We start from the raw sequence: 57,671 nt of genomic DNA on the forward strand, positions 1-57,671 counted from the left end.
ATCGGGTGTAATCCGCGAGCGTGGCGGCAAGATCGAGGTCATTGACCGGCCCACCTCTCGCGAGGCCCTGCTGTCCGACGATGACGTGGTGACCAGGATCGGGGCCCAGCGCAAGGAGGGTTTCTCATGGACGCCGCTGGGCGAACTCCGGCGCCCTGTCGAGATTGACCTTTCCTACCAGGACGTCGACTCCGACAACGAAGTGAAGTCGGTCCGCGAGCTGGTCCAGGACGGCACGGACCGCACCGAAGCCGTCCAGGTCGACCTCTCCAATATCGCGCTCACCCGCGAAGAGGCGCGCACGATCGCCTTCCGGATGCTGCACGCCAACGACCAGGCCCAACCGGTATCCGGTGCGCTCCCGCCGAACTTCTGGTGGCTCGCCGCCGGGGATACCATCGGCATCACCCGCGGCGCCGTCGACGTGGACGTGCAGGTGAACGGTCGCCTTCGCGATGTCTCCGGCCTGGTCGAGATCGACGGGATCGAGACCGACAACCCGATCTGGGAGTTCGTGTTGCCCGCGGACCCCGACCCGCCCTCATCGTGACCGAACTCGACCCCTTCCCCAGCGTCTACGCCGTCGCCGTCGAGGTCCCTGACCCGCTCGGCCCGGCGATTCGTGTGGCGGCGGCGGTCACCGAGCGGTTCACGAACCAGGTCGGGATCTACTGGACCCGCACGCCGGGCTCGGGCTACCGCGGAGTCGGGGCCACGACCGGCGTCGGGCGCGTGGGCCGTGCGCTGTCCGTCTTGCCCTCCGCAGACCCGGATCTGTGGGACAACTCTGGCGAGGTCCTGGTGGAGCTGGCGCGCGGCACGCTGGAGTCCCGTCCCACATCCGACGTGGAGCGCGGGGCCAACCTGGCTGTGCTCGGGGGCGAGGTGATTGCCTTCGCCACGGCCGCGCTCGAGGGCGAGCGCACCTACCGGCTCTCCGGGATCGCCAGGGGCCTGCTCGACACCGCGGCGAGGACCGGCACGCACGCGATCGGGGAGCCGTTCATGCTCCTCGACGAGGCCACACTGCGGATCCCGTACCACCCCGACCAGTGGGGCGACGAGGTGACGCTGCGCGCGGTCCGCGCCGGCCGGTCGATCGCGGACGCCCCCGACTTCGCCACGGTCACGCTGGCGGGGGCCAGCGCGCTCCCCAGAGCCCCGGGCGCGCTCCAGGCCACTGAGGTCGCCGGTGGCTTGCAGGTGTCCTGGGCCCGCAGGTCGCGCCACAGGAACCGAGTAGTCGACGCCCCCGCGATGGTTCCGCTGGACGAGCCCTTCGAGCGGTTCGAGATCGAGGTCGCGATGGGCGGCGCGCCGGTGCGCGTGGAGACCGTGGAAGCCGCCACGTCCTGGCTCTACTCGATGGCCATGCAGTTCGAGGACGCATCGGTCCTGGCCACGAAGACGATCAGGGTTCGCCAGCTCGGCGCCTGGGGCCGCGGGCGCCCCGCCGAGGTCGAGGCGGTGCCCGCATGAGTGGCAAGCCGCTGCTCGTCAGCTACAGCCCGCCCCCCGGCCACAGGCGCTGGCGCAAGCCCGGGCCGTGCTCCAACGCGAAGCTTCAGCGCCTGTTCGGCCTGACCGCCGACCAGATGGCGGAGACCTTCGACTCGATCACCCTGCTCGACAAGTGGCCCGGGCGTCGCACCGACTGCCCCGGCACCCTGTGGGCTGGAGAACTGTGGGGCTTGGCTCGCGCGTCGGCGCTGGAGCTCGCCCCCACCCTTCGCGAGCGCCCCATGGTGCTCCTCCTTGGCCGAGCCGTCCGCGAGGCGTTCCGCCCGTGGGTTGGCGAGTCGCCGCGCTTGTTCAAGCCGCGCGCCCGCCACGATCTCGGCACAGTCCTGGTCCCTTGGCCGAGCCCCTCCGGGAGTTCGCGTTTCTGGTGCTGCCCGCAGAACCAGTCGACGGCCGAGGCCGCAGCCCGCGCCGTGATGGCGGCGATTCAACTTCATGGCCAGGAAGCCGCTGCCTGACTCGTGGAAGGCGATCTTCCTCGAGGCGTACGAGCGAGAGCGCACGATGCAGCGGGCGGCTCTTGTCGCGGGCGTGTCGCGGCGCACGGTCTTCAACAGCCGCGAAACGGACTCCGAGTTCGACGCCGCGATCCGCGAGGTCCAGGAGCTGATGCTCGACGACCTCGAGGACGCCGCGATGACGCGGGCGATCGAGGGCACGCTGGATCCGGTCTACTACGAGGGGATCCAGTGCGGTGAGCGCACGAAGCACCACGACGCGCTGGCGATGTTCATCTTGAAGCAGCGCCGCCCAGGCCGCTTCAACCTCGCCCCCGGCCGCGATCGAATCGACGAGCAATCGGACGCCGGGCAGCAGGCTTACGAGTTCGCTTTGTCGCTGCTCAAGGCGCAGGCGGAAATCCGCGAGCGCAACGGCTGCGACGTGATCGAGGGGCCCTCAGAGGAGCCCGAGAATGCGGAAGAGGCATAATCACAAGGGGGCTCCCCGGCCGTCACGGTGCGCGGTAGCTTCGGCCAGACCATGACCGCACGCATCCCCGACTCGATGGACGGAGACCTCGCCCACAACGACCCCGACCTCGTCGAAGAGGTCGGCCTGGCGCTGATGGACGTGGCGCTCGGCGAGGCAGGGGTGAAGGTGGAGATCGACGCCGCGGGCACCCCGCAGGTCACCTGGCCGCGCGACTGCACCGAGCACCTGGGGCGGCTGCTGATCCACGCCCTGCGGGTGCGGATGCTCAGGGTCGAGGAGATCGGATGAGCGCGCCGCTCTGGGAGGTCTGGATCCCCGACTGGCTGCCGCCCGGGCTCAACGGACCCAAGGGTCTGATGCGGATGCACCACCACGCCAAGCGCCGCGAGAAGGGCAAGGCGGCCCTCCTGGTGCGCTTGAGCGGCCACCCGCTGCCGCGGATTCGCCAGCCCGTGCGCGTGGAGTTCGAGCGTCGCGTCGCCCTCCGCCAGCACCTCATGGACTGGGACAACGCTGGAGCCTCGTTCAAGCTCCTGGGCGATGCGCTGGTGTCCCTGGGCGTGCTGGCCGACGATTCCCCGCGGGAGATCGCCGAGTTCCACCCACGCCAGCGCGTGGTGTCCAGGGACCTCGTGGGGACCTGGGTCGGGCTCTACGCGGCCGACGGTGCCGACCTGGCCGCTTGACGCCGTGTCAACGCGATTGACCCCCGGAGGGTTCAGTTCTCGCCAGTGATTCCGTGTTCGCTTCGCCTCGAAGGCTCCGTTCAGGGGGCGACCATTCCGGATTGCCGCCTTGGGCTCCCATCAACTACGCCATGCAGACCTCCGAAGCCCGCGAAGCGGGTGGGTTGCGACCGCTCCCGCTCTCGATGCCGGTGCAGCAGGCTCGCGCCCGCGCCACTCTTGCCCAACTGGATCCGCTTGTCCTGATCGTCCAGGAAGCGACATCGCTCGAGGGGCTGGTCCGGCACCTCGATCACGCACCATTCCCGGATTCCCCCGACTCACGGGTGCTCGCCAGCGCCAGCCGCGAATGGCTCGAGTGGGTCTCTGACGTGGTCGGCGCCCCCCCTGACGATGGGCCCCGCTGGAGCCTGCGCGGCGCCGTGTCGTCTGGAGTGCGCATTGCCGAGCACGCGATCGAAGAGATCCGCGGCGAGCGCCGGCAGCCTGCGGGCCGCTTCTACGCCGGGATCTTGATCCTCGGCGGCGCGATCGGGGGTGGGCTGTTCGGCGGGCTCTGGGCCGGCGGGATGCTTATGGCGCCGGATCCGAGCCCGACTCCGCACGCCGCTTCCCTCTCCCCTGACCCCGAGCTACAACGGCAGGTGGAGTTCCTCGCGGAAGAGGTCCGCGTGCTCCGGTTCCGAATGGAAGCAATCGCGGAGGTGGCGCGCGCCCAGACTGGAGTGCGCACCTTCGACCTGGGGCAGGAGTAAGCAATGTGCGGACCGATCAGGATGACCTACGCGGGCGGAACGCCGTCTGCAACGTTCGAGGTCGACAAGGGAACGAAGACCACCGAAGAGTGGATTGCGGCCGCGTTCAACACCCTCCAGCTCTCGGCGCCAAGCGACACCACTGCGCTAACCGCCCAGTGGTGCTGCGACGGTGACGACCAGGTTTGCCCGCTGACTCGCAACCCGGGCGAGACCTACATCAACTTCTTTCGCCGCTTCAAGGAAGAGGTCGAGGGGAAGATGGCTGACTGCCCACCCGAGGCGTAGCTCCACCCTTGCGCCTCGTCCTGATCGAGTGGCTTGACTCGTTCGGCTGCGCGTCTCGGTGGTCCTTCATCGAGGAGCCGGAGTCACCGCCCGAGCCGAAGGTCTGCCGCTCCGTGGGGTGGCTCGCGCACGATGGCGAGACCTGCAAGGTGATCCTGCCCCATGTCGCGTTCGACGACGGCGAGCCCGAGCAGGCCATGGGCGACATGACGATTCCAACGTGCGCAGTCGTCAGAATCGTGGATTTGGTGGAGGGGGCGGCCTAGGCGCTACCTAAGAGGCGCGGTCCAGGCGAGTTGCGCCTCCGCTGCTTGATCTAGCTCGATCAGGAAGGCTTCGGTAAGCCAAGCGGGCATGACCACGTCGAAGTCGTGGAGGCCGCGCAAGCGCAGGCGACAGTCGGCCTCCGCCCAGTCTTCGACCACTTCACGGCTGATCTGAGCCACGCCGCTACCGTAGTAGTTGCCTCCTCCGGCGTAGCGCTTGCTGGAGCCGACCATTCGAAGCGGCCCGAGGCCGTATGCGTCAATCCCGGAGACTCGCGACGCGCCGGGCGTCGTGACGGAGAGGAGCAGCATTGGTTCCGAACTCCTCGACAGGTAAGGCCGACTCGCCGAAAGGCTCACAGATGCAGAGCTATGCCCGTGGTCGACCGCGACCGGAGCCTTTGAGTCGAGATGGGAGAAGAACTCGAGCCGACGAGGAGACTCAACCCTTAGGGATCCGTCAAACTCATCGACAGCCCAAGTGGTGTCGGTGAACCGATTGGACTCCTTCGCCTGCATCCTCCAGTTCCATTCTCGGCGCTGTGATTCGCGGTCCAGGCGCTCCTGCTCCCGCTCAATTGCCCGCGATTCCGAGGACTGTCGATAGACCGGGCCGATGCAGCCGCAGGCGACTGCACTAACAAGCGCGACGGCAATGGTCTTCCTCACCTCTCGTTCTCCCTCTCCCGGTCGTAGAAACCCTCGGGCGGAACGTAGTTGTTCGGCCCGATGTCGAGCAGGCGCCGGTACTGGAGGCGCATCCCCTCGAGCGTGTCCGTGATGGCCTGGATCGCGATCGGGCGCGTCTCGGTCTCGAGCCGCTTCTCCCAGTTGCCGATCAGGTTGTCCGCCAGGTCAACCGCTTCCTGGAAGGGCCGCGGGTCGCGGGGCGCGGTCTTCGCGAGCTCGGCCGCTTCGTCCTTGGTGTGGACGCGGGAGCACTGACGCGAGCGGAGATGGGCGGGCAGGTTGTTCGGCGTGATCGGGCAGAGGCCGCAGACTGGGCAGACGAGCCGGTAGCGGACGGCGGAGCGCCGGCCAGCCTTCCCCCCCTCGCGGTTCAGGTTCTCGACCTTACCGCTTAGCGGGTCCTGGCTTGCGCTTCCGTCACGCGCAACCATCGGAATTGCCTCTTGCTCCGCCATGCGTCTTCGCGATAGGTTCAGCTCTACACCAGCTCCAAACCAGCCGGGTTGCAGCGGCAGCCGCGCGCCGCTCTGGGGCTGATGTCGGCATGGTAGCACGCTTGCCCAGGAACGGCCCCCGATGACACACCGAACCACTTCCCGAGAGATCGTCGACCAGCTCTCCCGGGCCCTCATGGGCCTCATCGAGAGCCGCCCGTGCCCCATCGACGCCCTGATCGCCGACTGGCTGGCCTACCGCACCCCGGACATCTCGGCCAAGCACGCGGCCCAGACGAAGCAGCGTCTGGACACGCTCCTGGCCGATCAGCGGGCCCGATTCAGCGCCCTCCAGCTCCCGCCGCTCCTGGACGCCTCGTCGCTCCGAATCGACCTCCTGGACGCCTACCGGGTCGATCAGCTCTCTGCGGGTGTGGCCCACGCCACGGTCCGCCAGTACCTCGCCCACCTCAAGGCCGTCACCCGCTGGGGAGCCCGCAAGGGCAGGCTCGAGGTCGACCCGATCGCCACGCTCGAGTTGCCCTCGGCGAGCCGCCGAAACCAGAAGCGCCCCCGCGGCACGTTCACGGTGGACGAGGTTGGAACCCTCTTCGCCGCGGCGCGGGCCCAGGACGATCGGGCCCAGCGCGACCGGCGCAGCAGCCCCGCGATCCCCCAGCGTCATCTGGTGGTCGTGGCCTCTTACGTCGGCGCCCGGCTCGGGGCCTTCCGGCAGGCGGTGTGGCAGGACTGGGTGGAAGCTGACGCGCTGCTCCACCTGCGCGCCGAGGCCGCCAAATCCCGCGAGCAGTGGCCGATCCTGCACCTGCAGGCCCAGGCGGCCCTCGCCGAACTCCGCGGGATCCACGTCGCCCAGCTCGGACACGCGGCCCCCGGCGGCCTGATCTTCACCAGCCGCCGCGGCGCGCGCCTGAACGAGCACAACGTCAACCGCTGGTTCAACGGGCTGATGCGCTTCGCCCAGGTCCCGAAGGTGGACGGCGCAGGACGCACCCGGAGCTTCCACTCGCTGCGCCATTTCGCGCTGACTCGAGCGGCTGCCCAGGATGTCCTGGCGGCCCAGATGCTTGGGGGTCATGCGTCAATCCGAACCACTCAGGGCTACCTTCACCACGGGGAGAGCGCCGTCCGGGCGATGATGGACAGCCTTCCCGCGATCGCGGAGCAGACGGGAGAAGGTTTGACCATCCCCCACGCATCCGCTGCTCAAATCGAGGCCGCCGCGGGGGTAGACTCGACCCCCATGCGGCTCCAGGGTGGTAGCGGTGGACGGACTCGAACCGCCGACCCGCGGATTATGATTCCGCTGCTCTAACCAACTGAGCTACACCGCCCTTGCGAGCGCGAGACGATAGCGAGCGGGCTGGGCGAGGGTCAAGAGCGACCCGGATGGCGTGTTCGCGTCCCTGGGGCCAGGGGACCCCTGAAGATCGCGATTCGATTCGAGTTTTGTAGGGAAACCCTGCCGGTTCCCGAGTCCGTCGGCGTTTCTCCTCTCGGTGGCCTCGGTCCCCCCGCGACGCTCCAATCCGTCCTGGGCCAAGCCGACCACCTCTGGGTCGGGACCCTTCCGAGGGCCCCGACTCCGGGGGAACCGATATGGGAGAGCCGAGGCGCGTCTCGCACCGAGCGAGGCGCGCCTCGGTGTTTCGGGCCCTTGCTCGAACCAGGCGCGTCGACGAAAGACGTGCGCGCGAGGCGAGCTGCCCCTGATGGGTCAGGCTCCGAGGGGACCACCGGGCCTGAAAGCGTGCGCCGTCAGCTCTGGGGGTCGCCGCCGCCCGGCTCGCCGGCGGACTCCACGTCCGGTGCGCCGTCCCCACGAACCGTGTCGTAGCGCAGGGAGCGCTCCTCCAGCACCTGCCCGGTGTCGCGGCAGTAGATGCCGCAGCTCTCCACCGGGCGCGCGTAGACGTGCAGGGAGGCCGACCTGTGGTGCGGGCTGTTGCGGATCACGTGCAGACCCAGGCCGTCGTCGATGAAGGCGGGCACGGCCAGGTCGAGGTCCAGGGTCCCGACCTTCTGCACGGAGCCCGCGGCGTCCCGCCGGAAGCGGTCCTCGGCGATCTGCCCATCCAAGAGGGTCATCCAACAGCTCTGGCCGGAGTGGTCGTGGAGGTCGCTGGCCAGGCCGGCGTTCCAACACAGGAGCAGCAGCTCGAAGCGCTCCGTGCGGGCCAGGAGGTGGCGCGTGTAGCCGACTTCCGCGAAGTGGGCGTGGGCCCGCCAATCGTCGGCCTGGCGGGCGTACTCGGCGATGATGCCGGCGATGGCGGCCTGGCCCCCGGGACGTTCGAGTTCGCGACCGATGGTCGAGGCGAGTTGGTCGATCGAACTGCTGCTCATGGTCTGGGGGGCTGCGCCAGGGTTGGGGAGGGCGCGGGTCGAGTATAGCCCCCTGGCGGACGGTGGGCCGAGGTCGCCGTCAGGCCCCACCGGGCGGGTTGGCGCCTGACAGACCCTCTCCACGTCGCTCACGCGGGAAGATCGCCCAGGGGACCCTGGGGTCCGCCCACCCGGACGGCCGAGTAGGGAAGTCCGTGAGCGTCGATCCCTCCCCCATCGAGCGTCTGACCGAGTCCCTCCTCGTCGCCACATCGGCGGGAGATCGGGACAGGGCACTCCTGGACGCGGCCACCAGCCTCTGCCTGGCTTCCTGGGCCGAGCTCTGGCGCCGCGTGGACGGCCCCGATGGCCCTGTGTGGATCCCGATCCTGTCCCGAGGCGAGCTCGACGCGGCCCCGGACCGGGGCCTGGTGCGCGAGACCCTCGCCGGACGCTTCGGCGGCGGCCTGCCCAACCGCGGCTTCGTGGTGCGGGACGACGACACGGCCCTGGCCCTGGGCGAGGTCCGGGCCACCGGACCCGAGTTGGACGTCCTCGAGGGGCTGTTGATCCTGCGCGCAGCGGTCGACGCCCCGGGCGTCAGTTCGATCGAGGCCCTGGTCGCCCCCAGCCCAGCTCTGCTGCGGATCGGGGCGCGCTTCTCGGTCCAGGCCACCCGCGCCCTGCTCGACCCGACGGTCGACCTGGTGCTCGAGGGCGAGCCCGAGGGTGCCGAGCTCGACGTCGGCGCCGAAGCCCTGGCGGCCCTGCTCCTGGATCTCGGGTCCGTCGTGCGCGGCGCGGGCCCCGAATCGGGCCTGCGGGTCACGCGCTCCGGAGCGGCCGGACCATGGCTCGAGTTGGTGGCACGCCTGGCCCGCAGGGGTTCGTCCGACGACCCGCGAGCCGAGGAGTTGCTGGCCCGCGCACGCCTGCACGGACTCGACGCGGAACGCGACGACGACGACTTCGGTACGACGCTCACACTGCGTCTCCCGATCGTCAACCGCGACGCAGCATGACGCCTGGATGAGCGACCCCGCGTTGGGCGCTCCAACTGCGCCTGGACCGGGACGCGGGGCAGGTTTTCGAAAGGAAACCGATTGCTGATACACCTGACCGGTCGTACTTTCCCGGTGACGCTTCGGCGTCCATGAAGTCTGTCGAGAGGGGCCCGGTTTATCAGCGAGCAAACCAGGCCCCGGGAAGCTCGGCGAGATTTCTCTCTCCCTCGGGCCGGCGTTGGGCAAGGAACGCCGGCCCCCTTCCAACGACGAGCGGCGCGCAGGCCCAGGCCTGCGCGCCGCTCGTCGTTCGGGGCCGCTCGTCCTTCACGCGCGTCGTTCTTCACGCGCGTCGTTCTTCACGCGCGTCGTCGGCCCAGGGCCATCGACGTCGGCCAACCGGCCCTATGCTCTGCGCCGCGCGCTGCCGTTGCCGTTGCTTTCAGGCCTTCCGCGGTCGCTACGGCAGAACCTGCACCACTGCGAAGCTGCCGTTTGCGGTCGGCTTGATCGACAGTTCCTTGGTGACCGGGTCGTAGCTCCAAGCCGTCGGCGGCGCGCCGTTGACGGTGATGGTCGAGGGCGCCTTGGCATAGCCCCGCAGCACGAGCGTGACGGCCTTGAAGTCGGCCGACCAGGTGGTGATCGTCAGCACCTTGGCCGGATCGATCTTCATTGGCGCCAGGTCCAGGGCCAGCTCGCGCACGGCGCGGGTGCTCTGGACGGCGAAGGCATTGACCGCGGGGGACTGGACGACGATCCGGTAGTTGGCGACCAGGTTCGGCTCGATCTCGAGCACTTCGCTCAGGCGGTAGCGATCCTCGCGGTCGGCGAAGAGTTCGAGCACCGGACCCTTCGAGGGCGCGGGCCCCGGAGCGATGCCGCTGTCGATGAAGTCGAGGGCGGCCGCCATGTCCATGGTGCTCCAGTGGTGCGTGCTGCCGGCCTGTACCTCGGACAGGAACACGTCGGCTCCCAACGAGAGCAGGTAGTCGTGGAGGGCGTAGGTCATGTTGACCAGGCCCTGTTGGTTGTCCTGCGTGTTGACGTGCAGGTAGATCGGCAGGTCGACCAGGTTCGTGGCCGGGGCCCGGTCGGGATCGACCTTGTTGGCGGCGGTGAGCTTGGTCGGGTTGATGCGCTCCCAGGCGAAGGGCACCTCGGTCGGCGAGCCCCCGAAGTGCTCGTCGTCCTCGAGGATCAGCTTGAGCGCGCTCGAGCCGTTCTCGTAGTCCTGGATCACGTCCATGGTGCCGGTGTGGTTGATCACCCCGGCGACGCGAATGCCGTTGGGGTCCTGCTTACGCATGGCGTAGGACACCGCGTTCAAGCCGCCCATGGAGAAGCCGACCGTGTAGACGCGCTCACGGTTGAAGGGCAGGATCTTCAGCACCAGGGCCATCACGATGTCGAGCGTGTTCTGGCTCTCGACCGACGCGAAATTGGTCTGGTTCAGGCCCATCGGCGCGAGCAGGATCCAGTTGCGCTGCTCGCACAGGGCCGGCAGCAGGCTGCCGTTGAACGGGCTGGCGTAGCTGACGCCGTAGGGGTGGAAGGCCACCACGATGGCGCGCTCGGACTCCGGGATCTGGAACAGGTTCGGAGGGAACTGCAAGAGCAGCTTCTCCTCCTGGGTGGGGTGCCCCGAGACCCCGGCGGCCAGGATGATTTCGACCGTCGGGTGACCCGACCAGACCGGGTAGTCGTGGACCCAACGGGCCTTGATCCCGGGGGCCAGGTAGAACCAGCCGCCCTTCGAGTTGGCGGTGTGGAAGGTGATCGGCGAACCGGGGACCCGCAGGGAGCCCTGGCTGCGGCCGGCGCCCGAAGAGGGCGAGGTTCCCGTGCCGCCGCCGCTCGGCCCGCCGGGCGTGGCGGAGACCTGCGCCTGGACCTCACCGGCGCCGGCGATGGCCGTGCCGATGGCCAACGCGACGGCCCCGACCCGACGCGCGATCCGACCCAGAACTCGACCGCAGTGCATGTCCGTCATAGACGATCTCAGTCGACGACCCGGTTCCGCCACCCCGACGATTCCGAGCGTCCCTCCCCAGTAAGCTACCCCGCCCTGGGGCGGGAGGCGGCGAATGCAAACTTGGTGCGGCCCACATCGTCCCGAAGACGCGCCGAAGCTCGGTAAGACTTTCCAATCTCAGACCCGGGCGGGAGCGCTCAAGGGGCCAAGGCCTCCCGCAGGAGTCCGTAACGCAGCCCTCGACCGCTGACACGTCCCTCGGTCGCCCCCAGTCGCTCCAAGACCGCCGCCAGGCAGCCCAGGCCGCCGGGGAGGATTCCCGCGCGTCCGGGCTCGATCGGGTGGTCCATGCGCTCCTCGAGGCCCAAGGCCGCCAAGCGCTCGGCCCAGGCCCCCGCCGCGGCAGCGGCCAGGGTCCAGCCCTGGGCCAGGCGCGGTTCGTAGGACTCCAGGCCTCGGTCCAAGCAGGCCAGGTTGCTGGCGGTGCCGCCCAAGAGCACCAGCTCGGCGCCCCGGGCCGCGCCGTCGGGGAGGTCGGCCGCCAGGTCACGGGCTGCCGCGCGGAAGGCGCTCCAGGACTTCGGATCGATCGGCTCCAGCCGCTCCGCACCGCCCAGCCACCGGTCGGTGGCCACCACCGCACCCAGGGGGACGGAAAAGCGCTCCTGACCACCCCCGCGGATCACCTCGGCGCTGCCGCCGCCCAGGTCGATCACCACCACGTCGCGGGACGCCCCGTCCGCCAACACGGCGTCGAAGGACAGCGCCGCCTCGCGGTCGGGTGTCAGGACCTCGAAGTGAAGGCCGCAGCGCGCCACCGCCGCTGCGAGGAAGCTCGAGGCATCGCCCGCCGCGCGCAGGGCCGCGGTTCCGGCGGCGCGCACCCGCTCCGGCGCGACCCCGGCCAGCTCGATCCGGCGCACGAAGGTCTCGAGCACGTCGAGCGTGCGCTCCACCGCGCGGGGATCGAGTCGCGCGCCGGACGCTCCGCCCAGGGCCAGGCCTGCCCCCAGCCGCGTCGCCAGGCAGTGATCTTCGAGCACCTCCAGGGAACCGTCGGGCAAGTGCCGACCGATCACCAACAGGGCCGTCTCGGTGCCGAGGTCGATGGCGGCCGCGGGCGGGCCCAGCTCGGATACGTCGTTCATCGGGGCACCAGTTTGACCTGGTTGCTCCAGGACGCCTCGGACGGAATCACGACCGTGAGCCTTCGGGTGCGGTAGTCCGGATGGCTCACGTGCAGCGTCCACGCACCGGCCTCACCGAACTCGCTTTCATAGCGGCCGTTCGCCCCGCGCCGTAGCACCACCCGCTCGGCGTCGGCTCCCACTCCGCCAGCGGCCTGGGGCAGGGGCAGGAGCCGCACCTTGGCGCCGTTCAGCGGTTCGTCGTTCTCATCGCGCAGACGCACCTCGAGCCGCACGGCCGGACGCAGGGCGTGGGCCCCGAGGTCGACCTCGGCCCCCGGGAACACGTCGATCGGCCCGATGGCCACTGGCAATCGCCCCGGGGCCTCGAGGCGCACGACCACCGGGCCGGGGACCACGCCGCTGAGCTCGAAGTGCTCGCCGTCCCGGCGCAGCACCCCGCCTTCGGGCCCCAACACGGCCAAGCTCGGTACCGGCGCGCCGCTCTCGGACAGCACGGCCGAACCGCTCAGGATCGCCGTCTCCTCCCGCGGCAGCGCGCGCGCGATCAAGCGCACCTGGGCATCGTCGGGCAGGAACGGATGGCGCGGCTGCAACTCGACGACCTCGTAGCGACCGCCTGGCAGGGAGAGCTCGACTGGACCGTGTGCAAGGGCGTCGAAGCGTGCCACCCCGGCGCTGTCGGTGGTGCGGGTCAAGCGCAGGGACTTAGCTGCCTTGATCTCGTCGGCACTGGCGCCCGGGGCCAACGCCGGGCTCGCCCGCACCTGGAGTGAGCCCCAGGCGAAGCCGTCCTCGTCGACCACGTCGACCCGCAGCTCGGCCGCAGGCACCAACTCCAGTCGTGCAAAGGGCTCGGGTGTGTCTTCGGCGACGGGCACCGTCAGTCGTCCCGGTCGGTAGCCCAAGGCCGAGACCCTGACGCTGGCGACCCCGTCCATCGCGCCCTCGAGGCCGAAGCGGCCCATGGCGTCACTCTCGGTCGCGCGCCAATGCAGCTCGGCGCGACCCGTGGGGTAGACCAACTCCACGGCGGCCCCCGCGATGCCCTCTCCGCTGGTGGCGTCGGTCACTTCTCCTTCGATCGTGCGGCCGCCGCGCAGCACCAGGGTCACAGCCTCGGCTGCCGCACCAGCCTCCAGGCGACCGATCTCGACCTGCGCCGGGACCAGGTCCTCGCGCCCGGGCGGCGGGATCGCGACGCCGAGCAGAAACTCCCCCACCGGCAGGGACTCGACGGTGAACACGCCGTCGCGGCCCGTTGTCGCCACTTGGTAGGCGCCGTCCACAGGGTCCTGATCGAGCAGTCCTGCGAGCTGCGACCGCTCGCGCCTCGAGATCACTCGCACCTGTGCCTCGGCCACCGGTCGCCCGCGGGGATCGACCACCGTGCCCAGCAATGACGTGGGCGGCGCGAGCACGACTTCGCGCTCGATGGCGGTCGAACTCGAAACCAGCTCGACCACCTCCAAGTAGTTCGCCCCCCACGGAGAGCGCACCTCGAGGCGATAGGAGCCCGGTGCGGCGGGCGGCAGCTCGAAGCTGCCGTCGGCGGCAGTCGAAGTCTCGAGGCGCAGCTCTCCCTCGGCGTCGCGCGGCATACCGGAGCCGCGCAGGCTCAACTCGACCTCCGCGGCCTCGATCGGCGAACCGTCCTCGCGCCGGACCGTGCCCCACAGTCGTCCGCCGCGCTCGAGGTCGACGCCCTCGGTCCGCAGCTCTCCCGGCGCGAGGTTGAGGCCGGCGCGAAAGGGCACGAAGCGCTCGCCAACCCTCCCCGCCAGGGCGTACTCGCCCGGATCGAGGTCGGCGAAGATCACCCACACCTCGCCGGACTCGGCATGCAGGGGCTCGCCCACCCGCGCCGGCCAATCGCCCTTGCGCCCCGAGTCCCGCAGCCACAGGCGGAACTCGGCGTCTTCGAGCTCGTCCGGGGGTGGCTGCAGGTCGAGCTTCAGAGTCGCCGAGGGCATGAGCTCCAACTCCAACTCGAGCGGCGCGGTGAGCCCCTCGCGGGTCAAGTCCACGTAGCGCTTGTCGCGCACGGTGAATCGAGCGAGCACGCCCTGGGGCCAGGGCAATCGAAAACGACCGTCCTCGCCACTTTGGGTGCCGACGTCCCGTCCCTCGATGGCGAGCCCGACATTGACGCCACGGATCGGCGCGCCACTGGTGACATCCCGCAGCCGTCCTTCGACCCAAGACATCGGCCCCGCCTCGAGGGCCCCCTCGGACGCGGGGTCGCCGGACCCGATCAACAGGGATCTTCCGCCGCCAGTCCCAACCGTCCCGCGCGCTCGGTCGCGCTCCGAGGCACTCGGGCTGGACGAAATCGAGGTCGTGTTCGCGAGCCCCTGGTCGCCGGCGGGAGGCTGCGCGCCTGGCTCTGCTCCCGTTCCTTGGGCCAAGCCCTCGGGTTGTGCGACGTCCACCCCCGGGCCGCCCGGCGAGAGCACCAACCAGCCCAGCGCCGCCACCGCGACCAGGCTGACGAGGACCAAGATCGGAGTAGCCGAGCGCACGTGATCACGATAACGACACCGACCACGGCCGTGACAGGGTCGCGAAGATCGCCGATCCAGGACACTAGGCAGCGCCGCCGGTCGCCTGCCCGGTCGTACCTCAGCGCCGTCGGGCGGAACCGTTCACGGCGGCCAACTCGATGCGGTTGCGGCCCGCGACCTTGGCGGCGTAGAGCGCCCGGTCCGCCCGCTCGAGGGCTTCGCGAGCCCGCACGCTGCCGCCGGGGGGGATCCAGGCCGCACCGACGCTGACCGTGACATGGGGTCCGACGGGGCTGTCGGGGTGCGGGATCTGGCGCGAAACCACCGCCGCGCAAACCGCCGCGGCCCGCTCTTCCAGGGCAGCGGCGTCGATCCCGGGCAGCACCACAGCAAACTCCTCACCACCGAAACGCGCCAAGAGGTCGTGGGTGCGACGCCCGGTGGAGCCCAAGGCCTCCGCCACGGCGATCAGGCACTGGTCCCCCGCCAGATGACCGCAGGAGTCGTTGAAGCGCTTGAAGTAGTCCACGTCGACCATCAAGAGCCCCAAGCCCGCCGAACCCCGTCGGGTCGTGCGCAGGTCGCTCGCCAGGGAACGGAACAGGGCGCGCCGGCTGGCGACCCCGGTCAGCTCGTCCTGGCCGAGTTCGGTCGTGAGCTGCCGGTTACGGGCCGAAAGGCGCTTGATCTCGTCCTGCAGCTCCCGCGCTCGGCTGGCCTGGGCCCGCAGGACGCCGATGACCGGGTCCGAAACGATGCCGTTCATGCGCCGATCGCGCGCGCGCAACAGCATCAGGCTCTCGCCCATCAGTCCGACGAACTGCCCGGCTTCCATGGCGATCGTGGCCCCGCCCACGTGTTCCATGGTCACGGCCACGAGCGCCGACTCGGGGCTGTCCGCCGCGATCTCGAGCGCGCGCCGCAGGAGCAGCCAGTCGGACTCCGGAATCGGCAAGAGGTCGTCGAGGGCACGATCGTCCACCGCCGACCACTCCGACTGGGACGCACGGTTGGCGAACACGATGCGCCGGTTGCTATCGACCACCACCAGGGGCAGTGGTTCCAGGTTCAGATAGCTACGCAGGTCGGCCGAGAGCACCTCGCCGGGATCGGGAGAGAATGTCGACGAAGGCAGGACGCGCCCCCCCGCGGGAGTCGAGTCCCCCACGGGCGCTGGCGCGGCCCGGCGCACGCGGCGCCCCTGCTGTTCCGAATCGCCTGTTCGCATGCCCTCCGGCGGCGATCGAATCGATCGCGCCCGCTCCAGCCCTCTCGCCGGTGGTCGTAGACAGCGAAGCGACAGCCCGCCCCCCAGCGAACGCCTCCCTGCCCCACTTTCTCTCGATAGGGCGAAGTTCGACCCCATACACCCCCCACTTGCAACTTCCCCAGCCCTACGCAGCTTGAACGGGCCGGGACCGCTGACGGAACGGTCGACGGCGAAGAAATTGCCGTGCCGGGGTCAGTTGGGCGGCTCCAAGGATCCGTAGCAGCGCCCGTCGAGGGTCAGGACCTGGATCCGCTCGCCGTCCTGATCGGCCACCACTACCCGCGAGCGTGGCTCCGAAGGGCCCGGTTCGACGACCACGTCCGAGGGGTTCAAGACCTGTCCACTGCCTGCGCCGTGGCCAGCGATCTGGGCCTCGACCCCGCCGTCAGGAGCCATGAGTAGGACGCCGCTGCGCGGCCCACCGTGGGCCACGACCAGGCGACCGTCCGCGAGGCGCACCGCCGCGCGGGGCTCCAGTCCGGCGCCGCGGTGATCGGGAAGCTGGAAGGCGAAGTGGAAGTCCAGGTCGCGGAAGACCTGCACGCGACCTGCCCGGGGCTCGCAGGCCAGAGCATGGCGATCGTCGAGGAACACGCCCTCGATCCCGGCGAATCGGCCGTGGGACTGACCCATCGGGCGCAGGGATCGGATCAAGGTGCCATCGGGCGCGAAGAGGTGCAGACCGTGGCGACGACGCCCACTACTGCCGACCAGCAGCCGCAAGTCGTCGCTCGAGCCCTGGCAAGCGACGCAGGTCGGGCGCGACAGGACGCCGGCCCGGTCCTCGTCCAGCTCCGCGGGGGAGAGGGTAGCGCGCTGTTCTTCCGACGGCCCCAAGCGCAACTTCTCGGAGCCGAAGACGGTGAAGCCGCGCACGGCACCCGCGCCGGGGTCGGCGACCCACAGGCGTCGATCGCGATCGACCGCGATGCCGGTCGCGGCGGTCTGGGATCGCTCCTGGTCGCGCCAGGAGAAGCCGCCCTCGAGCTCACGGCCGTCCAGGTCGTAGAGGCCCACGTGCGCCGTGCGCTCGTAGCGCAGCACGTACAGGACACCGTCGCGAAGGGCCAGGCTAGCGTGCACGCTCGCCTCCGCCGCGGCTCAGGTCGACGACCACGATCTCCGCCGGCGAGCGCAGTCGCAGGGGCACGCCCAAGGCACCCAAGCCGCGGCTGGTGAGCAGCACCGCCCCGTCCCGCTCGACCCGATCGCCGGGGTGCGCCGGCGCCAGGCGGCGCACCAGTGGCAGGTCGATCTGGTGGCCGTGGCTGTGGCCGCTGAGCACGAGCGCGCAGCCGGCCGCGGCCAGGGCGGGCCCCCCGGCCGGGTTGTGGCACAGCACGACTTCCACGTCGCCCGCGCGGACAGCATGCCGAGCGCGCTGAAGGTCCACCTGCTTGGCCTCCTCGAGGTCCTCGAGCCCCACCAACGCGACCGCGCCGGGCCCCTCGCCGAAGCGCACGGACTCGTCCAGCAGGAAGCGCAGGCCGGCCTCGGCTTCGAAGCGCGCGGCGATCTCGCGCTCGCGCCGACCGCGGTAATCGTGGTTGCCGAAGACGCCAAAGCTGCCCCTGCGCGCTCGCAATCCCGCCAGGTCCTCGAGCAGCAGGTAGGACTCCTCGGCGCGCTTGGTGATCAAGTCACCCGTGAGCACCACCAGGTCCGGATCGAGGGCGTTGCAGGCCTCGACGACGGCGGACAGGTCCCCGCGCCCGAGGAAGGGACCTGCGTGGGGATCGGAGAGCTGGACGATGCGAAAGGCCTCGAGTTCGGGCGCCAGTCCCGGCGTGATGACGGTCTCGTGGCGCACGCGGAAGCGCCCGGGAGCGAGGAACGCCGCGCGGTAGAACGCGCGCCCGCCGAGAGCCGCGCTGACCCGTTGGAGCCCCCCGAAGAAGGCCAGGCGGCCGCCGCCGAAACGCCGTGGCTCCTGGCGCAGGCCGAGATCGGTGGCGTCGCCGCTCACCGCTCCTGATCCGCCTCGCCGTCGGTGTAGCCCAGGGCCTCCAAGACCGCCCGGTCCTCGTCGTCGAGCTCGTCCTCGCCCTCGTGGCGCCGCGAGTCCCACCAGACCTGCAGGCGTGCCTCGAGCTCGGCGGCCAGCTCGGGGTCATCGATCGGACGACGGGCCTCGGGATCCTCGTGCAGGTCGTAGAGCACCGGGGTGAGGCCGTACTTCTCGGCTCGCTTCGGCGTGGGCACGATCAGCTGGTAGCGCCCGTCAGCCAGGATCGAACCGCCGCGCGAGATGAACGAGACGAGCTCCGTGCGCCGACTGGCGGCGTCGTCGGCGAACAGGTCGACGCCGTCGGTGGGCGGCGCGTCCAGTCCAGCCAGACCCAGGATGGTCGGCATCACGTCCACCGACCAAGTCGGCTCCGAGCGCCGCACCCCGGCGGGAACGCCCGGCCCCGAGATGATCAGCGGCACGTGGATCTGCTCGGGCTCGAGCATCGCGCCGTGGGTCGAATAGAGCTCGGGGATCGCCCCCTTCTCCTTGTTGACCGTGTCCGGGGGAGCGGCCCGTTGCCACAACCCCTCGCCGTGGTCCGCGGTCAAGACGCGGACCGTGCGCTCGAGCCGCCCGCGCCGCTCGAGCTCGTCGAACAGCCTTCCGATGGAGGCGTCGACCTGGGCGATCTCACCCTCGTAGAGGGCGATCGCGGCCTCGATGCCGCGGTACATCTCGGGCGTCAGGCGCTCGCGCGCCTGGGCCGGCATGGCGCGCAGGAAGCGATCGTGGCGTCCGGTCGAGTTGCGCGCCGAGAACGTTGTCGGGTCGCTGGGCAGGTAGGGTTGGTGCGGGTCGAACGGCATCACCCACAGGAATACCGGAACGCCCTCGGGCGCCGCGTCCAAGGCCGCCAGGGCTCGGTCTACGACCTCGCTCGAGTGCCAACCGTTGCGCGGTCCGCGCTCGGGGATCGGGTAGCGCTCGTAGGAATCGAAGCTGCGCCCCCAGCCGCGGGCGTCCGCCAGAAGCGTGTTGGAGCTGACACCGATGGTGTAGTAGCCGGCCTCGTCGAATACGTCGGCCAAGGTCGGCTGGTCGGGCCAGAGCTTGCCGGAGTTGTCCGAGCGCACGCGCCCGGTGAACAGCATGGCCATCGACGGCGCCGTCCACGAGCTGGCCGAGAAGTGCCGCTCGAAGACTGTAGCGCCCTCGGCCCAGGCGTCGATGCGAGGCGAGGTCGCGCGGTCGTGCCCGTAAAGGGAGAGGTGATCCGCGCGCAGGGTGTCGACGGAGATCAGCAGGACGTTCGGACGCTCGCGGCTCGTCGCGCCGCCGCCGCAGCCGACAGCCAGCAGCACAGCGGCGAGGAGCCACGCGGCGCGCGCCTGGGTGTCGATCCGGACCCTTGTCCTGGGCGAGACTTCGAACATGGGCGTGAGGTTACCCGCTGGATCGCCTCGGCCCAGGGGCGTGCCGCCGCCAGGCCCTATCGTCGCTCGCTCAGCGCGAGACGATGCGCGGCTCGGCGAAGCCCCCGAGGATCACTACCGGCTGACCAGGCGTCGATCCCTCCGGCAAGGCCATCGGCGCCAGCTCGAAGGACAGATCCACTTCGCTCCCGGCCCAGGGCGCCAGGTCGACCCACAGGGATTGCCACAGCTTCGGGTCGCCGCGCCGGGTGTCGATCGACTTCTCCGCGACGACCTTGCCGTCGATGCGCACGCGCAGGATGCAGCCCGGGCCCTCGATGCCCTCGTAGGTCAGACGGTGGTGCTCGCCCACGTCCACGGTGAAAACGCTGCCCGGCGGGATCGGCACGCCGTGCCAGGTCACCCGACCCGGGAACAGGATCTGCACCGCCAGCTTGCTGGGCTGGTCCACGTCGACCATGAAGCGCTCGACGCCGATCGAACCCCGCATGGTCCGGCCACCGGCTTGGGCCGGCGGGTACTCGGAGACCTCGATCTGCGCTTCGCCGAGGCGCTCCAGGAAGGGGTTGGTGTCCTCGATGGTCCAGACCTGCAGCTCGTCGTGCTGGTGGGTCGAGAAGGACCAGGGCAGGAAGCCCGCCTCGTGTCCGTAGAAGCCGGCGCCGGCGTGGGAGTTGTGGATGCGGATCGGCCAGGGGTCGGCGTAGACGGTGATCGGACCCGGCCGCATGCGGCGACGCACGCCCTCGTGCAGGCGATAGCGCCCGCCGGATCCGTCGTCGTTGGCCGCCGTGCACAGGATGCGCGACTTGAGGATGCGGTCGCCCGAGGCGGGGGCGTTGGAGCGGCTGGGCAGGATCTCGAGCCCCGCCACCTCTTCGAGGTACCAACGGAAGCCGAGCTCGCCCCAGATCCACGTCTTGCCAGTGCTCCAGTCGCCGTCCGGCGCGACCCGCAGGGCCACGTCCGCGGCGAGCTCTGGGTAGACGTTGGCCGCGGCGCGGTCGGCCTGGGCGGCACCGACGCCGAACAGCCCGCTCGCGACCAGGGCGACCCAGGCCGAGCGCGTCGGCAGGAGGCGCTTCGACGCGAGCCCGGCCAAGAGGAACATCCCCGGCAGCGCCGGCAGTGCGTAGCGCGTCGAGCCGAAGGGCACCGTCCACCAGGCGGCGAAGACGAAGCCCAAAGACCACAGGGCGATCAACGCCCGCGGCCCCCACACGGTGCGCCACTCGCCCAGACGACCGCCGAGGATCGCGGGCACGAGCCCGGTCCAGGGCCGCAACAGGAGGCCGAGCACCGCTCCGCCGAAGACGAACGCGCCCCAGAACACGGCGACGTTGGCGCCCGCGACCGGCGCCGGCACGATCGTCGGGGCCTTCAGGCCGAACCACACGCCCAGGGCCGCGCCGCCCATCGCCAGCACCAGGCTCGCGCGGTCGCGGACCAGCGCCCGCGCTGCGCTGATGGGAGCTGCGAGCAGTCCGAAGACCCAGCCGACGCCCACACCACCCAGGGCGCACACCGCCGACATCAGGCAGGCGGTGTGGTTGATCTTGATCCCCATCATCCCGTCGGTCGCGCGCAGCACGTCCCACTGCCCGGTGATCGCCAGGGCGCCGAGCATGGTCCCGAGGAAGACGGCCAGGGCCGTTGCGGCGGGGATCAGCCCGCGCCAGCGCCACGGCGGCCAGAGCAGCGGCAGCACGGCCAGCAGCGGAACCGCCGCGAGCCCGTGGTAGCGGGTCAGGGCCGCGAGCGCGCCGCACACGCCGCCGATCAGGAGCAGCGAGCTGCGCCCGCGGCAGTGCCCTTCCACGGCCAGGGCCAGGCCCATGCTGAACAGCGCCAGCATCGGCATGTCGGTCATCAGCCCAGGGGCCAAGACGAGCGGCGCCGGCGCCGCGCAGAAGGTCAGGGCCGTCAGCACCGGACGCGCACCGAGGCGCGCCGCCAGGCTCGCGCAGGAAGCCCCGAGCAGGCCCATCAACAGGGTGCCGATCAGGTGGCCGACCAGCAGGAAGTGCTCGCCGAAGAGCTGGGCGAACGCCATGCATAACAGCCACACGGGGCCGTGCAACACGCCGTTGCCGGCCTCGACGATCTCGCCCTGGTAGTGAGTGGTCTGGCCGAAGACCTCGGCGCCGTGCTCGGTCAGGAGCTGCGCCACGCGCAAGTAGGCCCAGTCGTCCTGGTGCACGCCCTTGTCGAGGAAGGGCAACACGAGGGCCGCGCTGAGCAGCCCGGCGGCAATCAACTCGCCGCGCTTGGCCGCACGTCCGCCAGCCTCCGTCGCACCCGGGTCCGTCGCGCTCATCGAACCCGTGAATCGGCCGATTCCGCGACCGGCGAGGTGGTCGCGCGGTGCTCATGACGCACCTCGAACAGGGGCTGGCCCTGGACCAGTCGGTAGACCCGGTGGGTGAACTCCCCCATCGCTCCGAGCACGAGCAGTTGTGCGCCGAGGACCGCCGCGAGCACCGCCATGGCCTGGGGCCTGGGATCGGCGTCGATCAGGTGCATGACCCGCAGTGCCAGGTAGGCACCGCCCACGCCCACTCCGGCGGCGACCATCAGGAAGCCCAGGCCCGTGAGCTTGATGAAGGGGCGGTTGGAGAAAGAGACCGCGAAGTCGAGGGTCACGCCGAGTAGGGCCAGGCTCGAGTAGGCGCTGGAGCCGGCCTGGCGGGGCAGAGCCTCGATCTTGAGCTCCGTGGGGCGCTTGGAGAGCTTCGCCACCAGCGGCTTCAGGAACCGCCGCTGCTCGCCGCAGGTGGCCACGCGCTCGGTGACCGAGCGGTCGATGACCGCGACCGGGCAGCCCCAGTCGTGGAGCTGCACGCCGGTCACGTAGCGCACGAAGCGGTTGAGCACGATCGACCCCAGGCGCCGCTGCAGCGGGTCGTTGCGGGTCGTGCGCCAGCCGCTGACGAAGTCCGCGCCCGCGCGCCAGGCGGCGATGAAGGCCGGCAGCTCCTCCGGCCGCTGCTGCAGGTCCCCGTCGAGGATCGCGATCGACTTGCCCCGCGCGGCCTCGAAGCCCGCGCACAGGGCCGCGTGCTGGCCGAAGTTGCGGGCGAGCTCGACCACCACCAGGTGGGGACGACTTTGGACCTGGGCGCGCAGCACCTCCAGGCTGTCGTCGGGCGAACCGTCGACCACGAAGACGTACTCGCGCGGCTCGTCGGCCAGCGCCGTGTCGAGACGATCCAGAAGCTCGATCAAGGTCGCGCTGTTGCGATAGATCGGGATGACGACCGAGACCTCGGGACGCTGCTGGTCGCCGTTCTCGTGTGCGGAGGGGGGCACGCTCACGGGCACATCCTATCCCGAGGGGCCCGCGCGTCCGGCATCCGGCCGGCGGGGATCCGAGCCGATGGGCCAGCTCCCGGCGCGGCGTTGCCGCGCGGCTCAGAGGCCGACCACGGCGTCGGCCTCGACCACCGGCAGGGCGCGACGGCCGCGGGCGTCGACCAGCACCACATCGCCACTGCGGGCGAGCACCTCGAGGCCCCCGCCATCCAGAGTGATCTGCGCCTCGCCGTCGAAGACCTCCACCATCCCCAAGGGCGTCTCGAGCGTCGCGCGGCCCTCGAGCTCCACCTGGCCCTCCTCCAGCCGCACGCGGCGGGTCAGGGAGCTGATCACGAGCAAGCGGGCGCCGGGGTCGATCGAGAGGTCGAAGCTGCCCGCCTCGATCCGGCAGCGCGCGCCGGGCTCGGTCAGGATCAGGTCCGACCGCACGAGCTTGACCGACACCGAGTCCGCGTCGAGGGCGTGCCCCCCGATCCAGGAGGTGCCCTCGACCCAGTGGGCGGTGAGCGGAGGCTCGAAGTTCCAGTCCGAGCTGAGGCGCGTGGCGAAGAAGAACAGGGCCGCGGGCACCACGAACATCGCGAAGCGACGCAAGGACTTGGGCCGGATGCGGGGCTCCTGGCGCTCAGGTCCGAGGCCCCCATGCTCGACGGAGATGGCCCCGCGATGGCTCTCGCGCACCTGGCGCCCGAGCCGCGCCTGCGTCTCCATCCGGCCGCGGTACTCGGACTTGCACGACGCGCAGCCGGAGAGGTGCTGCCGCAGCAGGGTGGCGATCGGGCCCGGTAGACCGCCGAATGCCAGCCGCTCGATCAGGCCCTCCGCCTGGACACAGGTGATCGGGGTCGGCTGTCCCGGTTGGTCCGGTGATCTGGGATCGGATCGCTCCACGGCGGGCTCTGTCGACTATCGACCGGGAGTGCCGGGGGCCTGAGCCCCCCGCGGCGGCAGGGGGTATGCTTTCGCGCCCCGCGGGCCCCGCCAGGGTTCGATCGGCCCTCCGGGGCCTCGCGAGGCCGACAGATCGCCCCTCCCCCCCGAGCAACGCCCCCCCATGACCCGCGTCATCACCGGCACCGGCAGCTACCTCCCCGAGCGGGTGGTCGAGAACGCCGAGCTGCTCGAGATCGTCGAGAACTTCGACGCCGAGCGGGCCGGGAGCGATCTCGATTCGTGGCTGCGGGGCCGCTACGGGGTCGAGCGGCGCCACTGGGCCGCCGAGGACGAGAGCACCGGCGACATGGGCTTGGTGGCCGCACGGCGCGCGCTCGAAGCGGCCGAGCTGGACGCCGACCAGATCGAGCTGATCGTGATGGCCACGGCCACCAGCGATCACGTGGCGCCCCACTCGGTGAGCTTCGTGCAGGCACAGCTCGGCACGAAGGCCGTCTTCCACCAGCTCCAGGACGCCTGCCCCGGGTTCCTGAACGCCCTGATCGTGGCCGACTCGCTGATGGCGAACCTGGGCTACAAGAAGGCGCTGGTGATCGCGGCCGAGAAGATGACGCACATCGTCGACAAGCGCGACTTCCGCATGATCGGCCTGTTCGCGGACGGTGCGGGCGCGGTGGTCCTCGAGGACGTCGACCTGCCCGAGGAAGTCGGATTCCGTTCCTTCTGGGCCGGTTCCGATGGCGCCGCCGGAAAGGCCCTGCGCGTGCCCGCTGGCGGCACCCGCACGCCGCTGACGGCTGAGCGCATGGCCGCCGGCGAGCACTTCCTGATCAGCGACTTCCGCGACGTCTATCCCTTCGCCGTTCGCACGACCCAAGCTTGCGTGGAGCAGGCCGTGGCGCGCGCCGGGATGACGGTCGACGACATCAGCTACGTGATCCCGCACCACGCCAGCGCCAACATCATCCAGGACGGCGTGGGACAGGCCGGCATCCGGCCCGAGCAGGTGCTGATGGCCATCGATCACACCGGCAACACCTCGAGCGCGAGCGTGCCCACGGCCTTGGACGAAGAGGTCCGCGCCGGCCGCTTCAAGGACGGCGACAACATCGTGCTCTTGGCCCTGGGCGGCGGCATGGGTTGGGCCAGCACGGTCTACACCTGGGTCGACCCCGCCCGCGCCCGCGCTGCTCGCCGCTGAACTCGCGCCGGGTAGGCGTTCGTACGGTGCCCGTTCGTACGGTGCCAGGCACGAAACCGCCGCCTAACGATGATGGGACCACGGCGCCTGTGGCGCCGTGGTCCCATGGTCGTTGAGGCGGCGGTTTCGTGCCTGGCACCGTACGAACGCCTACACGGCCCCACCGACGATGCTTCGTTCGTCCCGCTCGATCCCCGCGCGCGACCGAAGCCTATTCGGCACCAAGTCACGCCGCGCCGCGGCTCGGCATCGTGGCGCGCGGTTAGAGTTCGAGCCCATGACGACGCCCGACGCCACCCTGCGGATCGCCATGTGGTCCGGTCCGCGCAACATCTCCACCGCGCTGATGCGCTCCTTCGAAGCGCGCGGCGACTGCGCCGTCGTCGACGAGCCGCTCTACGCCCACTACCTCGACGTCACGGGACTTCAGCACCCCGGACGCGAGCAGACCCTGGCCAGCCAGGAGCGTGACTGGCGCGCCGTCACCGACTGGCTCGGCGGCGCGGTGCCCGGCGGCAAGCCGGTCTGGTACCAAAAGCACATGGCCCACCACCTGCTGCCGATCGTCGGCCGCGATTGGCTCGACAGCCTGCGGCACGCCTTCCTGGTGCGCGAGCCGGAGGCGATGTTGACCTCGCTGATCGAGGTCTGGCCGGAGCCGACCCTCGAGGACACCGGCCTGCCCCAGCAGGTCGAACTGTTCGAGCGCCTGACGGAGGAGGCCGGCGCGATCCCCGCGGTGGTCGACTCGGTCGAGCTGTTGCGCGACCCGGCCGGCGTGCTGGCGCAGCTTTGCGAGCGCCTGGGCCTCGCCTACACCGAGCGGATGCTGAGTTGGCCAGCAGGTCCCCGGTCCACGGACGGCGTCTGGGCGCCCCATTGGTACGCCAGCGTCGAGCGCTCCACCGGCTTCGCGCCCGTGCGGGAGAAGCAGGCCCGAGTCCCCGAGCGCTTGAGCGGCCTCTTGGACCGCTGTCGCGAGCTCTACTCGCGACTGGCCCCCCACCGGCTGCGCGCGACCACCGCGCCGCTCGGCGGAGGTGCCCGGTGAAACAGACCTTCGACGAGCGCAACCGCGACCTGATCGTCAACGTCGCCGGCGTGCTGAGTCACCGCGACCAGGCCCGCGTCAGTCCCTTCGACTCCGCCGTTCAGGGTGGCGACGCCGTGTGGGAGGGCCTGCGCGTCTACTCCGGGCGCATCTTCAAGCTCGACGAGCACCTGGCGCGGCTGGAGCACTCCGCCAAGGCCCTGGCCTACGAGCAGATTCCGCCACGCGCCTCGATCGTGGCCGAGATCGCGCGCACTCTCGAGGCCAATGGCATGCGCGACGGAGTGCACGTGCGGCTGACCCTCAGTCGCGGCGTCAAGTACACCAGCGGCATGGATCCCCGGCTCAACACCAGCGGTCCGACCTTGATCGTGCTGGCCGAGTGGAAGGCGCCGGTCTACGACCGCGCCGGTCTGGTGCTATCCACCTCGTCGGTGCGGCGCTTTCCGCCCGACTGCATGGATCCCAAGATCCACCACGCGAACCTGATCCAGTCGATCCTGGCCAAGATCGAGGCCAACGCGGCGGGAGCGGACGACGCCCTGATGCTCGACCGACGCGGCTTCATCGCCGAGACCAACGCGACCCACCTGTTTGCGGTGGTGGAAGGCGTGCTGGTGACCAGCGACACCTCGGCCTGTCCGGAAGGCGTCACCCGCGCGACCGTGCTCGAGCTGGCCGCCGAGCACGGCATTCCCCACGCCGTGCGCGATTGGAGCCAGGCGGAGCTCTACCGCGCCAGCGAGGCCTTCTGCAGCGGCACCATGGGTGAACTCGCCGCCGTCACGAAGGTCGACGGACGCGTGATCGGCGACGGACTCCCCGGGCCCCTGACGGCCAGGCTCACGGCCTTGTACGCCGAGCGCACGGCGCGCGAGGGAACGCAGATCGTGCCGTGAGTAGGCGTTCGTACGGTGCGAGGCACAGAACCGCCGCCTACTCACAGTCGCGCGAGGCGCTCCTCGAGCACCTCGACCGCCTCGCGGCGACGACCGAAGCCGTCCAGCCACTGCAGGTGCGGGTCGAGCAGCACGGCGCGGACGCTCTCGTAGAAGACCCGCGCCGCATCGGCCCGGCGCGCGGGGTCGACGCCGCGCACCGTCGCGACCGCCGGCTCGAGCTCGGTCAGCAAGCCCCGGGCGCGGGCCATGGCCTGGCCGTCCGTGACGTCCTGGCGCCACTCCTCCTCGCCCACGAAGTACGAGGCCAACGCCAACAGCGCACCGGCAACGGCCACGAAGGCGCTAGCGCCCGGAGCGAAGACCGCCCCGGCGCCACCGATGCCCAAGAGGCCCACGCCCGCGCCACGCAGTCCCGCGGCACGGTCATCGGCCACTCGCGCGCTGGACAGCAACCGCTCCCCGCGCTCGGCCAGGTGCGCGATGCGCTCCTCGTACAGGAAGCGGCGCAGGTACTCGAAGCCCAGGGCCGCCCGGCGCGGCTCGGCGCCGGCGGAGGTGAGGACCGCTCCGAAGCAATCCAGGAAGGCCTGGGCCTCGCTGGCCCGAGCCCGGCGCCAACGCTCAAGGTCGCCGCGCTGGCGCAGGATCGAGACGTAGACCAGGCCGCCGACGCCGGTCACCGCGGCGGCCGCGCCTGCCACCCGCACCGGCCAAGAGCCGGGCATGATCGCCTGCAGGAACAGGAGAGCCGCGCCGGCCATGGTCGCCGCCAAGGTCCACTCATTGGCCGACTCGGCCAGGTCGCGGAAGGCCTTGCCGGCACGCTCGCACTCGGCAGCCGCCTGCTCATGTCGGCTGACCGCCTTCAACACGCGGTCGGAGGTCAGGACCTCCGCCAACTCCGGTGCTTCGGCCTGGAACCGTCGCGCATGCGCGGCCAGGTCGAGGGGCTGGTCCTCCGACGGCAGGGCGGTACCGACAATCTCCGCTGCGTTCTTCTGCTCCAACATGGGTTTCGACCTCAGGAGGGTTCTGCGGCCGCCGTCAGGCGCGCCAGGCCACTCTCGATGCGCGCCGTGGTGCGCGCCGCCCCCAATAGGGCCACGATCTCGAACAGGTCGGGGCCGCCGGGCTTGCCGGACAGGACGCAGCGCAGGGGCTGGAACAGCTGGGGGAGCTTGATGCCGGACTCGCCGATCCAGTCCTTCGTCGCGGCACCCAGCGCGGCGGCGTCGATCGGCTCGACCAAGCGCTCGCGCGCCCAAGCGTGCCAGGCAGCCAGGTGGACGGTGCCCTGCTTGGTCGCGGCGGCGAGGGCCTTCTCGTCGTACTCGACGGCATCGTCGGCGGCGAACAGGTAGGCGAGCTGGTCGGGAAGATCGCTGTAGGTGGTGATGCGCTCCCGCGCGGTCTCGGTCGCGCGCTCGAACCAGGCGCGGTCGGCCGCGACAGCCGCGGCATTGGCCAAGCCGGCGCTCTCCAGGTACGGCAAGCCGTGGTCCAGGACCTGGCCGGGTGACTCCGTCCGCACGTACTGCTCCGAGAGCCAGCTCAGCTTCTGCAGGTCGAAGACCGACCCGCTCTTCGAGACGACGCCGACGTCGAAGTGCTCGACCAGCTGCTGCCGGCTGAAGACTTCGGTCTCGCCGTCCAGGGCCCAGCCCTGCAGGGCGAGGAAGTTGATCACGGCCTCGACCGGATAGCCCTTGCGGCGGTAGTCGGCCAGGGCCGTGTCGCCGTCGCGCTTGCTCATCTTCTTGCCGCCGACCGCCAGCATCAGCGGCACGTGGGCGAAGCTCGGAATCGGCTCGCCCAGGGCCTGGTAGAGCAGGATCTGCTTGGGCGTGTTGACCAAGTGTTCCTCGCCGCGGATCACGTGGCTGATCTGCATCGCGCTGTCGTCGCAGACGCAGACCAGGTTGTAGGTGGGCGCGCCGTCGCCGCGGACCATGACCCAGTCGTCGACCTCGGCGTGCTCGAAGGTCACCCGGCCGCGGATCTGGTCCTGGAAGGTCGTGCTGCCCTCGGGCACCCGGAAGCGCAGCACGAACGTCTCGCCGGCGTCGATGCGCCGCTTGACGGTCTCGTCGTCCAGGTCGCGGCACAGCCCGTCGTAGCGCGCCGTCTCGCGCCGCGCCTGCTGCTGTTCGCGCACGGCGTCGAGCCGCTCACGGGTACAGAAGCAGGGGTAGGCCCAGCCGGCCCGCCGCAACTGGGCGGCGACCCCCAGGTGCATCGCCGCGCGCTCGCTCTGGCGGTAGGGGCCGAAGGGGCCGCCGACGTCGGGGCCCTCGTCCCAGTCGATCCCGAGCCAGCGAAAGCCGTCGAGGATCTCGTCCTCCCAGCGGCGCTCGGAGCGCTCGGGGTCCGTGTCCTCGATACGCAGGATGAACTGTCCACCGTGGTGCCGGGCGTAGGCCCAGACGAACAGGGCGGTGCGAGCCCCACCGATGTGGAGCGGGCCGGTCGGGCTGGGGGCGAAGCGGGTGCGGACGGGGGCAGTCAAGGGCTCGATCTGGACAGGGTCTGGGGGGCTCGGAAGGGCGGGGAGGATACGGCGGCGCTCCGGCGGCCCCCGCGGGAAACCGCACAGCGCGGGCCCCCGGCTCAACATCACCCCAAGAAGGGGGCTTTGATGTCGAAGATAGAACCTATACACCTGTCCGGACTTGGCCCACAAGACCGGGTCCGACGTCCAGACCTTCGTCCACAGACCCCCGCCCAGCCAGCCCAGTGCCCAGCGCCAAGAAGACCCCCGAACTGCTCTCGATCGGTGAACTCGCCCAGGCGACCGGGATCTCTCCGGACACGATTCGAGTCTGGGAGCGCCGCTACGGCGTGCCGCAGCCGGTCCGCCTGCCCTCCGGCCACCGACGCTACACCCCGGAGCAGCTGCGCTGGCTGCGTCGGGTGGTCGAGGCCGTGTCCCTTGGACACCGCCCGGGCGCGATCGTGCGCGGCAGCGACGCGGAGCTCCAGGACCTGCTCGACAACCGCCGGACCCGGGTCGACAAGCCCTCGGACATGGGAGCGTGGATCGACCTGGTGCGATCCTTCGACGGCGGCACCCTCACCGCGACCCTGCGCGAGAGTTTCGACCGCCAGGCCCCCGGGGACTTCCTGACCCAGGTCGTCGCGCCCCTCGATCACGAGGTTCAGCGGCGCTGCGTCGACGGCGACCTCGAGGTGCGTCACAGCCACTTCGTCAAGGAGGTGCTGCAAGACGTGCTGCGCGGCCTGCGGATCTCGATCGGAGTGCCCACGGGCGGGCCGCGGGTGCTGGTCGCCGCCCTCGACGAGGACATGCACGACCTGCCGGTGCAGATGGCGGCCCTCTTGTGCGCAGCCAAGGGCATCCTGCCCCGCGTCCTGGGCTCCAACACGCCCTTCGACCAGATCCGCCGCGCCGCGACGGAGATGCACGTCGACGGTGTCGCGGTGCCCACCGCGCCGGTCCAGTGCACCTCGGATCAGGACGCCCGCATCGAGTCGTTGCGCGATGCATTGCCGGACGAGATCGCCCTGTGCGTCGGCTGGCACGACGCTCGCTTCACCCGGCGGCCCCGGCGCGGCGTCCGCATCGTGCGCGAGGTCGCGGAGTTCGAGCTCTGGTTGCGCGAGCTGCTCTGAGCTGACCGCGCGGGCGATCGGGCTCCGACGCGAACAGGGCCGCCCCCTCGCATGGCGAGGGGGCGGCCCTGTTCGCGTCAGGCCAGCCGCGCGTGCGCGATCAGGCGCGCTGCTCGAGCCCGGCCAGCCCGTAGGCCTTGGGCCCCACGTACTTGAGGTTGCAGCAACCGTTGCAACCGGCGTAGATGCGCTTCTGTTTGATGTCGCGCCGGAACTCGCGGAACTCCTCGCCGTTCCAGATCTCCTGCAGGGTCTGGGAGCGACTGTCGCCCGTCCGCAGGTAGTAGCAGGGCGAGTAGCGGCCGTCCGCGGTGAGCTGCACCCTGGACCAGGGGCTCTCGCACACGTACTCGTCGGGCGAGAGGGCGCGGTCGTCGGTGTAGTGACGCACGAATTCGTCGATCGGCAGGCCGGGGGGCGTCAGGCGGATCTGCACGCCGAGCGTCTTCTCGAGCTCGTAGCAGGCGATCAGCTGCTCGCGCAGGAATTCCGGATCCACGCCCTCAGGGCGCGGCTGCGGGATCGTCAGGCGACTCTCCTCGGGGTTCGCGATCAGGGTCGACGAGTGGCCCACGAGGTCGTGCTCGGCCATGAAGTTGACCAGGTCCGAGCCCAGCTCCGCCGCCAGGTGCATGAAGTCCTGCATCCCGCCGACGGTCTCCTCGGTCACGACCATCTTGAGGTTGAACTTGGGGAAGACCTTCCCCTTCTTGGCCCGCAGCCGAACCATGTTGCGGATGCCCTCGATCGTGCGCTTGTAGCTGCCGGGGCGGCCCACGACCTCGTCGTGGCGGGCCTCGTTGCCCTCGAGGCTGATCCCGACCAGCACCAGACCGTTGTTCCAGGGGTGCTTGGGTCCCAGGTCCGTGTAGAGCTCGGCGATGTCCTCTTTGATCAGCGCGCCGTTGCTGATGATGTGCGTGCGGTGATGCTTGCTGGCGTAGCGCAGGACCTCGGGGAAGTCCTTGCGGACCAGGGTCTCGCCGCCCGAGAAGGTGATCAGACGGCCCTTCGGGAACTCGTCGATGGCCTTCTTGATCTCGTCGGTCTTGAACTCCTTGACCGGCCCGACCGTCTCCACCTCGCCCTTGATGATGTCGAGGTACTGGCAGAAGTTGCAGCGCAGGTTGCAGCGGTAGGTGACCTCCAGGAACATGTGGATCGGCTGGAAAGCACGACCACTGGGCGACAGGGCGCGCGGGATGGCGCCGTGCCACTTGACGATGTCGGAGAGCGCTGAGCTGAGGTTGATCATCGCTGGGCGGTTATGGCCCGAGGAGGTGTAGCCCGAAGAGGAGGTCGTCCCGCCTGAGGCACGCTGGGCCGGGGCGGGCTGCCTCGGGAGCGCGGCGGACGGCAGGGTTCGGCCCGGATGGCCGTGGGTCCAGAGTCGGTCGATCGGTCGGTCCGGCGAGCGTGTCCGCCGGGCAGAGGCCCAGGGAGCGCCCTGGAGTGGCCAGGGGGCCGATCGCCGCGCCAAATCGCACGCGGACGGAAGAGTTTCGGCCCAAGTCTACGCCGCCCTCCTGGCCCGGCAACCGGAGCGCTCCAAATCGGGCCTGCTGGGACCGGGCCGGTCCTCGCTTCCGGGTCCCCTGGCCTGCAAGATCCCGCCATGCCCTCCGCCTCCAGCCCGACCCTCGACGCCAATCTCCTCCGACGCCTGCCCAAGGTCGTGCTCCACGAGCACCTGGACGGGAGCATGCGGCCCTCGACCATCCTCGAGTTGGCGGCCGAGATCGGTTACGACCAGCTCCCGGAGAGCGAGCCCGGGGCCCTGGGGCGCTGGTTCTTCGAGGGCGCCGACCGCGGCTCCCTGGCCCAGTACCTGGAGGGGTTCCGGCACACGATCGCCCTCTTGCAGACCGAAGCCGCCCTCGAGCGAGCCGCCTACGAGTACCTCGAGGACTCGGTCGCCGACGGGGTCGTCTACTCCGAGGTGCGCTTCGCCCCCCACCTGCACACCTTCGAGGGCCTGGGCCTGGATGCGGTCATGCACGCCGTCCTGCGAGGCCTGCGGCGGGCGGCGGTGGACTTCGACACGGGCTTCGGCCTGATCGTCTGCGCCCTGCGGAACGAGTCGGAGGAGCTCTCGATCAAGCTCGCCGAACTGGCCATCGCCTACCGCGACGAGGGCTGCGTGGGCTTCGACCTGGCCGGCGAGGAGGCCGGGCACCCGGCCAACCGCCACCTGCGCGCGTTCCAGCTCGTGCAGCGCATGAACTTCAACATCACCATCCATGCCGGCGAGTCGTTCGGGCCCGAGAGCATCTGGCAGGCGCTGCAGTACTGCGGCGCCCACCGCATTGGCCACGGAACCCGCCTGGTCGAGGACCTGGCCGTGCACGACGGCAAGGTGATCAAGGTCGGTAACCTGGCCCAATACGTGATCGACCACCGCATCCCGATCGAGGTCTGCCTGCAGAGCAACCTCCACACCGGGGCCACGCCGACCATGGAGGCTCACCCCTTCCCGCTCTTCGTCGACCTGGGCATGCGCGTCACGCTCAACACCGACAACCGGCTGATGAGCGGAACGACCATGACCGACGAGTATCTGGTCGCCGTCAACACCTTCGGCTGCGACCTCGACGCCCTCGAGACCCTCTCGATCAACGGCATGAAGTCCGCCTTCCTGCACTACGACGAGCGGGTGCGGATCATCTACGAGCGCATCAAGGCCCCCTTTGCGAAACTGCGCGGCGAAATGGGTCTGGAGGCGCGCCAGATCTACGGGGGGCCGGCTTGAAGCTGACCCGACCGAATCTGGGGCGCGTCGGCATCGGCGCCGGGCGCGGCGAGCTGTGCGTGATCGAGAGCGACTGCCTGGTGGGCAATGCCCTCGGCGACCCCCACCGGCGCGAGCTGCCGGTCTACCTGCCGCCCGGCTGGGACGCTCCCGGCGCGCAGTTCCCGGCCCTCTTCGTCCTGGCCGGCTTCACCGGGCGCGGCCACAAGTACCTCGCGCCACACCCCTGGTTCTCGAGCGTGGCCCAGCGCTTCGACGCGGCGATCGTCGAGGGCGACGCGCCACCGGCGGTGTTGGTGATGCCCGACTGCTTCACGCGCCTGGGCGGGAGCCAGTACGTGGATTCGACCGCTACCGGTCCCTACGAGACCCACGTGGCCCAGGAGCTGGTTCCGCTGGTGGAGGAGCACCTCCCCGTGCTCCCCGGCCGACGGGGCGTGGTCGGCAAGAGCTCCGGCGGCTTCGGTGCCCTACACCTGGCCATGCGCCGGCCGGGCCTGTTCCAGGCCGCCGCGTCGATCTCCGGCGACGTGGACTTCGAGCTCTGCTTCGGCTCCGAGATCTTGGCCGCCATGCGCGGCCTGGTACCCCACGGCCTCTCTCCCCAGCGTTTCCTCGAGGCCTTCGCGCGCGACCGCGACCTCTCCGGCGACGGGCACGCGGTGATCAACGTGCTGGCCATGGCCGCCTGCTACTCGCCCAATCCCGAATCGCCCCTGGGCTTCGACCTGCCCATGGAACTCGAGCGCGGCGAGCGCATCCCGGAGGTCTGGCGCCGCTGGCTGAGTTTCGATCCCCTCGAGGCGGTCCGGCCCCACGCCCAGGCCCTGCGCTCGCTCGAGTACCTGCACGTCGAGTGCGGCCTGGCCGACGAGTACAACCTGCAGTGGGGCCTGCGGCGGCTGGTGCGCAAGCTGCAGGAGTTGGACGTTCCCCACGTGCACGAGGAGCACTCGGGTGGACACCGGGGAACCGACGATCGCTACCTGCGGGTGCTGCCGCGCCTGGCTTCGATTCTGGCGGGCTGAGCCCGCTTCCGTCTTCGCGAGCGATCCGCATCCAGGCTGTTCAGACGCGGCTTCCAACGGCTACGGCTCGCCGACGGTAATTCGGTCGACCGAGTGGATGTCGATCGTCCACGTGTCGCCAGTCTTGATCTGGACGTTGTACTTGTCGAGGTACCAGTTCTTGACGCGCCCCCTGAAGGTGTCGAGATCGCGTCCGGGGTCGAAGTCGGAGAGCCAGTCAGACCTCCACGCGACCTGCGGGTTGCCGCGGCCGGGGAACGGGAAGGACGGCACGCCCTGGGATTCGGGATAGAGCCAATAGGTCATCCCGGTGCCCGCAGGCCCCGTGGACCAGACCATCGCCGATGGTGTCGATTCGTGGCCCCCGTTCCCGTCGGCGATGTAGATCGCGAAGACGCCTGTGTTGTACTGGTCTTGAGTGCCGGGCCGCGGCTGGAACGCGGGATCGGCGACGCTCGCGCAACCGGTCAGGGTGATCACACTCGCAAGGACAACGCAGTAAGTCAGGGATTCGAGCTTCATGGGGTTGATCCGACTGGAGTGAGGTCGTTGGCGCGAGGTCACGGCAACGGCAGAGTGAGTGGTGGCACTTGGTCTCCTGGCCCACGGAGCCCGACCCGGAGAGGGAGCATGACGCGCGCATTGGCAGGTCTGCGACCGAGCCGCGCCTCATGGGTAGTACTCCGCGACGGTCTCGGCGTTGAACCGAATGATCGTCGCGTTGTCGGCGCCCGCACAGCCCCCGACGGGCGTCCCGAGTCGCAGGGCGCCCGGGCCCTGAGGCGTCGACGAGATGGCCTGGTCGGGCGGCGTGGTCGCGTCGGCCCCCGCGTGCCACAAGAGCGGACTGGAGAAGACCGGTAGCCGCCGTCCGCTCCCGCCCATGATCGTCGTGTACTCGTGCGTACTCCTGGCAAAACGCAGGGACTGCTGTGGGTGCGCGCCGAAGGGGCTGTTGCATACCTGCGGTCCGACTTCGTGGAGGCAGCCGAACAAGTGCCCGAGTTCGTGGGCCAGGGTGACCGAGCGGGGGTCCGCAACGACCGCAGCCGTGACAGCGGCGAATCCGAAGCGACCGGCGTCGGGACGCTGCTCGAACACGAAAGCCGTACCGGTCTTCTTCTGGCCTGGCGACGGCGCGGTCACCATGCAGACCAGGTCGGCCTCGGCAGCCCGCCGCGCGGCGGCGACAAAACGCGCGTCCTCGCTGCACTGGCAGGCGGTCTGGAGCAGCAACTCGTTGACCGAAGTCACCCCAGCGAAGCGCGCGTGCCCGGGTTCCGGGCCCGGCCTGAGCCCGGCCGCGACCGCCCCGGCGAACTGGAGTTCGAGACCCGGCCAGCCGGGCGCCCGCAGGCTGCGCTCGAAGACGGCTTGGGCAGCCGACAGGCTGGCTTCACACGCCGCGGCCAGCCGCTCGTCCTTCTGACCCAGATAGACGAACAGCACCCGGATGGTCACCGTCTCCGCCGGAAGCTCGAAGAGCGGCGTGACCGGGAAGTGCTCGAGCCAGGGGTCGCCGCTCAGGGCCTCCACCCGAGGAAGGGGCAGCCTCGCGGGCAGCGGCGATCCGATGGGAGCCACGGCGACGCAGGACTCCTGCTCCGGATCGTCGGCGGCGAATGTCGTGCGGGCTGGTGATTGGCTCGGAGCACAGCCGTGCCCGAGCCCCAGACCCGCACTGACGAGGCCTGCAGCGACTACGATGATCCTCGCGAGATTCATCGCGTCGGCTCGATCACGACGTGACGATCGTGACTCATGAGATTGCCGGCCGCGAGCGTGATGCTGGAGTTGTCTGCGAACCACTGGATGACAAGCGCCCGGAAGCTTGCGAGGTCCGACAAGGCTTGCCCGTCCTGGAGGTACTCGATCCTCCAATGGATCGTGTGGTCGATCGATGAGGGCGTGACGTAGCTCGGCACTCCGACCTTGTCCGGAAAGAGCCAGAACTCCTCGGTGGGCAGGGTGTCGGACTCGCGCCAGAGGAAGGCGGAGGGGAGCGGCTCGTAGGTGACGACGAACTTGTTCGGATTCGCCCCGTCCGGGGTCACGGTCGCGGGCTGATAGAGCGAGAAGACGCCTGTGTCGTACTCCTGCGCCATGGAGACCTGGGGCAGCCCCCGGCCCGCCTCGCCCAAGGGGACTGCCATCTCGGTCGCAGTGGAAGCGCACGAGCAGAGCACGAGGCCGCAGAGGGTCACTGTCATGGAAAGTCGCCGCATGGTCATGGTCGCAGTTCGGTAGCGGTAGGGTCGAGCCGCTCACTCTGGGCTCGCAGAGAGCCTCGCTCGGGGGGCGAGGAAGACGGAAGTCCTGCGAAGGCGTGGGCCTCGTCGATCGACAGCACCTCGCGCGTCGCAGCCCATTCGGACCGTGGGATCGCGCTCGAGCGATCGATGAGGTGCGCCCGCGCTCCGTGGTCAAGGCTGCCGCGGGCGATCGCCAGCAGACCGAGCGTTTGGATTGCCATGCCAGGAATCGGGCAGGCGCGGGCCTGCTCGACCAGCTCGGCCTCGCCGTCGGCTCCGCGCACGTCACCGCTGGCGGCCGCCAGGGCCAGGGCCAACATCTGGCCCCAACGCCGCCCCACCCTCGACCAGCTCGACGCCGCTGCGAGGGCCAGATCACGTGCCACCTCGTTCGATCCAGCGCGCCACGCGAAGGCCGCCTCGTTGAGGAAGATCAGTGCTTCGATGTTCGGGAACTGGAGCTCCCGCGCTGCGGCGGCCAGCTCGAGGTCCGGGGCCAGCGGCGCCCCGCGTCGGTAGGCCAGGGTGCGCAGCTGCCACAGGGCGCGGGCCTCCTGGATGGGGTGCCGCGTCCTGGCGGCGAGGTCGAGGCCGCGCTCGGCGAGGTCCTTGGCCTGCTCCAATCGGTGCGCCTCCATCAGGGCCGAGGCGGAGTTCAGAAGCGCCGAGAGCTCCAAGCGGGCGCTGCGCGTCAGACGCGCGGTCCGAGCGTGGTGGGCCGCGGCGCAGGCAAAGCGTCCCTGGCGGTAGCGCAGCCAGCCCAGCTGTTCGCAGGCTCGAGCGCGCGCCTCGCGGTCGCGCGTGCGCCGGGCCCAGGCCAGAGCGCCGCGCACGGCGAGAGCCTCGTCCTCCAGGCGCGCGTAGCGGCCGGCGAGGGTCCGGATCGAGTGGTAGGCCATGGCCAGACCCAGGTCCTCACCCGGATCCACGGCCTCGAGCAAGCGCAGTGCTCGGGCGCCGTCGCCCTGCATCCCACACAGCGCCGCGCGCGCGAGCGCTTCGATCAACGCCACCTCGGCGTCGTAGGTCTCGGTTCGCGCCAAGTGGTACAGCACCTCGTCGAGCTTCGAGCCCGTCGCCGATGCCAACCCCACGTCCAACAGGACCCGCAGGAGCCGGCGTTCCTGATCCAGCTGGCGTTCGCTCCCACGTACCACCGCGAGGCCTTCGACGACCGTGTTCCAGGCGCCGCGGACATCGCCTCCATCGAGCGCACGACCGGCGACCAAAATGGCCTCCTGCGCGACCTCGCCCAGGCGACCGGCACTGATCAGGTGCAGGACCCGACCGGGCGCGCCCGGCGCCAGGAGATCGGCCAAGCGACCGCGCAGGGCGGCCTGTCGCTCCGCAACCTGGCCCCACGCGTCCGCGGCGGTCGCCAGCGCCCGCAGCGACCCGTCGGGGTCACGTCGGACCAGTCCGCGCTGCACCAGATCCCCCAGCTCGGTCTCCACCTGCCAGACCTGACAGCGAAGCAAGCGAGTCAGGAGCTCGACGCCCCCGCCGCCACCGAGCAGCTCGACGGCCCACAGCAGCTCCGCCTGGGACGGACGTAGGCTCCCACGCGCGACGCGCATGCTGGGGATCGCGTGGCCGGTCGAGGCCAGCCGCGAGAGGGCCGAACGGCCCATCGACACGAGTCCTCCTTCCCAGCGAGCCAAGCCACTCCGCACCCAGGTGGCCAGCTCGCACTCGACGTTCCGCGCCAGTCCACCAGTCCGGCCCGCGAGCTCCGCGGCGGCGTCCGTGCGCGTGTGGAAGATTCGGTCGTGGCCCGCGAACAGCCCGCGCAGGGCTTGGGTAGGGAGCGTTGACAGCAGGATGTCGGCTGGCGCCCCTTCGCCGACCACGCGCACCACCGGCCCACGCGTGCGCAACGCATCCACGAGCGCGATCGTCCAACGGTCGATGGGTCCGGGATCGTCACAGAGCAGCACCAGTCCGTCGTCGAGCTGACGGGCCAGGGCTCGCTCGAGCAGTTGGCTAACGTCCTCGCCCGTCACGGCCGATGCGACCTCGTTCGATCCCAAGAACGACAGCAGGGCCTCGAATGGCGCCGAGCTCGACTCGATCAGGAGCGTCCGGCGGCCCTGCGCCTGCAGCCTGTGTTCAAGCTCCCGCAGGAATCGTGTGCGACCGCTGCCGGGCCCGCCGCCGACGTCGAGCGACTTCCCCGCGAGCACTCGCGCCGCGGACCGCTCCAGGTCCCCCGAAGAACCGAGCCATGGAAGCGTGCACCCGGACCCCGAACCCGACAGGCGCGCCGAGACCTCCGCGGCCGAACGAGGGCGATCGGCGGGGCGCCGTGAAAGCAGGGCATCGATGGTCTCGACCACCGCCGGGGCGAGTCCCGGCACGGCCTCTGCGATCGAGTCAGGTGCGACGTCGGTCCGACGATCGACGAATTGATCCTCGGGCCCGCGCTCGTGGGGCGCTTCACCGGCCAGGGCCCGGTAGAGCATCACGCCCACGGCGTAGAGGTCCGACGCCACGCTGGCCGACCGGGCCTCGAAGAGTTCGGGCGCCGCGTAGAGCGGAGTTCCCGCAAAGCCACCGCCGGTGGTTCGCAGTGCCGCCGCTTCATGCGCAACGCCGAGATCGAGGATCGTGAGGATGCCTTGCCCGTCGAGCAGTACGTTCGAGGGCTTCACGTCACGATGCACTACCCCCGCCCAGTGGATCCCGCCCAGGGCCTCGAGCAGCGCCAGAGCGGCCGGCTCGAGCCGCTCCCAGGAACCACCCACGTTGCTCGGGAAGTGCTCGCCATGGACCTCCTCCATGACGATGAAGGCCAGGCCGTCCTCCACGCCCTCGTCCAGCAGCGAGACCACGCCCGGCAAGCGTAGGTGGCGCAGGGCCGCGATCTCGCGCCGAAAGACCTCGTGCATGCGTCCCGCCCGAGGATGGATCAGCTTGACCGCGACGCTACGTCCTGCGAGCAGGTCGTCCGCTCGGAACACCGCGCCGAAGCCACCGCTGCCGAGCACGTCGCGCAGGCGATAGCGGCGGGCGACCAGTTGGCCCAGGCCCGCGCTGGGATCACGGGTGAGGTCGAGCTCTCCGGCGTTCGCCGGGAACAGGCCGACCATGTCGAGTGGCTCGATGGTCGGCCGTTCGCCGGTCGGATCCGGTCGCGTCGCCTCCAGCAGGAAGCTACCCAGACTCGCATGGCGCTCGAGCAGTCGGTGGACCCGCTCCAGGACCTCGCGATCGTCGCCATACTCCCCCTCGAGGAACGGGCTCCGCCCTTCGGCGGGCAGCTCGATCACCTCGCAAAATGCGCGCATCGCGCGCTGCCACTGATGGACCTCCACAGCTTGTCCGTCAGTCCAGCGCCTCGCGCAGCCAGGCTCGTGCGAACTCCCACAGGTTGCGTACCTCCCGTTCCGGGAGACCCATGGCCTGGGCTGCCGCCGCACGCGTCAGGCCCCCATAGAAGCGCAGCTGCACCACCTCGGTCAGCCGTGGATCGATCTGCTCCAGGCGATCGAGTGCTTCGTCGAGCGCCATCAGGTCCAGGTCCCCGGCGACCTGGGAGGACGCCAATCCCTCGAGGGGCACCCGCTCGCCCTGCGGCTTGCGCTTGGAGGCCCGGGCGGCGCGAACTCGGTCCGTCAGTGCACTCCGCATGGCACGCGCCGCGTAGCGAACGAAGTGGCGACGGTCCTCCCAAGACTCCGGCGCGGCCCCGGCGATCCGCAGGTAGGCCTCATTGACCAGGTCGCTGACACCCAGGGTCGGCGTCGCCGGACCGCCACGCAGCATCGACCGGGCGACACGCTTCAGCTCGTCCGCAAGTAGCTCGTAGACCCGCTCCTCTGCCCCCTGATCACCGGCTCTGATGCGGGCCAACAGGTGGGTCACGCGTAGGGTCTCGTCGGGCCTGTCCATCGGTCTTCGGTCGATCATTGATGCTGGGTCCTGCCCGCGAGCGACCGCTCCTTGCAGGTCGAGACTGGAGCGGTCAGCTCACCCCTAGAACGGATTCCAGCGATCCGTGGCCAAGAAAAACTTGGTTCCCAGAACTCGGCGACCACATGGAGTCACCGCCCCCTGCGTGTCGATCCGCGGCAGCCCAACCCGCCCGGCCAGCTCCGAATTCCACTGCGACACCTGGACCGGCAGGATCTCGTTCTCGGCCGCGATCTGGTGACTCGGGTTGCTGCCCTCGAGGGCCTCTCTCGCGACTCGCGCCTTGATCTCGGCGCCGCGCGTCCTGCGTTCCTGCTTCATCCGGATTCCGATGCCCATCCTCCAGGCGCCACCAGCTTGGTTCTGTCCGCGAATCCGGTTGGCCAGGACGCCTCCCCGGCCGCACGGCTCAGGCTCCCGCCGCGGGGAGGACCCGAGCACGGTGCGCGTCCATTGCGGCGACCAGGTGTTTGGAAGTCTCTCGGGCCACCTGTGAGAACCCGACCCCGGGGAGCCGCCCGGGCGGGAGCTGAGCAGCGAGCAGCGCGTTGGTGGATCGCCAGCGAGCCATTCCCGGCTCGGCCGCCTCTCCGGGAACGAGCATCGACGCCCCGGCACACGCCTGCGCGTCGATCGCCACGCCTTGCTCGTGCCGCGCGATCAACTCGTCGAGCCCACGCGCCAGGGCGCTGTCCGCCGCACAGAGCCGCTGCAACTCGACACCCTCCCAATCGGTCACGTAGTAGGCGTGGCCCAGGCGCACGAGCTGCAGCACGCGATCCCTCGCGACCGACCGCAGCTGCGCGCGCCGGGCGGCCCACCAGCGACGGAACTCGAGGCTTCCGAGGACCGGGCCGTGCAGTGCCCAACCGGCCAGGACATCGCCGCACGCCCACGAGAGCCCGAAGCACGCGATGCCCAGCCCGGCCGTCACTGCGACTCCACGCGCGCCACCTGGGCTGCCCAGCCGGTAGTGCGGAAGGGCGAACAGCCCCACAGCAAGGGCCGTCGCCAACCCCTCTTCGCCCGCCCACGTTGTGTCGCCTCCCACCAGCCGGAAGCACGCGAAGGTTGCCAGACCACGATAGAGCACCTCCTCGACCGCCGCCGAAAGCTGGACCTCGAGCCAGATCGACGTCGGCCCGTACCGCAGGCCGGCCCGACGGCTCGCTCGCATGCTGAAGGCCGCGGCCACGACCACGAGCACGACTGCAGCTTGGAGCGCGAATGGAATCGGGGCGCTCGCCCAGGCGTCTAGGCTCGACCGTCCGAGAACCGCCGCCTGGTCAGCGAAGTAGCACACGGCCCACAGCACCTTGTGGACCAACTCGCGCGACCCGGACCACGCAGCCGAGAGCAGCTCGCCGCGTGCCGTTCGCGTCGACCAGCCGAACAGGACCGACGCCTGCGCCCGCGCGAGGGGCAGACCGAGTACGAGCGAAGCGCCTTCTAGGAGGCCTCCGGGCTTCACGGCGGCCACCACGAAGTAGATCGCCGACCAAGACGCGACCAACGGCACCATCCCCCGCCGGTGCGGGTCGATCGGGCGCGTTCCGACCAGGATCTCGAGCGCCCGGAGGACTTGCGCCCATGGGACCGCCACGCGCGGCTGCTCAGGTCCTCTACCCAATGGCACCCCCTCGGAGAGCGAACCGGACCCGGCTGGGCCTCGCCACCGTGATCCAAACCCGCGCACTCGAGCCCGCGGTGGCGAGGATCGAGAGCCACAGGACCCAAGCAGGAAGCGGAGCCGGCTGGTGCGCCCGAAAACCCACCCCGCGACTCTCCGGCCACCACAAGAACCGGGTCAGTACCACGACGAGGATCACCGACAGCCAGATCAAGACCGTACGACTCAGGCGAACCCTTCCCGAATAGGTCGCGAGGATCGCGAACGGGAGCAGATAGATCAGGTAGCGCCCCGACATCCGCGTGCAGAAGAAATAGCCGGCAAGCCCCACGAGCAACACGAGGAAGGCCCATCCGTCACGCGAAGGGCCGAAGCGCGACCACCACGTCAACGCAGCGGCGCCACCGCAAGCCGTGAAGAGCACCGCACCCCAGACGCTCCAGCTTGCTCCGAGCAACGTGCTCGCTGCCTCGAACTCCCCGCTGAGCATCTGGACGCCGGCCCAGAGGTTCGTCGCGTACCACGAGCCGACTTGCCCCAAGGGGTGTCCGGCTGCATTGCCCAGGAGCGACGCGCGCATCCAAGAGCTCCCCTCGGCGAGTTGAAAGACGAGACCGAGGGAAACGAAGGCCAACGCAACGCCGGCCAAGACCGCAGCGGCGCGGCCCAGAGCTGTACGGAACGCCGCCTTCCGATCGTGGGTCGCAATCTGCCCCGACGGTGCCCCGGCCCCCGACGGACTCGCGGCGCAGACGGCGCCGCCCATGAGGCACAGCGCCAGGAACGGCGCCGCGACAATCGCCTGCGGCTTCGTGAGCACCCCGATCGTGAGCGCCGCCCCAGCCATTGCCCAACGACCCCTTAGCCCGCACAGCATCACGCCGACCATCCACGCCATCGCCCACCCGTCGACCTGCTGACGCAGCCCCTCGTTGAGGATCGGCGCCGGCCCGCACCAGCCCCAGGCGAAGACCGCCAGCTCGCCTCGTCGGTCCGCGCCGAGCTCGCGCGCGACCAGCACCAGCCACCAGGCGCCGAGCAGGGCGAAGCAGCCCGACACGGCCGCATAGAGCCCGACAGCCACGCGCGTGTAGGGCCGCAGGGCCGGATCGAACAGAGCATGCACGCGCGTTAGGCCCGCCAGGACCCACATGAAGCCCGGGCCGTAGTTGGGGCTCAGCACGAACTCCATCCCCTCGCCAGGACGAAGCACTCCGCGGTCTTGGTCCGCAACCCGCTCGGAGGAGCCCGCCCGGTCGGCGCGCCAGGCCCGAACGTGCAGCGCACGGGCCTCCAGCTCCTGATCGAGCGGCCGACCGATGACGCCTGGTGTGCCGCCGTAGACGTGACCCAGTCCGCGCTCACGGATCGCTGACTGCCAGGCCACGAAGTGTCCGTGATCGACCAAGTCCAGCGCTCGCCAAGGCAATGAGGCCGCAGCCAGCCTCAGAAGCAATCCGACGCACAGAACCAGGACCCAAGTCCCCACGCGCCGCACCTCGGGCCGGCGGATCCCGATCGCGTCCGAGGACTGCAAACCTAGGCCTCGGTCAGTGCCTCTCGGCCAGCCCTCGATGGTCGGCGCTCGAGCTCCTCGCTCGAGTTCGCGCCCCCACCGGGTTTGTCCTCCGGTCGCACGTTGAACTGGGGGGCGTCGAGTTCGTACTCGAACCTCGGCACCACGGCCTTGGCCCGAGGCAGCGCGAGCGTCAGCACCTGCTCGCCCTCGACCATCACCAGACCAAGCCCATCGAGCGCCGTAACTGCGGCGAGCACCTCGTCCCGCTCCCGCCCGATGTCGCGCGCGATGCGGTCCACCGAACGGATCTCGTCCGCGGCGAGGAAGACCTCCATCTCCGGCCCCGAGAGCACGTACTGCTGCCGCGCCTTCGCGTCGCGGGCGTCCTGCACGAGCACCCAGCTCCGAGCGCGACGGAAAGTGAGCTCGGGCATCCAAGATCCCTTCTCCCACCTCGCCTGCCAACGACGTACCAGCTTGCGGAGCTCCGACTTGAGGCGCCTCGCGATCGGCGGGTGCTCGAGCTTGTAGCGGAAGTAGAACGCGAGGCGATTCAGATCCACTCCGTCGGACGGAAAGATGTGCGCGTACGCACGGTGTGACTGAACGTCCTTGATTCCGAACCTCGGCGCGTCGAAGTGCATCGGACTGAAGCGTTGCAGCATGAAGTCCCCAACACCGCTAGGCGGCGCGAGGTGGTGCAGACGCTTGGTCAGTTCGGCCTGCTGCAGGTAGTCCTCTGGAACCTCGCCTGGAAAACCGCACAAGATGTTGTAGGCCACCTCAACACCGTACTCGCGGCAGAACTTCAGCAACTGCACGTTGCGAATGCCCGAGACCCCCTTGTCCATCAGCTCGAGCACGTGCGAACTCAGGCTTTCCACGCCCGGTTGAATCGCACGCACTCGGGCATCCCTGAGCTGCTTGACGTCGGCGCGACTGAGGTTCGACTTGGTCTCGTAGAAGAACTCCAGACCCAGGTCCGCCTCCGCCAGAGCTGGGAGCAGGGTCCGGCGATATCCCTGACTGATGATATTGTCAGCCGCGTGGAACGTGAGCTGGCGATATCGATCCGCCAGGCCCAGCACCTCGTCCAGCACTCGCTCCGGGTCCTTTGCCCGGAACTTCATGTTGCCGCCATTGAGTCCGCAGAAAGTGCAGTGGTGCACCTCGCCCCACCAGCATCCGCGAGCACTCTCGAACATCAGGCCCGACACGCTTATCTGCTCACCGCGCGCATCGCGAACGCCCCGCACGGCGTCGAAGTACTCGTCGAAGAGCGGCGTCGGGGCTCCGTTCATGTCCTCCAAGCGCCCGGAGGTTGTGGCCCCCACGATCCCGCCGGTCGCGTCGCGGTGGATCAACTGCGGGGGGGCCTCGTCGGCCTCTCCGAGCGCCCATCGGAACGCATCCAGCCCGCCATCCTCCGCCTCGCCCTGAAACACGGCGTCGACCCAAGCAAAGGCGCGCATGACCTCATCCCCCATCTCACCCTCGACCTGCGCGCCCCCGAACAGGATGAAGGTCTTCGGCCGCAGCTCCTTGATCCGACGTGCGGCGGCGAGCGCCGGCACGAGCTGATTCACGCTACAGGTGAACGCGACGACGTCATAGCCGTTGGTCCGCCCCGCTACGTCCTCGATCAGCGCGGGCGCGCGCACGTCGCGCAGGTCTGCTATCCACTCGCGAAAGTCCTCGCCCAGGTAATCCTTGAAGCGGAACGACTCGCGGACGAGCGGCAACCACTTGTCCACCGCCTCGACGCCGGATTCACTCCGGCTCTCGGGAAACGCGGCCCTCGAGAAGACCCACTCGGCGGTGAAGGTCCAGAGCTTGCCGGAAGCAACGACGGCGTAGGCGTGCTGACCGAGCTCACACGCGAAGTCGACATTGGCGTGGATGACGTCAGCAGCCATGCCTCCACGCTCGAGCAGCGCCTTCAGAATGCCGGCGGGAAGGCTGGGACGAGCGCACTCTGCCCAGGGCATGACGACGACGGAGACGCGAGACGTATTCTTGGGCTGGATCATCGTTGCAAGACAAGGCTGTGATGCTGCGGACGAAGTGCGGGCCCCGCGTGCATCAAACTCCGGCCACCATCGGGAGAACGAGTAGGATCGACAGGTTCGTAGCGCCGTGCAGTAGCCACGCCGGCAGAGCGCCGTAGCGCAGGTAGGCGAGGGCGAAAGCCAGCGCACCAAGGGCCTTGGGTACGCCGAACTGGATCCACGTCAGGGGGTCACTGGCCGGACCGGACTGAATCGCGTGGACCGCGACAGCAATCGCGACGGAAGCGGCGACGGCTACAGACCTCTCCCCCGCTCGCCGGCCGAGCCCGAGTAGGAGCAGGAGCAGCTCGATCGGCATCCAGCGCACGACGACGTCTTCCTGAATCGCCGCGCTGAGAATGCCGAGCACCGCCACCGCCGAGCGCTCAGGAGTTTCGAACAGTCGCGACCAGCCGACGCCCGGATCGACACCGCACAGCAGCTGCAGAAGCGGGGTGGCCAGCGAGAGGGCGAGAGCAGCGGGTAGAATCTCGGTCAACACCGCGTGCGCCCGCATCTTCGGTGCGACCAGCGCCGCTCTCAGTCCTCCGAGGCGGTGCAGCGCCAGGGAGAGCCCCACGGCTGAGACCACCGCCAGTATTGGGACCACGAGCGGCAGGATCGTCTCGACCAGCTCTCGCTTGCGCGCTCGCGTGATCTGCGGTGAATGCGCTTCGATGAAGAAGTTCGCCGTCAGCACCGACGATGCGCCGACCAACAACGAGCCGACGAACACGCTGTAGATGGGCGGTGCGGTCGGCCCGGGAGGGGAGCTCCCGGAGACCGTCTGAATCGGCGGCGAACTCATTCGGATCCCCCTGGCACCACGAAAGACCAAGCGGGATGCGACGCTGCCGCGTCGAAGTCGTAGATGTGAACCTCGTCTAGTGGGCCATCGGGCGCGTAGTAATAGAGACGGTAATAGCCCGGCACCAGGCTCGTCTCGATGCGCCCATCGACGACCGTGTGCGGCGACCCTCCGCCGCCGCCTCCCGCAAGGACCGGGATCGAGCTCGGCTCGACCAAGAGACCCGACTCGTTCGCTATCACCGCCCGCCCGTCGGCCGGCGACCCGTCAACCAGGACGAGCTCGATCGAGACCTGGGTCGTCGCCGGCAGCGCAACGACCAGCTCTTCACCGTCGGACGGCAGCGAGAGCCCCTCGAAGTAGGCCAGCGGTGCCTCACCGGCTCGACGGGGTGCCACCGCCAGGGCGATCGACGCCGTCGGAGGCACTCCATCGAGGCGTACCCGACCGTCCACGTCCGTCGATCCGCACGGCGTCAGGGTGCTGCCCGGCGGATAGGCGCCGCCCTCGCCGAAGTAGGCCAGCGCCACGTCGGCGCCAGCGACCGCTCGACCGTCCCTGTCCACAACCCTGACCGGGAGCGCGGTCTCGGCGCGGCGCATTCGCACGATGATCTCTTGCTCTGCCCGCCGCTCGAGATCCCACACGTCCGTCGGAGCGAAGCCCTTGGCGCTGACGGTGAGGTAGAGGTCGGACTCCGGATCAAAGGGGACCGTCAGTCGACCGTTGTCGGTCTCGAGCAGCCCCAGTCGCTCGAATGCAGCCGCGACGTCGTCGTAGAGATGCAGCTCCACCGAGCGGACCGGCGTCCCACGCTCGTCCACGACGAGCAACCGCAACATGTCGCGCTGCTCGAACTCGAAGTCCAGATCCGAGCTCCCGACGGCAACGCTCTCGTACAGCTTGGGCGTCACGTTGCACCTCGGCCGCAGGCGGCTCCCGTAGGCCTTGACGGTCAGCTCCTCGGCGGCCGACGGGATGGCCAGCTCGAATCGCTCCAGCTCGGCCGGCACCCGAAAACCGTAGCTCTTGCCGCGCAGCGGCCCAGCGCCGACGTCGACGACGATCGAGACGAACCCCTCCAAGCCCTCCGCCTTGCGGATCTCTCCGCTGATTGAGCCATCGATCTTCAGGACAGAGAGCTCGACTGTCACCGAGGCACCGGGCTCGACGGCAACCTCCGCTGTGGCGCTCGAGTAGCCGTCGTGCCGAACACCGACCTCGATCTGTCCGGCCGCCGTGCGCACCCCTTCGAATGCGAAGCGACCGTCGGAGTCGCTCACCGTCTCTCGTCCGAGTACATCGAGCGCCGCCCGGTTGGAGGAGGTCCGGAGCCCTGACTCAGGGTGCAGGAAGGTGGTGGACGACACATAGACGTCGACGCCTTCGACCGGATCGCCGTCGTGATCGACCACGCGGCCCTCCACCCGACAGCCACCGCTGGCGGCCAGCGTTACGGGCCCCACCGGCGCACCCTCGAGCACCAACGGCTCCGATGTCACCGCGGTCTCTCCCTGGTCCAACACGGCGAAGAGGTGGAAGTCACCGGGCGGCAGGCGGTCGAATGCGAAGTTCCCATCGCCTGCGATCGTGGCGAACTCCTCGGCCACCGAAAAGTCGCGCAGCTCCGGTGCGTCGGCTCCCTCGTAGACGACGAAGACTGCGCCTCCCGTTGCCGGCGCACCCGCCGACGTGAGAACTTGCCCGAAGAGGGAGATGCCGGGCAGCAGGTCGACTTCGATCGTGTCACCCGCCTCGACCACGTGGACGTCGGCAACCCACGGCCGGAAGCCATCAGCGACGACACGGCACAAGTAGACGCCCGGCTCGCCGCCCTCGAGTTCGACCAGCCCCGACGGCCCGGTCACTCCACGCAGGCTCCAGTCCGCTCGTGTTCCGGCAGGAAGGACGCCCGCGCGACCGATGCCGCCCTCGAAGAGCACGACCTCGGCACCTCCCACCGGGACGCGCTCATCGCCAATGCCCGCACGCCCGACATCGACCCGTACGACTATTCCATCAGCGAGCGCGACCAGGAGCCTGTGAAGCTCGCCCGCTCGAACCTCTACCCCGTCGAACAGCTCGGGAACGAAGCCGTCGGCGGCGGCCACGAGGCCGTAGGTTCCGGGCTTGATCCCATCGATCCGGAAGCGACCGTCCGAATCGCTGGTTCCTTCCCAACGATCGAAGAGCCCCGCCACCACGATCTTCGCGCCGGGCACGATCTGTCCGTCGTTCAGGGTCGTCACCAGGCCCCCGACCGAGCCCCAGTCGATCTTCGACGCGCGCTCGTTCGAATCGGCCTCCACCCGTAGCGCATCGATTGCCGCCTGCGGCACCTCCGCGAGCGGAACCGCAGTGGAAAGGACCACTCCCGGACGCGCGGCATCGACCCGATCGACCATCTCGCGCTCGGCGACGCGGCGCTCGCGTTCCATGGCACCCAAGTAGTACCAGTTCAGGAACCCGAGCAGCGCTAGACCGACGACGACAGCCAGCAGGCGCCCCTGACTACCCTTCATACCCCGCTTCTCCTCAATCTCCTCACGGTATGGCCAGCCTATCAAATCCAGATTCGACCGCTCCGCCCTCGCCCAGATCGAGACAGGCCTTGGACCGCGCCGAACTCGACATCGAGATTCCGCCGGGCACAACGCGACGCACCTGCGGTAGGACGAGGGCGCGATAGTCATCCGAGCGCTCGAACAGCTCTTCATGAGTACCCGAGTCGACGACGGAGCCCTCCACCAGGACATGGATCTGGTCGAAGCGTTGGATGCATGAGAAGCGGTGCGAGACTGCAATCAGCACTCCGTCATCCCGGGTCATCAGCAGGTCCAGCACACGTTCTTCCAGGGCCGCGTCGAGTCCGCTGGTCGCCTCGTCCAGGATCCAGCACGAGGACGAGTGCAATAGCTCCCTGAGGAGCAATAGGCGCTGTCGCTCGCCCGCCGAGAGCTGCGGACGCCCGGGCGGAATGAGCTCCGGCGGCAAGAGGTCGGGCAGTCCGAGGCCCAGTCGCAGTTCGCGATTGCGCCCGTGCCGGCGGGCCCGGCCGGCGACCTGATCGAGCCCGAGCGTGGAGACGATCTCGTCCAGTTGACCCTCGATGGGCCCGGGTTGATCGACACGATAGATTGCGTTCTCACGGAACGACCGATCGAGCACGAAACCCTCGTGCGAGATGGCACTCAGCTGCCGGCGGAAGGACGCGAGGTCCAGATCTCGCAAGTCGTGACCGTTGACGAGGATGCGCCCCTTCGTCGGACGGTAGTAGCCGCAGATCAGCCGCCCGATGGTGGACTTGCCGACCCCGCTCGCACCGACGAGGATCGCAGATCGACCGGCCTCGAACTCGAGATCGATCCCCTTCAGTACCCACTCGGACTGACCCGTCGATGGTTCCCGTCGACCGAGAGCCAGCCGCACCTCGGCCGCCGAGATCCTGCCCCGACGCAACTTCTTGGCCAGCTTTCGCTCGACCGCAGGCGGGAGCGGCACGTCGCGCTCCGGGTAGGCGAACCAGACGTCCTCGAAGACGACCTGCCGAACCGGCTCGTCCAGCACCCGACTTCCGGATTCGCCCTCGTACTCGTCGCCCATCGCGAGAATCTCCCGCACACGGTCAACTGCCACCATCGCCTCGTCGATCTTCGCACCGGTGCGGATACTCGACTGGAACGCGTTGATCGCCATCCCGGAGAACATCGCGAAGCTCACGAAGCTACCCAGGCTTAGGTCGCCGCGACTGACCAGGATCAGTCCGTAGAAGTACACCAGCAGAGGAAGCACTCGTTGAACGAGACGGCCTGCGGCCCCTGACAGCGCTCGCAACCTCTCGATTCGCCGAACCTCCAGGAAGGCCAGGTGCGACCGACGCTCGAACTCCTCCGTCTCGCGGTCCTCTCGGACCGAGAGCTTCACGAGGGGAAGTGACCTGATGACGTCCGCCAGCCAGCTCGAATTCGACGCCGTCAGCTCGGATTGAACCTCCTGCACGTCCCGCATTCGGCGGCGGATGATCAGAATCAGCCAGGCGCTGAAGGGAGTAACGATCAACACCCACAGGAACATCTTGATGCTGATCGCGGCCATCAGTCCACCGAACACCAAGGCCCGGAACACGGCCGACAGCCGCAGCACAAGGTTGTGCGGGTAGATCGCGGTCATGGCGCGCGCGTCGCCCTGAATCCGACTTTGCCAGTACCCGGCGTCCCGGCTGTAGGTGTCAACCAGGGGCGCGCGCGCGATCTTGCCAAAAAGGCGCACGGTCAGCCGATCGCCGATCCCGTGGTCCTGGAGACGAGCCAAGTAGTTGTAGAAGAACCGCAACGACCCGGCGATGAGCATCAGCCCGCCCACGATGGCCCCGATCGCCGGAAGCCGACGAGGCAGGTCCTCACCCATGGCACGGTCGAGCGAACCACCTGCCACGAGCGGCATGGCGATCTCCGTCGCCGTGCGCACGAGAGTGAGGAGAATCCCGACGAAGAAGGGCAGCCAGTCCGGCTTGAGGTGGTGCCAGGTCCACCCGATAGCCTCCTTCCACTTCGCTACTCGCCAGCGGCGCGGACCATCCCCCAGGTCCGCCGACAGATCGCCGACGGACCCGGAGTCACCCGAACCAGATTCCGGTTCCACGTTCAGCTCACCGAGTTCTCGCGGCCGACTTGGAGCGCCGCTTCTTTCGCCCGAACCTGGCTCAAGAGACGTTCACAGAGGCTCACAATGCGGAAGTCCTCGCGCTCGGTCTCGATTCGCTCTTCGAGGTAGTCGACGATCTCCTGGAACGGGATCCCCAGCACGTCGTACTCCCGAATGCACTCAGGCGACACGCCGTAGGCATCGTTGAAGAGGTAGCCGGGGTTGGCCCGGCAGGTCTTCCCATAGAAGCAGTTCTCGATGAAGTTGCAGCTGTTGCAGAGCCGCAGCTTGGGACGGTAGTCCGCGCGTAGCCAATCCCAGCCAGGCGAGGACCAGATATCCACCAACTCGCGATCCCGAACCGAGCCCATCGCGTAGGGAGCGGCGCCCACATACCGCGGGCAGCCGTAGGCCTGCCCATCGGCCCCGAGGGCCATCTGTGAAGTGCCCGCCGTGCAGACGTTGAAACCAGCCGCGCGACTCTGAGAGTACTTGCGCTGGAACGACTTCTTCCAGTCGGCGGACTCCGGAGTGATCTCCACTTCCGCCTCCGCACGCACCTCGAGCGCTTCCTCCTCCACCTTCGGCTCGTCGAGAGGGAACGTGTAGCTGCTGAAATTGATCTGCAGCCCGCGTCGGGCCCACTTGTCGATGATCGGCTCGATGTCTCCCCGCAGCGCGACGAGTTCCTCGCGCGTGAAGTAGATGTTCTCTTCACTCTCGCCGGTCCCGATCTGCTCGCCGGGATGCACCGAGATCCACGTCACACCGTGGGTTCGCACGACTTCGGCGAGCGCATCGAGCTCCGCCGCGCAGGCGCTTCCCTTGTGCAGCACCGACTCCACGAAGAAGTGGATTCGATGCTTCTGAAGCAGCTTCATGGTTCTGACCACTCGGTCGAAGTTGCCCTTGCGATTGCGGAGGAAATCGTGCGTCGACGCCGTGCCGCCGTCCAGGGAGAGGTGGATCGAGAAGCGACTCCCCTTGCGCGTCTTGGCATCGATGAACTTGTCGATGTTGTCCTCGTTGATCCGCGTCCCATTGGTGTACAGGACCACGGTGAAGCGCCGCGAGAGGGCATCTTCGAAGATCTCCCAGAAGTCAGGCCGAATCATTGGCTCGCCGCCGGTCAGGCGGACGCTCTCGACGCCACCCTCCTCGAGCTGATCGAAGACACGACTCAGCTCGTCGGTCGACAGGTCGTTCTTCGTCGATACGTGCGGATTGGAGCCGACGCAGCAGTGCAGGCAGGCGAGATTGCAGCGCTCGGTGAGATTGATACCCACCGAAACCGGGAAGCTCCGGACCTGCTTGTCGTGCCTCTGAAGCGAGGGGGCCTTGAAGAAGATCGGCCGGTCCTCCTTGCTCCACTCCAGCTTGTGCCGCTGCTGAGCGATCTTGTCGTTGACTTCGTTCGTGGGGCGGATCAAGCACAGCCCTACCAACCGATCCATGTAGGCGGCGAGGGCCTCGTCGATCGGCACCTCATCACCGACGAGGACGGGCAGCTCTTCGACGAAGAAGCGCTCGACGTCCGCCCGCAGGCGCGGCTCACCGAAGAAGCGCAGAAGCTCGAACTCGATCCGGCCGGGGTAGTGCGTCTGGTACCGCACGTTGTCCCGCACTTGGAAGCCGAACTCCGAGAAGTTCTCGGTTTCGTCGATCAGGGTCAGCTTGTCCGCCAGGACAAAGGCGTCGTAGCGAAGATCTTCCCAGCCCTTCTTCTCGGGCTGCTTGGCGCGGACCTCGTCAATCCTGAAGGCTGATCTGGGCATTTGGTCCTCCTGCGGTAGAACCCGAACGGGTGCTGGCACCCGTTGATTGCGACCTTTACTCGGTCGCGTGTTGGAACTCCGGCGGCGGCATCTCGGGTCCTGGATACCGCCGCCCGTCGCCGCGAGTTGAACCGACCCCATGGCCGGGCGGCGATCGAACCACCTGGGTCGTGAAGCGCGGGGACCACTCAGGCAAGCAGCCCCCACGCGACGGAACTCAGCGGCTCACGACATCACGACGCCTTCTGCTTCTCCTTGCCGTGCTCGCAGCAATTCAGATCATCGCAGGAATCGTTGTTGCTGCAGGTCGTGTTGTCCGTGCAGCTGACGTTGTCGTAACAGGCGGAGTTCTCTCCGAACCAGCCGCTGTCACAGGCCTGGTTGTTCGAGCAACCGCTGTTCTCGTTGCAATCGTCGTTGTCGACGCAGTTGGTGTTGTCGTCGCACTCGGCATTCGTCTTGCACGTGTTGTTGTCGTCGCAAGAGTCATTCATCCCGCACGAGTTGTTGTCATCCCCGGCGACGGTGTCATAGATGGTGACCCCGGCACCGGCAACGCCGACGACGCCGCAGTAGACGGCGACGACCGCGTGCAGCTTCTCGATATCTCCAACGTCGCCGTCGGTGACCGAGATGATGTCGCCGAACCCCGGCCGGGCCGGGGGCCGGCGCGCACGGCGAGACACACGTCTGCTCTGAGGTCCCTCAAGGGTTGTGAGCATTGGCAGGCTCTCCTTCACACATGTAATGGTTCTCAGACGCCATGAAGGCCGAGTTGGCGCCCGCGGGAAGTGGACCCGGCATCCGAGTTCGACCGTCGTGCTGGGCCTGAGAGGTGTCAATCATTCGCGTCAGATTTCTCGACCCACGGCATCCCCCCCTCCCGCTAAGCCGACCGCTAAGCAACCTACATTGACGTTTGTTTCGAGGATCAAGCGGCAACCAACTTACAGATCGTCTTCCTTGGCGGGACTCTTGCGGCTCCTCGCCCCATCCGCGCAGCCATCGTGCGGTCGACACCTTGGGCCGCTCGAACAACTCTCCAGCGCGCGTAAGGTGCCAGATCATCGACTCGGGGAGACACACCATAGGAGTTCGCAAACGAGCCTATCGCGTCACGTTCTCGAGCTCCCATTCCGCACCGACACGAGCCCGCCGGAACTCGCTCGGCGCCGCCCTTTACCCTCGACGAACGGCGGCTCTGCGCTAGGCTCGTGCGAGTTGTGCCGGGCCTTGCACTTGATGGAGGAGTCCAGAACCCATGCCGCTCCAGGATGTCGATCTCGCACTAGTACGAATGCCTTGGTCCGCTCTGGACCGGCCGTCGCCCGCGCTCGGGATACTCCGGCCACTGCTCGACTCGTACGGCGTCAGTCATGAGACGGTCTTCGGGGACTTCCTGACTGCGCAAGAGATCGGATTGGACCTCTACCGTCGGATCGCGGCCGGCGACAGCTGGGTTCTACTGCCGGAATGGCTGTTCTCGCGCGCCGCGTTCCCCGAGCGATTCGAATCCGCAGCCGGGATCGCACTGGACGAACTGGACGACGTCAGCCGCCGAGAACTGCGTGCGGTCCTTCGCGACCACGGCGAGGCCCTAGGCGAGTTCCGTGATCGCGGTGCGACCGCCGTTGCGGCCCGGATCGTGGAGCAGCTGGCTGGCGCCCGGGCAGTCGCCTTCACGTGCAGCATCAATCAACTCGTTCCGGCCCTGGCCGTCGCGAGGCTCCTGAAGGATCGGCGCCCAGACGTTCGCGTACTGCTCGGAGGGACCCAGGTCGAGGGCGACATGGGTAACGCGGTCCTCGAGGTCGCACCCTGGATCGACGCCGTGTACATGGGCGAGGCCGAGGTCGGTCTGCGCCAGACGATGGACTGGCTGCTGCGCCGATCTCCTTCGCCGTCTACACCGTTCCTGTCCCACCGCGCTGAGGACGGAAGTGTTGTCCGTGCCCGCGACGTGGGGCTGCTTCACGACATGGACGCGAGCCCGGTCCCGGACTATCGACCGTACATCGAGCACCTCACGAGTCCGCTGGCTCGCGGGCTCGACGTGACGTGCTCGTCGATCCCCTTCGTAAGCTCGCGTGGATGCTGGTGGGGCGCCCGTAGTCATTGCACGTTCTGTGGTCTCAACGGAACGGGGCTTGCGTTCCGCGCCAAGTCCCCGGAGCGCGTCTACCGAGAGCTGCTCGGCCTCGCCCAGGACTATCAGTCGCTGACCCTGGTCGGCATGGACAACATCATCCCGCACGGATACTTCAACACACTCCTGCCACGCTTGGCTGCTTCGGGGCTCGACTTGGATATCCGCTACGAGGCGAAAGCGAATCTCAAGCGTGACCAGATGCGAGCGTTCCGAGATGCCGGTGTCCGGGTGATTCAACCGGGGATCGAGAGCTTGAGTGACCATTCGCTCGAACTCATGGCGAAGGGTGTGACGGCAATCCAGAACATCCAGACCTTGAAGCTCGCCGGGCACTACGGAATCGAGCCCCAGTGGAACTTGCTCTTCGGCTTTCCGGGCGAGACCGACGAGGACCTCCTGGAGCAGGCGGCGCTGATGCCGCGACTGCACCACCTGCCCCCGCCCGTCGGTCCGGCGCCCGTGCGGGTGGAGCGATTCAGTCCCTACCACTTCGAGCCCGAGCGGCACGGGATCGACGAGCTCGCGCCGCTCGCCGGCTACCAACACGTGTTCCCGTCGTCCGCGATCGAGCTCGCGGACCTGGCCTTCTACTTCGACATCCGCACCCGCTCCCGTCCCGGGCCCAGTGAACGCGCCGCAGCGTCCTTCATGACCGCCTGCCACGAGTGGCAGCGACGATGGGCTCGCGGAGCCTCGCCGCCGCTCCTGCACTACTACCGCGGGCCGGGATTCGTCGAGGTTCGCGACCGACGTCACCGGAACACCTCGCTCATCCATCGGCTCGAGGGGCTCGAAGCCGAGCTGCTGCTGTCCCTCGACGACAGGACCGGTCGGCGGCAGCTCCACGAACGCTTCGGTGACCCAGTCGCGGTCGACTTGGCCCTGCGGGCCCTGGACCGTGTACGCCTCATCCTCGATGACGGGCGCTCGGTGGTCGGGCTCCCGCTTCCGGCGCCCAAGGGCCTGGACAGTAGCGCCCGGCGCGAGGTCTTTGTCGCCAAGGTGCCCCAGGCCGCAAGCCGTGCCCATCGCCGCGCGCCCCGTCCGACGGCGGGTCTCGCGCCGACAGCCGTGGCAACGAAAGGGAACTGAGATGGACCTGGCCAGAGACTCCTCGGCCACCCCGATCCGCCTGGTCTCGTTCGCGTCCGGCTTCACGGTCCTGGCCCTCGAGATCGTCGGCGCCCGGATGGTGGCGCCGGCGTTCGGCGGCTCGATCTACGTATGGGCGGCACTCCTGACGACGACACTGCTGTCGCTGGGAGTCGGCTACGCCGTCGGCGGCTTTCTGTCCGACCGCTTCGATCCACGGCGCGCGCTCGAGCAGGTGGTCGGGATCGCGGCCCTGATCCTGCTGGCGCTGCCCTTCTACAAATCGTCCGTGGCGAGCGCGGCGGCGAGTCTTGGCGTGCGTGCCGGCGCACTGGTCACGACCGGCCTCCTCTTGGGCCCGCCCCTGGTCACCCTCGGCTGCGTCCTGCCCCTCTGTCTGGGCGCCAGGGTCCGGGCCGTGGACCGGCTCGGCCGCGAGTTCGGAACACTCAGCCTGTGGTCGACGGCGGGCAGCGTACTGGGGACGCTCTCCACCGGGTTCTACTTACTCCAGTGGCTGTCGCTGTCGGAGATCCTCCGGGCCCTGGCAGGCGCCATGGTGGTCTGCTTGGCTCTCGTACTGTGGAGTAACCGTCGGCGCCCGGGTCGACCGCGCCGCGCCAGCGCTCTCGCGGGCTACGCGGCACTGGTCGCATTCGTGCCGTTCGAGCCCCAGGTCGCCTCGGATGGTGCGGTCACGATCCCGTCGCTCTACGGCGAGGTGCGCGTCGAGGACGATCGACGGTCCGGGCACCGGACCTTGTTTCTCGACGGCCTTCCGAACTCGCGGGTCGGCCTTGACGGCCGGTCGTCGGAATCGGACGTGGTCTACGGCCTGGAGCTCGTCACCGCCATGCGCCCCAAGCTGCGCCGGGTGCTGTTCATCGGGCTGGGCGCGGGCCGCGGCGTCGAGGTCCTCTGGAACTCGCACGGGATCGTCTCCGATGTCGTCGAGATCGATCCCAGTGTGGTTCGGGTGGCCCGCGAGTACTTCCAATTCGAGTCCCAGGGAGCCGTTGTCGTCGGCGACGGACGCCGCTTCTGCCGATCGACTTCCCAGTGCTACGACGCCGTCGTGCTCGACGCCTTCTCCGGCGACTCTCACCCCTACCACCTGCTCAGCGCTGAGGCACTCGAAGATTACCGCTCCTGCCTCGCGCCAGACGGGGTCCTGGCCTGCAATCTCCTCACCTACGCGAGCGGGGAGCGGGCTCGCCTGCGCGCCTCGGTTGCGGCGACGTTCCGCAGCGCCTTTGCGAACTTGTCCACCTTCAACGCGAACCCGCGCCGCGACTCGAGCGGCGTCTGCAACCTGCTTTTCTTCGCATCGGACGGGCCACTCGACATCGCCCCCGAGACCTTCTCCGACGACTCCGGCCTGGCCTCTTACTACCGCAGTATCGTGGACGCCTTGGCGGCGAGCCCGACCGATCTCCCCCCGGGCGTGGTCTTGACCGACGACCACAATCCCGCCGACCTGCTCGGCGCCGAGGCCTTCCTCGACATCCGCCGCGAATCCAAGCCCTTCCGAGTCGCTCGCCGCCGATGGTCGATTGAAGCGGTGGCGCGTTGAGACTGCCGCGCAGGCTCCCGAGCCTCGCGCTCGCCCGCCTTCGCCGAACCGTGCGACGATGGTCGCTCGGCCGAGTCTCGTCTCCCTGGCCGGATATCGTCGCCGCTCAGTTGGACCTCCACCTGAGCGCGGCTGGGGACTTCGAGGCCAGGGTCGAGCTCGAGGTGTCAGGCTCGCTGGGTGTGTGGTGGCCCTTCCTCCTGGCAAGGCCCTTGGAACTCATCGCGGTATTCGATCTGTCGGACACCGTCGAAGGGCAGTGCTCCCTTCGGGGCCCTACGGCGCACGGTCTGCC

At 69.2% G+C, this 57,671-nt stretch carries 48 protein-coding genes, 1 tRNA gene and 1 pseudogene (1 of these 50 running past the window's edge); 19 read left to right on the forward strand and 31 right to left on the reverse strand.

Annotation, left to right across the window (positions count from 1 at the left end):
- The 9 genes from Pla133_RS13660 to Pla133_RS13700 all read left to right on the forward strand — a co-directional run.
- On the forward strand, window positions 1-550 hold the final stretch of the coding sequence (locus Pla133_RS13660; RefSeq protein WP_145066115.1) for a phage tail protein. It extends 1,115 nt beyond the left edge of the window; 550 of the gene's 1,665 nt are visible here — the last part of the coding sequence; its start codon lies off the left edge, out of view; the stop codon is at window positions 548-550.
- Window positions 547-1,479, forward strand: a complete 933-nt coding sequence (locus Pla133_RS13665; RefSeq protein ID WP_145066117.1) for a GTA baseplate fiber-binding domain-containing protein — start codon at window positions 547-549, stop codon at window positions 1,477-1,479. Before Pla133_RS13660 ends, Pla133_RS13665 begins: the two co-directional genes overlap by 4 nt.
- On the forward strand, window positions 1,476-1,979 hold the full coding sequence (locus Pla133_RS13670) for a hypothetical protein (protein WP_145066119.1): 504 nt from the start codon (window positions 1,476-1,478) through the stop codon (window positions 1,977-1,979). The genes Pla133_RS13665 and Pla133_RS13670 overlap by 4 nt, the downstream gene beginning before the upstream one ends.
- Window positions 1,957-2,451 carry a hypothetical protein gene (locus tag Pla133_RS13675; RefSeq protein WP_145066121.1) on the forward strand — a complete coding sequence of 165 codons (495 nt, stop codon included), beginning with the start codon at window positions 1,957-1,959 and terminating at the stop codon, window positions 2,449-2,451. The genes Pla133_RS13670 and Pla133_RS13675 overlap by 23 nt, the downstream gene beginning before the upstream one ends.
- A 51-nt stretch (window positions 2,452-2,502) precedes the next feature.
- Window positions 2,503-2,742, forward strand: coding sequence for a hypothetical protein (locus Pla133_RS13680; protein ID WP_145066123.1), 240 nt, complete (start codon window positions 2,503-2,505; stop codon window positions 2,740-2,742).
- The gene (locus Pla133_RS13685) at window positions 2,739-3,140 is read left to right on the forward strand and encodes a hypothetical protein (RefSeq protein ID WP_145066125.1); all 402 of its coding nucleotides are present in this window, start codon (window positions 2,739-2,741) and stop codon (window positions 3,138-3,140) included. Before Pla133_RS13680 ends, Pla133_RS13685 begins: the two co-directional genes overlap by 4 nt.
- A gap of 185 nt (window positions 3,141-3,325) precedes the next feature.
- Window positions 3,326-3,895 carry a hypothetical protein gene (locus Pla133_RS13690; RefSeq protein WP_145066127.1) on the forward strand — a complete coding sequence of 190 codons (570 nt, stop codon included), beginning with the start codon at window positions 3,326-3,328 and terminating at the stop codon, window positions 3,893-3,895.
- A 3-nt stretch (window positions 3,896-3,898) separates the two neighbouring features.
- Window positions 3,899-4,183 (forward strand): hypothetical protein, encoded by a 285-nt coding sequence (locus Pla133_RS13695; RefSeq protein ID WP_145066130.1) that lies wholly within the window; start codon window positions 3,899-3,901, stop codon window positions 4,181-4,183.
- An 8-nt stretch (window positions 4,184-4,191) separates the two neighbouring features.
- Entirely contained in the window at window positions 4,192-4,449 is a 258-nt protein-coding gene (locus tag Pla133_RS13700; protein WP_145066132.1) for a hypothetical protein, read from the forward strand.
- Window positions 4,450-4,452: 3 nt separating this feature from the next.
- Here the strand turns inward: Pla133_RS13700 and Pla133_RS13705 are convergent, their stop codons facing one another.
- Together Pla133_RS13705 and Pla133_RS13710 are read right to left on the reverse strand one after the other, a co-directional pair.
- Complete coding sequence (locus Pla133_RS13705) at window positions 4,453-4,761, reverse strand: hypothetical protein (protein ID WP_145066134.1); 309 nt, start codon at window positions 4,759-4,761, stop codon at window positions 4,453-4,455.
- A 353-nt stretch (window positions 4,762-5,114) separates the two neighbouring features.
- Window positions 5,115-5,594: a hypothetical protein gene (locus Pla133_RS13710; RefSeq protein ID WP_145066136.1), complete on the reverse strand. Its 480-nt coding sequence runs from the start codon at window positions 5,592-5,594 to the stop codon at window positions 5,115-5,117.
- A gap of 175 nt (window positions 5,595-5,769) precedes the next feature.
- On the opposite strand from Pla133_RS13710, the pseudogene Pla133_RS13715 reads away from it, so the two are divergent.
- Window positions 5,770-6,648 (forward strand): annotated as a pseudogene (locus Pla133_RS13715) (tyrosine-type recombinase/integrase); the annotation flags it as partial.
- 203 nt (window positions 6,649-6,851) lie between these two features.
- Here the strand turns inward: Pla133_RS13715 and Pla133_RS13720 are convergent.
- Together Pla133_RS13720 and Pla133_RS13725 are read right to left on the reverse strand one after the other, a co-directional pair.
- Window positions 6,852-6,928 (reverse strand) — tRNA-Met (locus Pla133_RS13720).
- A 424-nt stretch (window positions 6,929-7,352) separates the two neighbouring features.
- A complete protein-coding gene (locus tag Pla133_RS13725) occupies window positions 7,353-7,940 on the reverse strand; it encodes a cysteine dioxygenase (protein ID WP_419191509.1) in 588 nt (195 codons plus the stop codon).
- Window positions 7,941-8,134: 194 nt separating this feature from the next.
- On the opposite strand from Pla133_RS13725, the gene Pla133_RS13730 reads away from it, so the two are divergent.
- Window positions 8,135-8,941 carry a hypothetical protein gene (locus Pla133_RS13730; protein ID WP_419191510.1) on the forward strand — a complete coding sequence of 269 codons (807 nt, stop codon included), beginning with the start codon at window positions 8,135-8,137 and terminating at the stop codon, window positions 8,939-8,941.
- 442 nt (window positions 8,942-9,383) lie between these two features.
- On the opposite strand, the gene Pla133_RS13735 is transcribed toward Pla133_RS13730, so the two are convergent.
- The 10 genes from Pla133_RS13735 to Pla133_RS13780 all read right to left on the reverse strand — a co-directional run bounded on the left by Pla133_RS13735 (window position 9,384) and on the right by Pla133_RS13780 (window position 23,410).
- Window positions 9,384-10,907, reverse strand: coding sequence for an alpha/beta hydrolase family protein (locus Pla133_RS13735; protein WP_145066143.1), 1,524 nt, complete (start codon window positions 10,905-10,907; stop codon window positions 9,384-9,386).
- 188 nt (window positions 10,908-11,095) lie between these two features.
- Window positions 11,096-12,046 carry a Ppx/GppA phosphatase family protein gene (locus tag Pla133_RS13740; protein WP_145066145.1) on the reverse strand — a complete coding sequence of 317 codons (951 nt, stop codon included), beginning with the start codon at window positions 12,044-12,046 and terminating at the stop codon, window positions 11,096-11,098.
- The gene (locus tag Pla133_RS13745) at window positions 12,043-14,568 is read right to left on the reverse strand and encodes a carboxypeptidase regulatory-like domain-containing protein (RefSeq protein ID WP_145066147.1); all 2,526 of its coding nucleotides are present in this window, start codon (window positions 14,566-14,568) and stop codon (window positions 12,043-12,045) included. The genes Pla133_RS13740 and Pla133_RS13745 overlap by 4 nt, the downstream gene beginning before the upstream one ends.
- 100 nt (window positions 14,569-14,668) lie before the next feature.
- Window positions 14,669-15,649 (reverse strand): diguanylate cyclase, encoded by a 981-nt coding sequence (locus Pla133_RS13750; RefSeq protein ID WP_419191512.1) that lies wholly within the window; start codon window positions 15,647-15,649, stop codon window positions 14,669-14,671.
- A 363-nt stretch (window positions 15,650-16,012) separates the two neighbouring features.
- Window positions 16,013-16,903 carry an NHL repeat-containing protein gene (locus Pla133_RS13755; RefSeq protein ID WP_145066151.1) on the reverse strand — a complete coding sequence of 297 codons (891 nt, stop codon included), beginning with the start codon at window positions 16,901-16,903 and terminating at the stop codon, window positions 16,013-16,015.
- A complete protein-coding gene (locus tag Pla133_RS13760) occupies window positions 16,893-17,786 on the reverse strand; it encodes a metallophosphoesterase (RefSeq protein WP_419191513.1) in 894 nt (297 codons plus the stop codon). Before Pla133_RS13760 ends, Pla133_RS13755 begins: the two co-directional genes overlap by 11 nt.
- Window positions 17,783-19,204: a sulfatase gene (locus Pla133_RS13765; RefSeq protein WP_145066155.1), complete on the reverse strand. Its 1,422-nt coding sequence runs from the start codon at window positions 19,202-19,204 to the stop codon at window positions 17,783-17,785. Before Pla133_RS13765 ends, Pla133_RS13760 begins: the two co-directional genes overlap by 4 nt.
- Before the next feature lie 70 nt (window positions 19,205-19,274).
- Entirely contained in the window at window positions 19,275-21,521 is a 2,247-nt protein-coding gene (locus Pla133_RS13770; RefSeq protein ID WP_145066157.1) for a hypothetical protein, read from the reverse strand.
- On the reverse strand, window positions 21,518-22,519 hold the full coding sequence (locus Pla133_RS13775; RefSeq protein ID WP_419191514.1) for a glycosyltransferase family 2 protein: 1,002 nt from the start codon (window positions 22,517-22,519) through the stop codon (window positions 21,518-21,520). Before Pla133_RS13775 ends, Pla133_RS13770 begins: the two co-directional genes overlap by 4 nt.
- A 96-nt stretch (window positions 22,520-22,615) precedes the next feature.
- Window positions 22,616-23,410, reverse strand: a complete 795-nt coding sequence (locus tag Pla133_RS13780) for a FecR family protein (RefSeq protein ID WP_145066161.1) — start codon at window positions 23,408-23,410, stop codon at window positions 22,616-22,618.
- A gap of 163 nt (window positions 23,411-23,573) precedes the next feature.
- Here Pla133_RS13780 and Pla133_RS13785 point away from each other — a divergent pair, with 163 nt between their 5' ends.
- The 3 genes from Pla133_RS13785 to Pla133_RS13795 all read left to right on the forward strand — a co-directional run bounded on the left by Pla133_RS13785 (window position 23,574) and on the right by Pla133_RS13795 (window position 26,564).
- Window positions 23,574-24,614, forward strand: a complete 1,041-nt coding sequence (locus Pla133_RS13785; protein ID WP_145066163.1) for a 3-oxoacyl-ACP synthase III family protein — start codon at window positions 23,574-23,576, stop codon at window positions 24,612-24,614.
- Between the two features lie 277 nt (window positions 24,615-24,891).
- Window positions 24,892-25,665 carry a sulfotransferase-like domain-containing protein gene (locus tag Pla133_RS13790; RefSeq protein ID WP_145066164.1) on the forward strand — a complete coding sequence of 258 codons (774 nt, stop codon included), beginning with the start codon at window positions 24,892-24,894 and terminating at the stop codon, window positions 25,663-25,665.
- Window positions 25,662-26,564 carry an aminotransferase class IV gene (locus Pla133_RS13795; RefSeq protein WP_145066166.1) on the forward strand — a complete coding sequence of 301 codons (903 nt, stop codon included), beginning with the start codon at window positions 25,662-25,664 and terminating at the stop codon, window positions 26,562-26,564. Before Pla133_RS13790 ends, Pla133_RS13795 begins: the two co-directional genes overlap by 4 nt.
- A gap of 41 nt (window positions 26,565-26,605) precedes the next feature.
- Here Pla133_RS13795 and Pla133_RS13800 read toward each other — a convergent pair whose 3' ends face one another.
- Complete coding sequence (locus Pla133_RS13800) at window positions 26,606-27,577, reverse strand: hypothetical protein (RefSeq protein WP_145066168.1); 972 nt, start codon at window positions 27,575-27,577, stop codon at window positions 26,606-26,608.
- An 11-nt stretch (window positions 27,578-27,588) separates the two neighbouring features.
- Entirely contained in the window at window positions 27,589-29,073 is a 1,485-nt protein-coding gene (gene gltX, locus Pla133_RS13805; RefSeq protein ID WP_419191515.1) for a glutamate--tRNA ligase, read from the reverse strand.
- A 227-nt stretch (window positions 29,074-29,300) separates the two neighbouring features.
- On the opposite strand from gltX, the gene Pla133_RS13810 reads away from it, so the two are divergent.
- A complete protein-coding gene (locus Pla133_RS13810) occupies window positions 29,301-30,197 on the forward strand; it encodes a MerR family transcriptional regulator (RefSeq protein ID WP_145066172.1) in 897 nt (298 codons plus the stop codon).
- A 100-nt stretch (window positions 30,198-30,297) separates the two neighbouring features.
- Here Pla133_RS13810 and Pla133_RS13815 read toward each other — a convergent pair whose 3' ends face one another.
- The gene (locus Pla133_RS13815; RefSeq protein WP_145066174.1) at window positions 30,298-31,452 is read right to left on the reverse strand and encodes a radical SAM protein; all 1,155 of its coding nucleotides are present in this window, start codon (window positions 31,450-31,452) and stop codon (window positions 30,298-30,300) included.
- Window positions 31,453-31,812: 360 nt separating this feature from the next.
- Here Pla133_RS13815 and Pla133_RS13820 point away from each other — a divergent pair, with 360 nt between their 5' ends.
- Together Pla133_RS13820 and Pla133_RS13825 are read left to right on the forward strand one after the other, a co-directional pair.
- Window positions 31,813-32,946 carry an adenosine deaminase gene (locus Pla133_RS13820; protein WP_145066176.1) on the forward strand — a complete coding sequence of 378 codons (1,134 nt, stop codon included), beginning with the start codon at window positions 31,813-31,815 and terminating at the stop codon, window positions 32,944-32,946.
- Window positions 32,943-33,974: an alpha/beta hydrolase gene (locus Pla133_RS13825; RefSeq protein ID WP_145066178.1), complete on the forward strand. Its 1,032-nt coding sequence runs from the start codon at window positions 32,943-32,945 to the stop codon at window positions 33,972-33,974. The genes Pla133_RS13820 and Pla133_RS13825 overlap by 4 nt, the downstream gene beginning before the upstream one ends.
- Before the next feature lie 60 nt (window positions 33,975-34,034).
- Here Pla133_RS13825 and Pla133_RS13830 read toward each other — a convergent pair whose 3' ends face one another.
- From Pla133_RS13830 to Pla133_RS13895, 14 genes are all read right to left on the reverse strand, one after another.
- Window positions 34,035-34,496, reverse strand: a complete 462-nt coding sequence (locus Pla133_RS13830; RefSeq protein ID WP_145066180.1) for a hypothetical protein — start codon at window positions 34,494-34,496, stop codon at window positions 34,035-34,037.
- A 147-nt stretch (window positions 34,497-34,643) separates the two neighbouring features.
- The gene (locus Pla133_RS13835) at window positions 34,644-35,558 is read right to left on the reverse strand and encodes a zinc-dependent metalloprotease family protein (RefSeq protein ID WP_145066182.1); all 915 of its coding nucleotides are present in this window, start codon (window positions 35,556-35,558) and stop codon (window positions 34,644-34,646) included.
- 137 nt (window positions 35,559-35,695) lie between these two features.
- Window positions 35,696-36,127, reverse strand: a complete 432-nt coding sequence (locus Pla133_RS13840) for a hypothetical protein (protein WP_145066184.1) — start codon at window positions 36,125-36,127, stop codon at window positions 35,696-35,698.
- 74 nt (window positions 36,128-36,201) lie between these two features.
- Window positions 36,202-39,513, reverse strand: a complete 3,312-nt coding sequence (locus tag Pla133_RS13845; protein WP_145066186.1) for a serine/threonine-protein kinase — start codon at window positions 39,511-39,513, stop codon at window positions 36,202-36,204.
- A gap of 37 nt (window positions 39,514-39,550) precedes the next feature.
- Window positions 39,551-40,117 carry an ECF-type sigma factor gene (locus tag Pla133_RS13850; protein ID WP_419191516.1) on the reverse strand — a complete coding sequence of 189 codons (567 nt, stop codon included), beginning with the start codon at window positions 40,115-40,117 and terminating at the stop codon, window positions 39,551-39,553.
- An 84-nt stretch (window positions 40,118-40,201) separates the two neighbouring features.
- Window positions 40,202-40,459, reverse strand: coding sequence for a hypothetical protein (locus Pla133_RS13855; protein WP_145066191.1), 258 nt, complete (start codon window positions 40,457-40,459; stop codon window positions 40,202-40,204).
- Window positions 40,460-40,547: 88 nt separating this feature from the next.
- A complete protein-coding gene (locus Pla133_RS13860; protein WP_145066193.1) occupies window positions 40,548-41,651 on the reverse strand; it encodes a hypothetical protein in 1,104 nt (367 codons plus the stop codon).
- Between the two features lie 109 nt (window positions 41,652-41,760).
- A complete protein-coding gene (locus tag Pla133_RS13865; RefSeq protein ID WP_145066195.1) occupies window positions 41,761-43,305 on the reverse strand; it encodes a hypothetical protein in 1,545 nt (514 codons plus the stop codon).
- 2 nt (window positions 43,306-43,307) lie between these two features.
- Window positions 43,308-45,317 carry a RiPP maturation radical SAM C-methyltransferase gene (locus Pla133_RS13870; protein WP_145066197.1) on the reverse strand — a complete coding sequence of 670 codons (2,010 nt, stop codon included), beginning with the start codon at window positions 45,315-45,317 and terminating at the stop codon, window positions 43,308-43,310.
- A gap of 52 nt (window positions 45,318-45,369) precedes the next feature.
- Window positions 45,370-46,071, reverse strand: coding sequence for a CPBP family glutamic-type intramembrane protease (locus Pla133_RS13875; RefSeq protein ID WP_419191517.1), 702 nt, complete (start codon window positions 46,069-46,071; stop codon window positions 45,370-45,372).
- A 68-nt stretch (window positions 46,072-46,139) separates the two neighbouring features.
- Entirely contained in the window at window positions 46,140-48,665 is a 2,526-nt protein-coding gene (locus Pla133_RS13880; RefSeq protein WP_419191518.1) for a carboxypeptidase-like regulatory domain-containing protein, read from the reverse strand.
- 22 nt (window positions 48,666-48,687) lie between these two features.
- Entirely contained in the window at window positions 48,688-50,784 is a 2,097-nt protein-coding gene (locus Pla133_RS13885) for an ABC transporter ATP-binding protein (protein WP_145066204.1), read from the reverse strand.
- Window positions 50,785-50,786: 2 nt separating this feature from the next.
- Window positions 50,787-52,562: a radical SAM/SPASM domain-containing protein gene (locus Pla133_RS13890; protein WP_419191519.1), complete on the reverse strand. Its 1,776-nt coding sequence runs from the start codon at window positions 52,560-52,562 to the stop codon at window positions 50,787-50,789.
- 233 nt (window positions 52,563-52,795) lie between these two features.
- Window positions 52,796-53,284 (reverse strand): hypothetical protein, encoded by a 489-nt coding sequence (locus Pla133_RS13895; RefSeq protein WP_145066208.1) that lies wholly within the window; start codon window positions 53,282-53,284, stop codon window positions 52,796-52,798.
- 575 nt (window positions 53,285-53,859) lie between these two features.
- Between Pla133_RS13895 and Pla133_RS13900 the strand changes: the two genes are divergently transcribed.
- The gene (locus tag Pla133_RS13900; RefSeq protein ID WP_419191520.1) at window positions 53,860-55,803 is read left to right on the forward strand and encodes a RiPP maturation radical SAM C-methyltransferase; all 1,944 of its coding nucleotides are present in this window, start codon (window positions 53,860-53,862) and stop codon (window positions 55,801-55,803) included.
- A gap of 1 nt (window position 55,804) precedes the next feature.
- Window positions 55,805-57,376: a fused MFS/spermidine synthase gene (locus Pla133_RS13905; protein WP_419191521.1), complete on the forward strand. Its 1,572-nt coding sequence runs from the start codon at window positions 55,805-55,807 to the stop codon at window positions 57,374-57,376.
- Window positions 57,377-57,671: the final 295 nt, after the last annotated feature.

The organism is Engelhardtia mirabilis, assembly GCF_007748095.1.
In the GTDB taxonomy this organism is placed as follows: domain Bacteria; phylum Planctomycetota; class UBA1135; order UBA1135.

Coding starts and splice junctions, on each gene's coding strand:
- Pla133_RS13670 (WP_145066119.1), top strand. CDS start 1,476: ATGAGTGGCAAGCCGCTGCTCGTCAGCTACAGCCCGCCCCCCGGCCAC.
- Pla133_RS13675 (WP_145066121.1), top strand. CDS start 1,957: ATGGCCAGGAAGCCGCTGCCTGACTCGTGGAAGGCGATCTTCCTCGAG.
- Pla133_RS13680 (WP_145066123.1), top strand. CDS start 2,503: ATGACCGCACGCATCCCCGACTCGATGGACGGAGACCTCGCCCACAAC.
- Pla133_RS13685 (WP_145066125.1), top strand. CDS start 2,739: ATGAGCGCGCCGCTCTGGGAGGTCTGGATCCCCGACTGGCTGCCGCCC.
- Pla133_RS13690 (WP_145066127.1), top strand. CDS start 3,326: ATGCCGGTGCAGCAGGCTCGCGCCCGCGCCACTCTTGCCCAACTGGAT.
- Pla133_RS13695 (WP_145066130.1), top strand. CDS start 3,899: ATGTGCGGACCGATCAGGATGACCTACGCGGGCGGAACGCCGTCTGCA.
- Pla133_RS13705 (WP_145066134.1), bottom strand. CDS start 4,761: ATGCTGCTCCTCTCCGTCACGACGCCCGGCGCGTCGCGAGTCTCCGGG.
- Pla133_RS13710 (WP_145066136.1), bottom strand. CDS start 5,594: ATGGCGGAGCAAGAGGCAATTCCGATGGTTGCGCGTGACGGAAGCGCA.
- Pla133_RS13725 (WP_419191509.1), bottom strand. CDS start 7,940: ATGAGCAGCAGTTCGATCGACCAACTCGCCTCGACCATCGGTCGCGAA.
- Pla133_RS13735 (WP_145066143.1), bottom strand. CDS start 10,907: ATGCACTGCGGTCGAGTTCTGGGTCGGATCGCGCGTCGGGTCGGGGCC.
- Pla133_RS13740 (WP_145066145.1), bottom strand. CDS start 12,046: ATGAACGACGTATCCGAGCTGGGCCCGCCCGCGGCCGCCATCGACCTC.
- Pla133_RS13765 (WP_145066155.1), bottom strand. CDS start 19,204: ATGTTCGAAGTCTCGCCCAGGACAAGGGTCCGGATCGACACCCAGGCG.
- Pla133_RS13770 (WP_145066157.1), bottom strand. CDS start 21,521: ATGAGCGCGACGGACCCGGGTGCGACGGAGGCTGGCGGACGTGCGGCC.
- Pla133_RS13785 (WP_145066163.1), top strand. CDS start 23,574: ATGACCCGCGTCATCACCGGCACCGGCAGCTACCTCCCCGAGCGGGTG.
- Pla133_RS13790 (WP_145066164.1), top strand. CDS start 24,892: ATGACGACGCCCGACGCCACCCTGCGGATCGCCATGTGGTCCGGTCCG.
- Pla133_RS13800 (WP_145066168.1), bottom strand. CDS start 27,577: ATGTTGGAGCAGAAGAACGCAGCGGAGATTGTCGGTACCGCCCTGCCG.
- Pla133_RS13815 (WP_145066174.1), bottom strand. CDS start 31,452: ATGATCAACCTCAGCTCAGCGCTCTCCGACATCGTCAAGTGGCACGGC.
- Pla133_RS13820 (WP_145066176.1), top strand. CDS start 31,813: ATGCCCTCCGCCTCCAGCCCGACCCTCGACGCCAATCTCCTCCGACGC.
- Pla133_RS13830 (WP_145066180.1), bottom strand. CDS start 34,496: ATGAAGCTCGAATCCCTGACTTACTGCGTTGTCCTTGCGAGTGTGATC.
- Pla133_RS13840 (WP_145066184.1), bottom strand. CDS start 36,127: ATGGCAGTCCCCTTGGGCGAGGCGGGCCGGGGGCTGCCCCAGGTCTCC.
- Pla133_RS13845 (WP_145066186.1), bottom strand. CDS start 39,513: ATGCGCGCATTTTGCGAGGTGATCGAGCTGCCCGCCGAAGGGCGGAGC.
- Pla133_RS13850 (WP_419191516.1), bottom strand. CDS start 40,117: ATGGACAGGCCCGACGAGACCCTACGCGTGACCCACCTGTTGGCCCGC.
- Pla133_RS13855 (WP_145066191.1), bottom strand. CDS start 40,459: ATGAAGCAGGAACGCAGGACGCGCGGCGCCGAGATCAAGGCGCGAGTC.
- Pla133_RS13870 (WP_145066197.1), bottom strand. CDS start 45,317: ATGATCCAGCCCAAGAATACGTCTCGCGTCTCCGTCGTCGTCATGCCC.
- Pla133_RS13880 (WP_419191518.1), bottom strand. CDS start 48,665: ATGAAGGGTAGTCAGGGGCGCCTGCTGGCTGTCGTCGTCGGTCTAGCG.
- Pla133_RS13890 (WP_419191519.1), bottom strand. CDS start 52,562: ATGCCCAGATCAGCCTTCAGGATTGACGAGGTCCGCGCCAAGCAGCCC.
- Pla133_RS13895 (WP_145066208.1), bottom strand. CDS start 53,284: ATGCTCACAACCCTTGAGGGACCTCAGAGCAGACGTGTGTCTCGCCGT.
- Pla133_RS13900 (WP_419191520.1), top strand. CDS start 53,860: ATGCCTTGGTCCGCTCTGGACCGGCCGTCGCCCGCGCTCGGGATACTC.
- Pla133_RS13905 (WP_419191521.1), top strand. CDS start 55,805: ATGGACCTGGCCAGAGACTCCTCGGCCACCCCGATCCGCCTGGTCTCG.